We start from the raw sequence: 57,671 nt of genomic DNA on the forward strand, positions 1-57,671 counted from the left end.
GACCGCTAAGTACTGATAAAGCAAAGGCTGGAATAGCAATCATTAGTACTTCTACTGCGTACTGACAATGATAATTGCTTTAGACTTACCAATAGCTAATAAAATACCTGTCTCATGGGTTCTACCACCAATCCAGAATAGCAGAGCCATCATCACTAGGATAATAGATACTACTAACATGCCGCCTTGTAGAGAAGTAATTAATTGATTCAAGACATCTATACTTTTTGCATAACTTGTTAGCAAGGTTGCTGTAATTGTCAGTTGGTATTTATTCCAATCAATAGATTGTTTTTTGATAAAACTTTTAAGAGCTTTTATATCAGCTTTCTTTTTAGGATATACAGTTGTTTGGCGATAAAAGGCCTTACCTTTAGAATAGCCGTATAAATCCTTAATCAATTGCGTATCTGAAAAGGCTGTATTTTCTAGCATCTCATAAGGGTAATTTGATTTTTGTACCGTTTTACCTTTATATATGCCAACAATAGTTGCTTCAACTAATGTTTTATCCTTACTGTTTCTAACGGGGTCTTTTGAAAACATTAACTTATCGCCAACTTTAAGATGATTTGTCTTCGCAAAAGCCTGATGAACAATTATAACTCGCTGATCTTTCGGCGTGATATGTCGCCCTTCCTTAAGAGAAATCATCCCCGCTGTGTATTTAGGATCTGTATCGGAGTAACTATTACCATGAACTTGTAAAACTTGTTCTTTATATTGTTCTTTATCATTTGGTCGTGTAACCATTTTTTCCGAGGTTAGTCCAGCATAAGCCATCAAATTATTATTAACGCGCTTAACATTTGGATTACTTGCTATGTTAACTATTGCTTTTTCAGGGATTTCTCCAGATCCGTAACCATCACCAACAAGGTCAGTACTATCCGATGAAATATGCAAAATTGATCCAGTTTGCCTTGAAAATGTCTTCTTAGCAGTAAGACCAGCATTTTTTACCGCAATACCGCTAATTAATGTAGAAGCAACTAGCCATAAACATACGAATAAAGTGATACTCTTACGCTTTTTACGGATAACATATAAAAAGGAACGTTTAAATAAATTCATATTAACCTCCTATGACATTCGTGACAATATTTGCTTTGGTTGTAGTTTAAGAATAGAATAACTAGATAATACAACTGCAAATAAGCAAATTAAAGCACCCTGAGCATAGAGTCTAAAGACATCCATTACTCCAACAGAAACAGTGAGGTTATCAATTCTATCAATAATTAGACTACTATTTTGTACAATTTGTGAACTCACACCACCATTAACTTGTGATAAAAGGCCAGCTGCAAATGTTTTTCCAAGAAAGACACCACCAATAATAGATAGTGTGAAGGCAGCACCTGCTACTAACAGTACTTCTATCAGATAATGACCTATGATTTCAAACTTAGTTTTTCCGATAGCGAGTAAAATTCCCGTCTCTTTAATGCGGTTATTAATCCAAAATGTTAGCATGACAACTAATATTGCCATCGCCACGAGACTAACAATAAGAATGATTCGTCCCACTAGACGATGCAATGTCTCGATATTACGATAAGAATCTCCATAAAACTCTTTAGCTGTTTGAACATCTAATTTCCCGAAATCAAACGGCCATTGTTTGATGTTTTGGATAACTGTATCCACTAAACGTTTATCACTTAAGCGCACTGCAACCGTCTGATAACCTTTTTGTTTACTAATCTTCCTAACCAATGTTTCCTGAGCAATCAATGTATTATCAATATTGGGATTAAAAGTATTTTTAGACTTAGCACTATTCGCATCATAAATTCCTGCAAAGGTATTATAAAAAGCCCTTGAAATACTTCAAGGTGCTTTTTATAGATGCATATGTAGGACAACATGTTGCGAGTTAGTTATCTGGTAATAATTCTTTTAAGTAAACCAATTCTACTTTAAAAGTATTATCAAAAGCATAACCATAAATATAGCCATCTATCATTGTTTGATAGGTAATATCTATAGATTTCCCACATTTATAGGAAATTTCTTTTTGTAACCATGCCTTATAAAATAATAATTTAGAATCCATATCACTACTAACTGATTCTCCTAGGTAGGTTTGGTAGGTTTGTTCTGATCTATCTTTGTATTTCTCAATATCAACCCCAGTTGAACCACTGGGAGCATAGGTTAGAATATGATAGTCACCAGAATTAGAGTAACTAATTTTTCCCTTTGGCAAACCAATTAAATAACTACTGACACTAGAAAAAGATTCCTGACAAATCTCATTGGTAAAACCTAACTTTTTTAAGCATTGGTACACAAAATAACTCCCTGTTAACAGTTTATCTTTGCTTACCTGTCTATTTGCTTGTTGATATCTCATCAACCGATCGCCAGATAAATTATTCTCCAATGTAGACTGCCTATTTTTATAAATCATAATATAGTTAACTTTGTCTTTTTCTGATAAAGGATTCAATTTCTGCCTCCGCTTTTTGTAAAGATGCCTCTGCTTCTTCTTTAATCCCTCGGCTTAGTCTTATCATATGACTCTTATAGATATCATAGCCTCTTTCAAGACAGCTAATTGCTTTACGTATCTCTCTTACATCAGGTTTCTTTACCAAATAAGCGCACTTTTCTTTACTGAACTTCTTAATATTCCAAAATTGTTCGTTAAAGAAAGGGATACCTATAAAGGGAATACCTTGTGCTGCCATCGCATAAACTGTTCCTTGCCCACCGTGTATAATAGCGAAATAAATCTCTTTATCTATGGTTTTAAAATCAATAAAATCAACTACCTCAATATAACTTCCTGGAATGTTTATAGCCTCACCACAGCTTGTCAGTAAATAATGATAATGCCTTGGTAATGTCTTTAAAAAAGATTCCACCCAATCTCGTTTAAATGAAGTACCAAAGCTGAGCAGTACAGTCTTATTGTCTTGCTTAATTTGGCTGCATTTTGAAAAACCTACATTATCTATCAAAATAGGTCCTATCGTTTTATAGGACGAATCTTTATCAAATTCATAAAACAAAGAGTAATCTGTTACCAAGTTTAGATCACCAGTGAATAATTCTAAAGCATTATTAAAAGGTTTGCCACCATATTTTTTAATATAGTTGTTCCACGTTTTAACATTTGTTGAATAAGTAGTGATTACTCTTTTGATAAAATCCTTTGTTTGAGGCTTACTAGCTTTACTTATCTTCCCATTAGGCAATATTCCTTCTGAGTTTTCAACAATTTCACTGATATGTGTTGCCCCTGAAATAATCCAAATTAATGGTATGCTTTCTAAACGACAACTTGTAATAATAGATAGACGGTAACCTGTCAATACAGCATCAAATTTTTCTTGGCGTAACAAGTCTCTTTCAATAGAACAGATGCGTTCAATTTCTTCTTCTGATAAAAAATTAAAGTCTGTTGAAAGAGAAAAGAAAGCATCATATCGCTTACTATTATAAACAGATTTATCTTCTACACAGTGGTGATAACGATAAGCATCATTATTAAATAAAAATGGATAATAATTGTCTCCAAGGATATGAATATCATGTCCTTGTTCATATAAATAATTAGCCAGTTTTGATAATCTTTGGCTCTCTCCTAAATTCATCATGAAAGGAGCAAATAAAAATTTACTCATCTTATCACCTTTTTTCAATAATAGCAAAAGAGATACCACCAAAGATCGAATAAGATAGGACTAAATAATAGCCCTTTTCTATACTTTCATTAACAGTATAGTCCAGTTCTTCACCAGCACCATTAGATGAAAATCCAAACTGACCAAAAGCAAGGTTTGGCATATTATAATACTCAGACAAGTTCGCTAAGAAATCATAATCTGAACTAACTGCCTTCTTCCGCTCATTCCAAACGAAACCTTTGATATCTTTTATGGTTAGTCCTAAGTCTGATAATAAATTTTGAAGCGCAGCATCAAAAATAGTCATCACATCTGTGAATGTTTTATGGCTATATTTTAATTGTTTACTACCTAATATTATAGGAGAATTATCCAATGCTTGACGAGAGAGGACTTGTGCTGAACAATAATCAGAACCGACAAACATTTGACTATCATAGTTTAATTGTTGCCACCACATAAAACTCATGTCTGTCCACTGATTAGCAGAAACAAGAATCACATAGTCTAGATTATCGTTACGCATCATTTCCTTGGCATATTGTATACCATCAAGCGCTCCACTATTTGTCGAAATGACAGATAAAGGACCTGTTATTTTAAAAATGATAGAAAGCATACCAGCTGCTGCATTCATTACTGTAAACGGGAATCGTGAAGCAGAAACATGTGCATATCCTTCTGTTGTGATTTGCTTTTCAATACCTTCAACAACCTCAACTGGTCCAGAAAGTGTTGTAAATACAATTCCTACTTTTGAAGTATCTTGTTTTTTTAGATTAATATTGCTTTCTATTAGTGCTTGAGCTGTTGTTACGGCAACCATTTTGGAAAAATCATCCATTTTCCTAAATTGTGCTGGGTTGACAGTTTTGGGTGGTCTAGCCCCTTTAAAGCGTAATGCTTCAAAGTCGTTGAAATTACTAGCAACTTTTTCATAGGTTATAGAAAGTGATTCATTCTTAGAAATGGAAGCAACAGATGATAAGATAGCCATTTTAAGATTTTCTCTAGCAGGTAATGTTTCTAGAGGTGAATCTAAAGATGACAATAAGATACCACTATTATTTCCACCAAAAGCAAACGAAAAATTTAAAGCATTTCTTATTGGGTATTCTCTCTTTTGATGATAGACAAAATTTTCTGGAAAACCTTCTATCCCAATCTCATTTTTAGTTGCTGGTACAGTCTGTTCCTCTATTGCCGCTAAACAATTAATCAATTCGATAATACCTGCAGCCCCTAGAGTATGACCCGTTTGCCCCTTGGTACTGCTGATCAATGTCGTTGTCGGGAAAAACTTACCATACATATTTTTTTCCATTTTATCATTAGCTTGAGTACCTGTACCGTGACCGTTAATATAGTCAATCTCACTGTAGTCAATACCTGCTTGAGTCACTAGCTGCTTTGCAATCTGTGCCGCCCCTTCACCTGTTGGCTTAGGTGCTGTTATATGATAACCATCTGAAGTAATAAGACCACCGATAATTTTTCCATATTTAGCTAAGGACTGATCTTTGACAAGAACAACAAAACCAGCGCCCTCACCCAAATTGATTCCTTTTCCAGAAGAATAGGGCTGACATGCCATTTCTGTATTAATAGCTCCTAGTGATGTGAAGCCTGCTAAAGAAATATCACTTAACTCATCACAGCCACCACAAATAGCTAAATCACAATCGCCATCTTGAAGTAATTGTGTTCCTAATATTACGGCATTATTACTTGCAGAACAGGCGGTTGAAATAACATACGAAGCTCCCACAATATCATGATAAGCCATCAATTCATCAGCAATATGGTAAACAGATGCTTTTTCTAATAAACTAGCATCTACTTGACGCTCTCCTTCTTCAAATTGATACAAGGCATTTTGACCAGCACTCTTTCCCCCAAGTGAGGTCCCTAAACACACAGCAATATTATGATAAGCTTTTAAATTAACACCTGAAGAAGCAAGAGCCTCTTCAAAAGCGGTAAAAGCAAATTTAAAATTACGTGTCTCATCTTTGTATTGCTCAGGAACCTCTGGGTCACTAGTTATGCTTCCTGTATAAGATTCTAAAATAGAGTCGTGATTTTTATATAAATGTTTAGAAATTCCTTCTTTTAAGTCGAAGAGATGCTGTTTATGCTCGCTATAATTCTTTCCCAAAGAAGAAATAATTCCTATTCCACTAACATATACGCTCATTCTTTGTTCCAACTTTCTGGGATACAATAAGGGCTTGATTGTGTTTTCAAAATTTGGCCATCTTCTGTTACAAAAGTAACTCCTGAATGAGCATATGTTTGGTTAACAATCATCAAACCTAGGTAATTTTCCGAAGAGTCTTTCTCGTCTGCTATCCAAAAAATCTTTCCAACAATTTGGTCATCAAATAGCACTGGTGTTCCTGAAGCGAGTTTTTCCTTCGTTGAGAATCCAACACTTTTAACTGTTGCTGATCTGATGTGCTCTAACAAGCTATCGCGACCTCTAAATTCTTCCTTTGTGAAATCTAGATTCCAAGAATAACCTATTTCATATAAAGAATATTCTTCTTGTTGATAAATATCAGTAATGGGTTGTCCCACTTCAAACCTTAAATATCTATCAAGTTCATCCCCATACTCTGCTATACCTTCACAGACATCCGAAACAAAAGTAGCAAAAATAGAAGATGGTAGGAAAAATTGATAGCCAAATTCTCCAGAAAAACCAAATCTAGCAAGATAACCTTTCTCACCTTTATAAGTCATCTCTATCAAAGTACGAAAATTAAGTGTTGAAATATCATATTCATAAAATGACTGAGCAATTTCTCCCGAATATCTTCCTTCAATTTGCAGCATTTTATACTCGTCAGAAATATCTGTTACGGTATAGTCAAAATTGATGTTGTCTAAATAAGAATCCAAAGCTTTATGACTAGCCAACCAATATTTATCATCAAATTTGTAGAAAGTCACATCATCATAAACTGTTCCATCTTCATTGAGTAAAAAAGTGTAGCCACAAGTATCTGTATCTGCAAATACAATATTCTTAGGAATCACAAGGTCTAAGGCTTCTTCACATTCTTCACCAGTAATTTCATATAAATACCCCTCATAAACTTTATAACCTTTATCTGTTCTCAATGTATTATAAATAGTATTCATTTTTCTTCACACTTTCTATATTCTGTAATGCTCACATTTGTAGCATAAGGTGAGTTCCTTTTAAACATGCACCTTATTTTTAAATGATTGTTCTCTTTGTAAGAATAAAATATTCCATTTTTAGCAGAAATTAGTATATATTTATCATCGCTAGCTACATACAATACTAATTGTTGACTATTTTCCAAAACATAGGATTTATTATCATATTTGACATGTTCCCCTTGGCGGATTTGGACAAACTTTCCTCTAATTCGATAATCAAAAGAAATAGAATATAATTCACTGTCTCTTGGAATTTCATTCTTAGGCAAAACAATCTGATTATAGGCTAAAACCAGTTTGTGACTAGGATAATGCTTTCTGTTAGCTATCATTCTCTTGATGCCATAATCCTTCTCTTCTTCTAATGTTAGGTTAGAGATATGTTTTAAAAGGTCAGTTGCTGACGCTTGGTAGTTGCTGTCCCATATTGGCTGTTTTTTTAGATTGATTAACGCCTCCTCCGATGATGCTTGTGAAATCCTAAAATGATAAGTCAGTGGAAAAGAAAGGCTATCTGTATCAATAAGACATAAGGGTCTAAATTGCATTTGATTGCTGGCTTTGCCAGGAGGAGAATAGGAAATCATTTTATCTTCATTCGGGAGGTAATAATGGAATTGTCTATCTTCAAACTTATCTGCTCGAAGAAAATCATCATGCTCAATCGGGTAACTTCCTGGAACATTCACAAGATAACCTTCACTATCTCTAATCAACTGCTCTTGGCAGTGTAACTTGAAAGTCTGTTTCAATAATTTTGGGAACATCTCTTTAGCCTTTTGATTACATTTATAAACACAAGTGATTTCTTCGTCACTTGTAAATGTCATGATTTTCTCAATTAAAGCACCTTGATAGAAACATTTGATTGTAATGTGATTTTCTTCTTCTTTTACAACTAATTTCTTGTCCAAAGGTTGGCTAAAAATCAAAAAACTATCTTCAAGTATCTTTCTTTTCTGCTTTTCAAAAATAAGGCTGCCATTTGGAGAGATAAGTAAATCATAACCTTGAAAAGTTCTCTTAAGACAAATAGTTGCATCTCTATAATGCTTTTTTCGACGTTCCAGTTGAACATCGATATTACCATAAAGGGTTTCCACAGTTGCTTGAATGTAATAATAATTGGCAAAACGACTTAAAGTTAGGCTAGGGTGAGCCCTCGTTAAGTTTGCCAAGTGATATTTTCCAGTTTTAACCCGAACCCTCTTTACTTGTTCCGATAAAAAGTCAACTTGTAAAACATAACGGTTATCTAACCTAGCAATTTCCATTTGAAACAAGCTCATTTTTAAATAATAAGGAAGTGAAGCACTATCTTCTGCTTTAAATAATATTTCTTCATCAGAGACTTTGGTCCTAATTTCTGTCTCCTCTTCCAAGGGATTTTCAATTTCCTCCATAATTTGAAAAGTTGATATGTCGTATGTTTTACCATAATAATTCGAAATACGAAACGTATTCAATATCTTAGGGAGGTGACTACGCAATGATCGACAATGCAGTATGTCTTCATATGTCTTATCATACTCTTTGAAGCCATTCAATTTTGATAAAGCTAAGGAGGGTTTATTGTAGTTACTGATTTCGGTATAGATATTAGAAAACTTCAGTTTTGTTATCTTCTTTAAGATAGTTTTATATAGATAAGTGATTGCCTGTCCACTACGACTTTTCGAATCAATTAAAAGAAAACCACTAAAGCTACTATTCCAATCTAAACAACCATAGGTAATAAATTTAAAGAAAGCTGATGTTCCAATCAAAACACCATGATTTTTCAGTAAAAATAAATGTGTCACTTCTTTAACTTTTAACGTTAAATCAAGGTCATCAACAGTTAAAGGCCTACCGTCTGGAAATTGATAAACATGATTCCTATTAAATAAATGAACCACTTCAGAATAATCTTCTAAGGAAGCTTCAGAAATCTTTAATTTATTATCATCTTTCATTTTTTAACCTTTTTAATAATAAAATGAATTGCCAATAAAATAAGAATGAGGGCAATGACATAAATCAACATAAAGTGATTACTCAGCCTTTCTCCATCAGCATTACGCAAAACAACACCATATGATTCTTTATAGTTAGAGACAGTGGCTTCGTTGGCTTTGTCAAATACCTTCGCAATAGAACCCTTCATTAAGACCTGTTTCAAAAGAGAATTGATTTGAGTCAATGGAAACCATGTCATAACCTGTTGTAATGCTTTTCCTACCGAGCCAATTGAGAGATATACTCCTGAAATAAAACCAATAAAAGTCCCTACAATTGTGCTAAGAGTCGTAAAAGCTGAACTAGTATGAATAAAGGCTAAAATAGGTAAAATCATCGCCGCAGATAAAACAGTCCCTAAGGAAACGATCCCTAAAATAGTTAAATAATCCATAGCTGAATACTCTAGCAAGGAATTAAAGCCGTTAAAAATACCGATAGCAAAGATGCAAGAGAACATCGTCATGACAATACCAAATAAAACGGCAAATATAGCATAGGACAATTCAATTTTGATATTTGATATAGGACTGACCTTAAAATCTTCATTTAATTTTTTTTCTTTGTCGGACACCATAACTCCAAAGGCACCTAATGTACTAGTCATTGAAATAATAGTCGTCAAACCTGCAATGAGCCAATAATTAACCATGTGAATAGTATCACTGGATACTGTATTACTCCTCAATGCTGCTTTTATAGCATCTAATTGAATTTTTCCCAAGAAAATCTGATAGACCAAAATTAAGATAATAACTGATAAAAAAGACATGAAAAACGCTAACCGATCTCGCGTGTAAACTTTACGATTTCTAGAAATTAGTTCAAACATTGTTTTTCCTTTCTTTTTCTCTAAGCAAGTTGAGATACGCCGCCTCTAAGTTCGAATATTCAACATTAAATGTCTCAATAATAGATTTATCTTGATTGTCTGAGATAACCTGCATCATTTCCTCAACAGAAATATCCTTAAATACTATCTCCCTTTCTGAAAGGACTTGACATTTATTAACAAAATCAGCTATCGAAAGTTGGTCTAATGACTTCTCTGGTTTCAATACCACATTCAAGTTTGTTGTGGAATGTTGCTCAATAAAGCTTTTAATATCTCCCGAATAATAAATGTTTCCTTCAATAAGAACATTTAAAACATCACAAGCAGACATTTCTTCAAGATAATGAGTAATTAGTACAACTGTCATCTGCGATTGTTGATTTAGTTGTGCGATAGCATCCCATAAATCGCGACGAGATTGAGGGTCTAAACCAGTCGTTGGTTCATCTAATAATAATAGAGAAGGTTGTGGCAGCAAGGCGCGTGCAATATCAACTTTTCGTTTTTGACCTCCTGATAAACTGCCATATTTTTGTTTTTTTATTGCTGTGATATCTAGATACGTTTGAAGATCTTTAAGGCGATTACGTACTTGTGATTTAGATAAACCGTACAAAGCACCTCTAGAAATTAGATTTTCCTCAACCGTTAAATTATCATCTAAGCGATTACTTTGGAAGACAATACCAATGTGACGATAAAAATCTTTAATAGATAGAGGTTTTCCATCCACCTCCCACTTAATATCGCCTGACGTTTGCTTAAAATTTTGAATTAAAAGGTTAAATAAAGTTGTTTTACCAGCTCCATTAGGTCCAAGAAGGCCATAAAATTTTCCCTCTTCAAAGATGAGATTAATGTCTCTCAATGCTTCAAAAGAACCATATTTTTTTCCAATATTTTTGAGTTTAATTTCCATTTTCTGATACCAACATCCTTCCTGAGGCAACCTCTTTTTTATTCTCATCTCTAATAACGACTTGAATTTCTAAAAGATGCCCCAATTTTGATTGAGATTTACATGTAATGTTTAGCTGGTCTCCTGGAGTAACAATTTTCTTGAATTTGAAATTCTTCACACTGGCTAAATAACCTACTTTTTCTGCTATTTTCTCTGCTGTTAATTCATCAAGAGAGGGGAGGCTACCATCAAGTGCATCTAAAATATAAAGTAAAGCTGCAGATTGAGCTGCCATCTCAATCATCAAAACACCCGGAACTATAGGACGTTGTGGAAAATGTCCTTGAAAGTAAGGTTCGTTGATAGTAATATTCTTACGACATTCAATGATACCTTTTTTATAACTCTGCACTCTATCCACCATTAGAAACGGATAGCGATGAGGTAACATTTTTATAATTTCTTCACTACTTAGCTTGGTCATCTATATCCTCACTATTTTCAATCACAAAATCTGCTAGTCTATTTACTGATGATAATATTGAAATATCATCATCATTTAGTTCAACACCAAACGTTGTTGAAATCCCTATTGACAGTTCTAGGGCATCAATAGAGTCTAGCTCTAATCCACGACCAAATAATGGTTGATCATTCATAATCAGATCTTTATCAATATCCAACATTAAAGAGTCAATCAAAATACCTTTAATTTCATCAACTACTTCTTGACGTGTTTTTATTATTTTACGTTCTTCAGCCCAGTTAATCATTAATCATTCCTCCATCAATCACAATATTTTTTCCTGTAATATAGTTTGCCTTCTCACTTGCTAAAAAGCTTACGAGCCAAGCCACCTCTTCAGGTTGTCCAAACCTTTTTAGAGGAATAAGATGCTCTTTTAGCTCTTCTTTATTTTGCAATTCATTTGTCATATCTGTTTCAATGAATCCTGGACTTACACAATTAATCGTAATACCATCTGATGCAAATTCTTTCGCTAGAGTTTTAGTAATGGAAATGATAGCGCCTTTCGTTGCTGAATAGTTCGCTTGCCCTATCTGCCCTGCTATACCACTAGTTGAAGAAATATTGATAACCTTTCCCTGTATACGCTTAGCCTTCATGATTTTTAACACGGCTTTACTCATGTTAACTAGCCCCATAATATTTATGTTAATGACATCCATCCATTTTTCCTCAGACATCATCAAGAAAAAGCCATCTCTAACAATACCAGCATTATTAACTAAACAATCAATACCGCCATATTCTCTAAAAATTTTAGTCACCAATTTTTGTACTGCTTTTGCATCTGAAATATTGCATTTATAAACGTCTAATTTTGGTAACTCCTCTTGTAAAGCTCTTGCCTTAGCATCATTGCTATTATAAATAGCAATGACTTTGTAACCTTCTTTGTATAACTCTTTTGTAATAGCCCTTCCAATTCCTCTGGTACCACCAGTAACTATTGCTACTTTCATAACTGTTTCCTCCCCCTCTTTTTCATTTTTTGCAACTGACTAGAAATAAACCTATTAGGAGAAATATCAATAATCTCCGCATCCTTTTCTATGATAGTTTCCTTAATCGCACGCCAGTTAAAGAGATTGGTCCACTGATATAAAATTTCATCTACCAATTGATCACAATGAAAAATATAGTCATAGTCATCATTTTGCGAAATATCTAGGCTTTCAATCAATTGTTTATACTGCTCTTTAGATTCATTTAAAAAATCAGTATGATATGGTGCTTTTACGCCTAACTGCTTTAATTTATAAAAATAACCTTTGTTAGTCATCACGTCATCAAAGAAAGAACGGTTGACTTGATCCATAGCAATTACACCAGCTCTATCATCAGTAATAATAGCTAATTTTACTTTCTCAGACTGTTCTTTTAAAACATCCTTACTAAACATATCAATGTTTTCAACCATCAAAAGCCAAAGCTCTTCAGACACATGACAATTTTCTATAAGTTGGGCACGACGTTTAATAAAGTGAATAATGTTTTCAAAACTAGTACTACCACTAGCATATAACACATTGAAAATACCGGCGCTATGAGCTGAAAATCCTATCCCAGATACTATTTTTTCATCGTTTGTTAGCCAATCATTATATAAAAAATTTGCTAACATAGACGCATGAACATTGTCTAAACTTACCTTGTGGTTAATGACATCCATCATTAACTGATATGATTCTAAATCAGTTGCTTGTAACTTTGAAAAAAGAATTTCACCTTTTGGAGTTTTAACTAGTTGACAAAGGTGTTTTGACTGAACATTACCCTGTCCTCCATATATTATTACTGTTTTCATTATTCAATCCTTTCCATTAATAGTATTGGCATGTTATAATCAACGACACTGCCATCAGCACAGTACTTCTTGATTACTTTGATATCCCCATAACTTTTATATTCATAAGAAATTCCTAAGGTTATAACTTCCAACAAGGTTTCTCCCTTATGATATACACCACCTTCCGTAAGAAACTCAGAATACCTAATATTTCCAACCAGTTGGACTACTAATAGTAACTTGTCTTTAAGCCGCGTTTTATACAAGCCACATTGATTATCAGAACATTGTTCACACCTACTCAAAATATTAGAACGTCCAATATTATCACCTTCAACTAATCATCTTCGCTCTGATATCAGTACTGTTGGAAAATAAAATATTTCTAAACATCTACTTCAAACACTACTATGGACAAGCCGTGCATTGCCTTTCTTATGTTTTCTTCCTTTCTGTGTCGTCTGAAACTCTTTAAAATGAGGTCATGACTTAAGTGTTGAATTCACAAAATCATGAGTAAAACACTGCTATAAACATTAGTTTAAATTTAAAATAAACATTATAAAAATTAATTATAAATTCACACTCTAATTAAAATATCATTATTATGTTAAAATAGTAACAAAGTATTTCATCTTTGTCAACACTTTCATAAATGACATCTGCTTTTTGCTTACCTTTTATAGACCAAAAAACGCTCTTAGAAAGCACATCTAAGAGCGTTTTTAACTTTATTTTGGTAAAGATATGGTAATTATTGTTCTATGAGGGACATTATTCTCAACACTAATAGTCCCTCTTCACCTGATATACTCCCCTTATAGTGGACAGTAAAAAAACAAAAATTCACTAGACACTATAAGGGGAGTATATCATCACTAACAAAGCTAAGTTAGTAAGCCTAAAACTTCTAAACACTCAAAAAAATTAATGGCTTGCCTTACTAATCAAGAACCCGCACTCTCATATACTTCTACTCCTTTATGCCAAAGTATTAGTGATACCATAAAAGAAATCAAGGAAATCAAGATAACCCCACCAATATTAAAATAGACATTTCTATCTTGTAAGAAGTAAGCAGCGGGATAATAAGCTGTAAAAGCAAATGGAATGACAAAACTAATGATCCAACGCAATAGATTATTATATATTGCGACAGGATACTTAGCAAAGTCATTAAACATATAAAAAATATAGATAACAGCACCAGATTGTTTGGTCCAAAAAGCGATACTTGACGTAGCAATCTTCAAGGAGGTATAAATCAAAGTTGCAAAGGGGATAATAAATATAAATAATAATACTTTTGGCACGGTCCAGCTTATACTAGATACTGTGGTAGATAACAGAATAAAACCAACCAATAACTCCCCCAATGCATCTACTTGAAAGGTTTCAACTAGGACATGAAATAAAGGACTGATAGGCCTGGTTAAATACTTATCAAATTCTCCTTTTCGAATAAGCCTTTGACCAAGAGCCCACAAGTTATCAAAGAAAAGGTGATCAATTCCTTTTGGGAGGAGAGAAAAACCATAAATAAAAGCTATTTGCTGAAAAGTCCATCCTTCTAAAGAAGGGATATGTTGAAAAAGAACATTCAGAAATAAAAGATTTAGCCCTTGTGTTAACAATACTCCTAAAACGCCTACAAAAAAGTCTATTTTATACTCCATGATTTGCTTCATGTATTGTTTAATAAAAATAAAGTGCATTCGCTGATATTTTGTCATCTCAACCTCCTTGGATAGTGATATGCGACTGTACTTTTTTCCATATTAATTGAGATAAAGCTACCATTACTATTAGCCAAAATATTTGTAAAAGTAAGGCTTGCACAATTTGACTGCCATCATATTTACCAATAATAATCATTACTGGTGTGTAAATTAAAGATGAAAATGGTAAAAATCCTAAAATATCAGCAACGATTTTCGGAAAAAAAGTAAGAGGAATCAAGCTCCCCGACATAAATGCGACTAACGAATTTTTTAACAGGTTTGACCCCCATAAATTTTTAAAAACAAATGCCGAGAAGCCAAAACAAATATTAAAAAAGAAGTTAATCAAAAAAGCTAAAATAATGCTAATAATATAAAATACCACTAACACTATAGCTTGAATCAAATCAGTCCCCAAGAAGAGGCGTACCCCCGTAATAACAAGCAAAAACGGTACCCCTATACTTAAAAAGATGAGCCATCTAGAACCAATCTCCATGAAAAGGTAGGAAGCAGCAAAATGAACTGGACGTAAGAGTCGCATAATAATTGAACCGTCTTTTACTTCGTCACCTATCATAAATGAACTATCAGTTCTTGTTAATAAATTAGTCACAAAACTCATAATAATATAGAGAATCATATCTGACAGCTGAAAACCTTGGATTAAGGATTGACTTGAGGAATCGAAAACTGCTTTCCATAGATAAAATGCAACAAATGCTCCTATCACATCACCTATCCTATAAAGGATGAAATCAACACGATATGTGATTAATCCTTGGATTCCTGTACTAATAAAAGGTTTATAACGTCTCCAAATTCTGTTCATCCTTATAGCTCCTTTCTATAGAAGCGACGAATGATATCTTCAATATCCGCATCTGTCATTTTAAGGTCACGTACAGAAAAATCTGCTAATGTCTGCTGAATTATGTCAGCAGTTTGGTAGCGAGAACTATCATACTGAATATCTAAAACTAAGTCATTACGTTTAATATTAATCTCCGACTTTCCAATTAAACTAGAGCTGATATGCTCTTGTCCTGGGCGCAAATCAAAAGAAAGAGTTTTCATCTTTCCAAATGTCTCTTTTAGCTGAGAAACTGTGCCATCAAATATTTCTTGTCCTCTATCAATCATAAAAATACGATGACAAAGTTGTTCAATATCACTGAGGTCATGTGTCGTTAGTAAAATCGTTGTCTCTTCTTCTTGATTAATTTGTGTGATTGCACGTCGGATATTATCTTTCACTGAAACGTCCAAGCCAATGGTGGGTTCATCTAAGAAAAGAACCTTTGGGTTATGTAATAAAGAAGCTGCGATATCCGCTCTCATACGCTGTCCGAGAGACAAAGTTCTAACAGGATCCTTTATAAAGTCATTTAGTTCCAAAACCTCATTTAAAAAAGCCATGCGTTTGCGAAATTCTTTATCAGGAACGTCATAGATTTCTTTTAACACTGTATAGGTTTCTTGTAGAGCTAAATCCCACCACAACTGCGTACGTTGCCCAAAAACGACTCCAATATCCTTAACATAATTTTGTCGGTTTTCTTGTGGCAATTTGCCATCAATACGGCAAAAGCCCGAAGTTGGTTTTAAAATCCCAGTTAACATTTTAATTGTTGTAGATTTTCCTGCACCGTTCGCTCCAATAAATCCCAAAATTTGTCCTTTAGGCACATCAAATGTTAAATCTTTAACAGCTTCAAAGGTGTGTTTTTCAGGACGAAGAAATGATTGAAATGCTCCTTTTAACCCTGGTGCTTTAACGGTTTTTATAAAATTTTTCTGAAGGTGAGAAACTTCAATCATTGACATATTAATACCTCTTTTACTCAACAGTATTTTTATAGCTTAAATCAGCTCGACAGTTAGATTATTAAACTATAATAATGATTAACAGCTATTTATTATAGCACAATTAAAAATTCAATGCAAACGTTTTCTTAGATGGTGTTACTGCTTAATATTGAATAAAAAAGAAGGCCAACTTAGCCTTCTTTTTTATTCATGTGATTTAGTGACGTTTCTTATACCTTCTTTTCCTAAACGAATGACGTATTAAAAGCATTAAAAAGAAAGAAAATACAAAGTAAAAGACTAAGTGGAAAATCTTATTAAGGAACATAAATTTTTGATAATATTCAAATGCTTTTGGTGCCACGTGACTAGCATCACTATAGACTTTGTTATTCATAAAAAGCACCATTGTATCATGCGTCTTTAGATCTGCATAACCAAAACTTGAATACTGGAAAAAGGCCCCATTAGAATTAACTATACGACCATGCATGTAAAGCCCACCATAATAATGTGATATCGCATCATTTTGATGTTTGGTATATTCATCCGTTGGGAAAAAGTACCCTTTAGAAAAAGACCGCATCAACACCCAAAAGTTCAGCGGAGTTGTGAAAAAATCTCCAGCTCCATATGCTGTGGATACTTGATTAAAGATATTAATTTTATTTAACTTGCCGTTCTTTCGCATTGGGCTAACTAAGTCATGATTAACAACTGATTGGTAACTTTGGATATCATCTAATCGCAAAGGATTTTTTATCACATCATCAACAAGTTCAGCGTAGGTCCTTCCCGTAACTTGAGTGGCTATACCTGTTAGGAAACTAAAGTTGATATTAGAATAATACCACGATTTCTTATTAACAAAGTTATAGTGTTTTAAGCAAAATTGTAATTGTTCTCTCTCATTTTTTAGATAAGGAGACACCTTAACACCTTTTTCTCTTAACCCACTCGTATGGGTCAACAATTGGTGGATGGTAATACTATTACTACCTTTTACTTGGGGAAAGAACTGAGACAATCGGTCGTCTTCACTCAAGACATCTTGATCAATTAATCTTTGGATAATAATTCCTGTCATGAGTTTTTGGAGAGAAGCCATTGGAAATAATTTATTATTTTCAATATCCGTTTCAACTTCCCCACGGTTAATCCCATGCGAGATGGTAATCGGTTTACCAGTATTATCGCTAACAATCATCATTCCATTAACATTATTTTTTCGCATAAAGCGATGCAATAAAATCGGTGTAATATTCCCTTTATTTTCTGGAATAAAAAAGAAACATGCCACTGAAATACCGGTGGCGATTACTGCTATAAGAAAGAGAGATAGGAGCGATTTTAAAAATTTACGTACCATAAATAACCTCCTTAATATCATAACACAGGGCTAAATTATTTCAAAGACATTTTATATATTCTAGCAAAAAATATGTTCGTCGCTAATATTATTTTCAACTCCTATCATTGCTACCTCAATATTTCCTTTTAGATTCTCACTATGATCTTGATAGTTATAACTCTTCTGATAAGTACGGATTCCTAAAAAAACTTGGTAATTCTCTTCAGTCACTTTAGCCTTCTCAAAATTTTCTGTTTCAAGATAAGAAGATATCGCTTCTCTATAAAAAACATTATGAAACTCTATCAACTCCTCCTGCTTTACTTTCAAGAGAAGCAAGCTCACCATTTCTTTACCCTGTTTAAAACACTTTCTCTAGTGTCACTCCAATCTTTTAAACTGTTTTTAGGACATTTTTTAAAGACAGAGATAAGGTTATCAATGTCCTTGAATCGCCTTATTCAAACACCAAACTTGAGCAACCAATAATCTCATCAAAATCATCAAGCACAAACATTTAGCTTTAGAAACTTTGAATATTTTAAAAAGAGAATTCATATCACTTTGAATATCAAAAAGGAGAAAACCAATTTGGTTTTCTCCAGAATATAATTTTTCATCAACCCACTACAGTTGACAAAGAGCCAAAAAACAAGGAATCAATCAAGAAATTTTGATTGATTCCTCGTTTTATGCTTATATGAGATACTTTAAACAAATTTTTTCAATGAGATCCAACTATCTAGTGACTCCTCGATATCCTTTTATATCTCTCACGATAGCTTTGAGGAGTAAGTACTATTCCATTCGTTTTACCTATAATTTCACCAAATGCATACATACCATATCCTATATAACGGCTATCGTTTTAAGAACAATTTATTTATGTTGGCAGAAAATAATAATAGGAAGCAGAAAAATCCAATAATATTCAAGAGAAAAAGTATAGGTGATAGCTCTCTAAAAAAATTTGATATTGAAACTATAAGAAACCCTGTAGATACGATAGTTGAAACAACCTTTTTCTTATCCATATTAATAACCACCCCTTAAAACAATTTCATATCCTATATACTTTGTACGCATAACGAATCCCTCCTAAATTATTTTTTTGTCTGTTGCAACCCTGACAAGTTAGTGTAGCACGAAAAAACGATTATATTCTCAAAATCTTATCTTCTAGCTGCTCAACTTCTTCTTCAATACGAGGGTCTTCATCATTCTTAGTGTTAAATAAAGCGAGATTGGATCAACCAGTGTCACGTTAGCCTCTCCAAGCTATTTATTTTTCTAGTAATCAAAGGGATTGGTTCATAATTCCAAATCTCTAGCCGATGACTTTGAAGGATGTATAGTTGAAGACTTGATTCGAAACTTTTGTATCTTTTCCTTGAAATAGTATAGTCTCCGTATTTTTCCGAATCATCAAGCAAGCCTAGATATGATAAGTCTTTAAAATAAGTCGGTTAAAATAATAGCTCTTGTTTTAATTTTTGAAAATCCTTATCACTTATAATCAACGCTTCTCTAACTGGACTATCTATTAGATCTTTGGACTCTTCAAATATCATATTTTTTGGCTTCGCAAATTGGTAAGATTTCTGTTTATTATGAAGCCATCCACGCTCTTTAAAATTTCTAAAGCAACAATATAAGTTTTAGAATAGAAAGATCGGTTAGCTGACTTACTTCTTACATATCAATGATTAAACCTTTAGTATGTAATAATAAGGTAATCAATAACTTTTGTTCAGTCGGAGACAACCGATTATCAAGTTCAATTTTTTTAGTTAATTTAGAATATAGAAAACCTAATTGTGGGATAAGAGCATTTTCTTGATAGTCAAAATAAGACTTCCCAACATGCATTAACTTCTCCTTCTGCTCATCAGATAGCTTATTAAAAACTAGAGTAATGCCCATTTCAAACTATTTTTAGATAGCTTGAGCTTGTTTGACAAAGTTATCTAAACGACCTGACCTTTTTTCTTTAACCAAAGGGAGGTGGAATCCTAACAGTTAAGATTGAAAATTCATATCGTCGACGAAAAACAATTAGAAGTTCTAGAACTATTAGCTATATTTGAATTTCAAAATGGAAAGCACTTAGGATACTCTTGATTTTTTAAATATCCATATTTAGCTCCTACTATCATTATATTTGCATCTTATCAAACATAATGATAATATGCAAACTTTTCGATAAAATGGACAAATACGATAATAAATATTTCATTTGTTAGTATATCCTCACTTTACTTGGTCATATAAGCAAAATTCATGGTACTATCTGTAGATGTAATGTGACGAAAGATATAGTTCCGTAGCCTATATACGAACCATAACTACTTTCCTAAAAAGAGAGAATAGTACCTTCTTTTGGAACTGTATCAGTTTCACCATCTAGTCTTTCGGCTGTTCCAACCCAATCCTGACCATTTCCCATTGAACTGGTAATGGTAATCTTCTCACCATTTCAACCTTTGAGTTTCAGTCCCACTGATTAATTCGTGCCGCAACTCCCCAAGTACATTTGCTATAAGCATAACCCATGACATCATCACCGCCCGAAATCGAATCATTACGGACACTTTCTAGTGCCTTTGGATCATTCTGGGCGGTTCCCCTTTTGGTTGACTAAAGCTACGATCGACTTGGTAGTACCACCCCGTTGCGCTGGTTTGGTGTTCAATAAGCTTGTCCCCAGAATTCCCCTCCCAATGGATGAGAACTCGTGAATCCTGTTTTTCCATATATATTTTTCCTCCGTAAACTAAAAAAAGAGAACACTCTAAAAATGTTCTCGTAATGCCAGAAATTTATCTGACGTATCTATTTTTTTGTCTACGCAAGCCACTTCAAAACAAACGGTCACGTCAATATGTTTTTTAATACCTTTTTTATGTTAAAATCACTCTTTTCAATAAAGACAAAATGCTTGAAAAAGTGCTTAAAATAAAGGATTTTTACCCTTTGCTTCGTTGTAGCAACGCTACGCACTCCACATGATGTGTCATTGGGAATAAGTCTACTGGTTGAATTTTTACTAAATGATACCCTAATTCTTCAAATAGTTTGATATCACGCGCCATTGTCGCTGAATTACAAGAAATATAAGTGATTTTGTCTGCTTTTGTTTGGGCAGCAGAATATACAAAACTCTCCGTTAATCCTTTTCGTGGTGGATCAACCATTATAACAGTTGGTTTTATACCTTCTTTAAGCCACTTTGCCATTGCATTTTCAGCCGAATCAGCAACATAGGTACTGTTAGTTATCCCATTTCGAGTAGCATTTTCTTTGGCATCACTTACTGCTTTTTCAACAACTTCAACACCATAAACATGTTTTACTTGTTTAGCAACAGATAAGCCAATTGTTCCTATACCTGAATAGGCATCAATAACGATATCCTCTGAGTTTAAATCTGAAAAATCGATTGCTTTTTGGTACAGTTTTTCAGCCATTTCAGTATTAACTTGGTAAAAAGATTGGGCTGATATAGCGTAAGTATTTCCTAACATTTGGTCCTCAATAGTATCAGAACCATATAGAGTACGAAATTCTTTCCCAAAAATAACGTTGCTATTACGATCATTAATATTTTGCATAATTGAAACAACAGAAGGAAAGGCAGACACCAACTTTTCAATCATTTGGTCAATGCGGAATATTTTAGGACGTGTTGTCACCAAAACCAACATTAATTGCCCTGTATAATGTCCTCGACGAACAACGAGATTTCTAATTAAACCAGATTGCTGCTCTTCGTCATATGGTTTAACATCAAATTTTCTTAATAAATCTCGTGTAAAATTAATCAGAGCATCAATCTCTTTTTCCTGAATTAAATAATCTTCAATGGATACCAGAGTATGTGAATTTTTTCTGAAAAAACCTGTCTCTAGCTGTCCATCAACACGACGAACTGGTACCTGAGCTTTATTTCGATATGCCAAAGGGATTGTCATACCAAGAGTAGGTTCTACTAAAACATCAGATATATGAGCAATTTTATAAAGGTTATCAGCTACTTGTTTTTGTTTAAATAACAGCTGTTGTTCATAAGTAAGATGTCCCAAATCAGCAATCCCTGTACGTAAATAGGTATAGTCTAATCCTTCATTTCGGTGAGGAGAAGTCGTTAAATATTCCTCAACTTTTCCATATCCTATACGCTTACGTAATTTCAAGACGCGCATCTGAATAATCTCACCTGGAAGAGCATTTTCAACAAAGAAAACAAAGCCATCTACTTTGGCAATACCCATTCCCTCATGGCTAATGTCGCTAATTTCAGTTTCAATAATATCATTTTTATGTAACATAATTTTCCTTTTATATCTATCATTTGAAGTCTTTAGTTTATACACTAAAGATAAAAATAGAGTGACAATAAATCACTCTATTATATCATAATTAAAAATGTTAACGCAGTCCCATTTTCTTTAGGATCTTTTTGTACTTAGCAAAATCAATTGTTAACCCTTGACCACCATACTGGTCATAATCATCTACCCAATCTCCTTCTCTTGGAATTGTCATTTGCTTAATACCATTTTTAGCATCTGATAAAATTGGAATGCCATCTGTTAGGACAAAGCTATAAGATAAATTACTTGAAGTTAAAGCATAGGCTTTACCGATAGCAGCAGAACCTGTAAAGAGACGACGTGGGTCTTTTATTTGAGAGACAATAGCTCTCATAACTTGTTGTTGACGTTGTGTTCGACCAAAGTCCCCATCATCGTCTTTTCTGAAACGAGCATAATTTAGAAGGGTCCTTCCATCCATATACTGAATCCCAACCTTAATTTTTTGGCTAGGTACAACGCCATTTTTCATCCTTAAATCATCAGGAACTTTAACTGAATCAGCAGATTGTCCACCGACAAGTCCAAATTTAGCATTAATCTTGACACCATTAGGAAACAGTGTATCAATAGCATCTGCAAATGTCTCAAAGTCAACCATAACATAATATTTTATATCAATATCAAAATGATTTTTCAACGTTTGTCGAACATACTCTGCTCCTTTATGATTATCTTGTTCTCCCAAATTAAAAGACGCATTTAATTTCATATCATAGTAACCTTCCGTACTATAATTAGGAATATTGACTAAGAGATCTCGCATAAAACTCACCATCTTAACCTTATTATCCTTGTTACCAACATTAGCAACCATTATGGTATCTGTTCTCGCATCAGTAGATCTCTCGCTGATACGTTTATCACTACCTAAAATTAAGATATTAGTCCCATCAACAGCATCTTTTCCCTTAAAATCTTCAATAATTGCAGGGCTATAATGTGACTTCCCATTATTCACATCACGCATTCCTTTAACAAACATGAAAACCATACCTGATAAAACAATTAGTAATATAATACCTATGAACTTTAGGAAACCCTTAAATTTTTTTTTCTTTCTAGGGGGGGTTATAGCCTTTGGAGGGAAAGGCGCCATAACCTTCACCCTCTGTTTTTCTTTTCTGGCCCTTTGTTTTTTCTTCTTCGGAGCTCTCTCTTCTTGATAAATTGGTAAACCTTGTGAGGTTAGCTGAGGCTCTGAGTAAAAATCGTCATCTTGATAATAAGAATCAGAATAAGGTTCCTCATAATAAGAATTAGTTGGTGGACTTTCTGTCCTTCTCTGTGGTCGTACTGCTGTTTTTTTATAATGAAGGTACTGAAATTCCATCTTTTCACGTTCATTAAGATAATGGATGTTTTTTAAAAGATAGTTATATCGTAGCTCTTCATGATGATTTAGCTGACCGTAATTATTTCTTGACATATTTTCAGGTGATTTACTTTCAATAATAATAGTTCATACTACCAAACTGTGATAACTTAGTTAGATAAATTAACCAGTGACTCTCCAATTACAGTAGCTATTTTTTGTGGTGTAAGATAATCGGTATCAATAATCATATCAGACAAACCACTATAGAGTAACATGCGTTTTTGATAAATATCATAAAATTCTTCTTTTGAATGGTTTAAAAATAATGGTCTTCTATTCTTCTCATCTTTTTTTATACGATGATATAAGATTTCAAAACTTCCTGTTAAAAGAATATTATTATGACGATTTAAAGTTAAAAGACGACGATTTTCTTCAAGGAGTACAATACCTCCTCCACTAGCTATCACAAGTCCTTCATTTTTTTTCTTTAAAAGTTCGTTTAAAAATTGAGATTCTAAAGCACGAAAGGAGGCTTCTCCTTCTTCTGTAAAAAATCGGGAAATTGACATACCAATATGTTTTTCAATCAGACTATCCATATCAATTACTTCATTTTCTAAGCAGTTGGCAACACTAGTCTTGCCAACTCCCATGAATCCCAATAATACCTTAGGCATTAACTAATCCCTCCAAATGTTCTAAAAAGTTAGGATAGCTTGTATTAATAGCTTCTTCACCAGATAAATCTACTTCGCCTTCTTTGACCAAGAGAGCAGCAATAGCTATCATCATTCCTATTCTATGATCTCCATGACAATCAAGTGAAGCAGCGTGAAGAGGGGTATTACCACGTATAATCATACCATCTGCTGTAGCAGTAATATCAGCACCCATCTGTTTTAGCGATTCGACAACGACCTGAATCCGATCTGTCTCTTTCACCTTTAATTCCTGAGCATCTGCTATGACTGTGGTGCCTTGAGCTTGTGTTGCTAAAAGAGCAATAATAGGTAATTCATCAATCAGACGTGGAATCATAGCCCCAGAAATATGAGTAGCTTGTAGATGAGAGTAATCAACTGTAAGGGTTGCTGATTTTACTTGATTATCAACCGAAGATAACTTAATTTTTCCACCCATTTTACTGACGACATCAAGGATTCCAGTTCGTGTCTCGTTTATACCTACGTTTTCTAAAATAATATGACTGTTAGGAATAATAAGACCCGCTACTATCCAAAAGGCAGCACTCGAAATATCACCAGGAACTCTTATATCTTGTCCTACTAAGCTCTGACCGCCATTGAGTCGAATTTCTTTATCTTTAATATCCAAATGTCCACCAAATTGCCGAATCATGTCCTCAGTATGATTCCTTGTTTGCTCTTTTTCTACAATGAGAGATTCTCCCTTAGTTTGTAAAGCCGCAAAAATTAAAGCTGATTTTACTTGTGCAGAAGCTACGGGTAAATGGTAAAAAATAGGTTTTAATTTTTTTGTACCTTGAAGTTTTAATGGTGGTAAATCACGGTTAGTTACTCCCGAAATTCTAGCTCCCATTTTGCTTAAAGGCAATGCTATACGATCCATAGGTCTCTTTGACAAACTATTGTCTCCAACCATCGTCACTTCAAACTCTTGACCAGCTAACACACCTGCTATCAGACGCATTGAAGTACCAGAGTTTCCCATGTCTAAGAGATTATTCGGTTGTGTTAAACCTGCAAATCCTTTGCCATAGATAGTGATTATCTCGCCATCGTCTTCAATTAGAACCCCCATTTGTTTAAAAGCCTCTATAGTTGATAAAACATCCTCGCCTCTTAAGACATCAACAATTCGGGTAACTCCCTGAGATATACTCCCAAAAATAATAGCCCTGTGACTTATTGATTTATCGCCAGGAACACGGATGGTTCCCTTGAGAGTATTTGCATTAGTCAGTAATTTCATGATAACTCCCAAAATCTATTTTGCTATTATTGTATCATAATATATGCTATATTTTGAATTTTTTATTTATACTATAGCTCCTCTATATAGCTGTAACATCTTTTATAAATTAACTTCACATGTCATACATCATTATGTTATAATATTGTTACAAAAATCACATTTTAATTTTCAGAATGCATTTAAAAATAAACAGCTACTATTTTATGTTATTTTAGAGGTTAACAGATGAAAAGAAAACAGTTTATAAAATTAGGAATTGCAACCTTACTAACGGTTATTTCGCTTTACACACCAATAAACCTAGCTACAAATCATACCACAGAAAATATTGTTACTGCTCAAGAGTATAAAACAAAAGAGAATGGTACTTTACCTTTTAAACACAAACGACAATTGGTTTTAGGAGAGTTGGATGACAAAGGTCGTGCCACATTCGCACATATTCAGCTAAAAGTTAAAGATGAACCCAAGAAAAAGAGAGTAAAACGTTTAAAAACAACCCCTGTTGGATGGCACAATTTTAAATTCTATTATAATGATGGTACTCAAAAAGCTTGGCTAATGAGCCGAGGCCGTCTTATTTGCCACCAATTTAGTGGACTAAACAATGAAAGAAAGAATTTAGTTCCAATGACGAATTGGCTAAATACTGGAAACTACAATAGCACGAATTCATCTAACCCTGAGAGCATGCTATTCTATGAAAAACAACTAAAGACTTGGCTTTCGACTCATAAAAACTACTACTTAGATTATAAAGTAACACCAATTTATCAAAATAATGAACTAATTCCAAGAAAAATTGAATTAAAATATGTTGGTATTGATAAGACTGGGAAATTATTACCTATTTTTATCGGAAACAAATCCACTCAAGATCAATTCGGCATCAGCACTGTTACCTTAGAGAATACCTCACCAAATGCTACCATTGACTACCTCAGCGGAAAGGCTCAAAATACTGTCTTATCAGCTAAAGAACAAAGAAAACTTATCGCTAAGCACGAAGAAGAAAAACGACTTGCAGAAAAGAAAGTTGAAGAGGAAAAAGCTGCTGCTGAAACTCAGAAAAAACTGGAAGAAGAACAAGCAAGGCTTGCTGCTGAAGCTCAAAGGAAGCAAAAAGAGGAGCAAGCAAGGCTCGCAGCTGAAACTCAGAAAAAACAAGAAACTCTAGTACAAGAACAAACTAGTCAAGGCTACAAACGTGACTATAGAGGAAGGTGGCATCGTCCAAATGGACAATACGCTTCAAAAGCAGAAATCGCTGCTGCTGGATTGCAATGGTAGAACTGTTTATTATCAAATCAATTCTATTATTATAATGTGTACATAAAAACCATCTTGCATATGCAAGATGGTTTTTATTATATTTTCAACTGTTTAATAATCTGAGACTATTTTTTTAAGTTGTAGAATGATTTGATACCTTTGTATTGAGCAACTTCACCAAGTTGGTCTTCGATACGAAGTAATTGGTTGTATTTAGCAATACGGTCAGTACGTGATAATGAACCTGTTTTAATTTGACCAGCGTTAGTTGCAACTGCGATATCAGCGATTGTTGAATCTTCAGTTTCACCTGAACGGTGTGATACAACTGCAGTGTAACCAGCTTCTTTAGCCATTTCAATAGCTTCGAAAGTTTCTGTCAAAGTACCGATTTGGTTAACTTTGATAAGGATTGAGTTAGCAGCTTCTTCTTTGATACCACGTGCTAAGTAATCAGTATTTGTAACGAAGAAATCGTCACCAACTAATTGTACACGTCCACCAAGGCGTTCTGTAAGAGCTTTCCAACCATCCCAGTCGTTTTCATCCATACCATCTTCAATAGTGATGATTGGGTATTTGTTAACCAACTCTTCAAGGTAATCGATTTGTTCTGCAGCAGTACGAACTGCTCCACCTTCACCTTCGAATTTACTGTAGTCGTATACTTTACGTTCTGCATCGTAGAACTCTGATGAAGCACAGTCAAAACCAATCATGATTCCGTTTTCGCCAGCTTCGTAACCAGCAGCTTCAATAGCTTTAAGAATAGTTTCTACGCCATCTTCAGTACCTTCAAATTTAGGTGCAAATCCACCTTCATCACCAACAGCTGTTTCAAGACCACGTTCTTTAAGGATTTTCTTAAGAGCATGGAATACTTCAGCACCCCAACGAAGTGCTTCTTTGAAAGTTGGTGCACCAACTGGCATAATCATGAATTCTTGGAATGCGATTGGAGCGTCTGAGTGAGAACCACCGTTGATGATGTTCATCATTGGAGTTGGAAGAACTTTAGTGTTGAATCCACCAAGGTAGCTGTAAAGTGGTACTTCAAGGTAATCAGCTGCAGCACGTGCTACGGCAATAGAAACACCAAGAATAGCATTTGCACCTAATTTACCTTTATTAGGAGTTCCGTCAAGAGCGATCATAGCACGGTCGATAGCTTGTTGGTCGCGTACATCATAACCAATGATTGCTTCTGCAATAACGTTATTTACATTGTCAACAGCTTTTTGTGTTCCAAGACCACTGTAACGAGACTTGTCGCCGTCGCGAAGTTCAACTGCTTCGTGTTCACCAGTAGAAGCTCCTGAAGGAACCATACCACGTCCGAAAGCACCTGATTCTGTATAAACTTCTACTTCAAGTGTTGGGTTACCGCGTGAGTCAAGGACTTCGCGTGCGTAAACATCAGTAATAATTGACATTACAATACTCTCCTTATGAGTTTTAATTTTTTACATATTCATAATATCATAATCTTTAGTTAATAACAAGGAAAAACCCAGTGAAACCGCTTTATTACGTGGTTTTTGATAAAAAAATCACTAATTCTTTTCAAGTTTACCTGTGCTAATGCAACCCATTTAGGTTATAATAAAATTAGCAAATTCAAGGAGAAATTATGACTGAACTTGACAATAAAATCCTACAAAAAGCAAGCGGTGAAAATCGTCTTGATCCTGATCAACAACGTTACTACCTTGGTACTTATAAAGAAAGAGTTGTGCTCCACTTAAGTTTAAAAGAGGCACAAGAAGAAAAGTTTCAACTTGCTATAACATCTGCTCTTAATAATCTGATACTTGAATATCCTAATCTTAGTTTAAAATTATCACCAAATCTCCCTACTGATGTTCAAATGTTCTACATGAAGTTAGCTAACCGTCTATCACTAGCTGCTACGATTGTTAATGAAGCAAATGCCAATTCTCCATTTGGTATTATTATACATAGTGATAAGGCTGAAAACGTTGAATGGAACGATTTTGAGACACAATTCCCTGATTTATTCAATTCACCAAAAAAAGAGGAGTCTCCTAAAAAAAGTCTATGGCAACATTTCTTTAGTCAAAAATAACAAGGAGGTCTAATGGAAATTTGGGATGCTTATGACCAATATGGGTTCATTACAGGTCTTACACTTAATAGGGATCAAAATATCCCACAAGGCTTATTCCACTTAGTTGTTGATGTTATCCTTTTTCATGAGGATGGTGACGTATTGATGATGAAACGGCACCCTAAAAAGAAAGCTTTTCCTGCTTATTTCGAAGCCACCGCTGGCGGATCTGCCCTTAAAGGAGAAAATGCTAAGCAAGCTATTCTAAGGGAACTCAAAGAAGAAACTGGTATCGTTCCTCAATGTCTAACCTTTCTTAATAGAGAGTGGTTCTCTGAGCGTTCTTACTTTGTAGACCATTTTATCGCAAAATACAATGGTGCAAAAGATATAATTACATTGCAAGAAGGAGAGACCGTTGACTATATCTGGTTAAAACCAGAATATATTGATTTATTTTTATCTAAAAACAAATTAATACCCTCTCAAATAAAACTCTTAAAATCCTTAATCTAAAAACTAGGCTTAATAAAGGCCTAGTTTTCATTTGCATCAATAATATCAAATACCTTAAGCAAATTTTTTTCATTAATCTGATACGCAGCTTCTTCTCTGACAATTGGTTTTGCACAAAAAGCAATTCCTACCCCAGCGGATTTGATCATTGGTAAATCATTGGCACCATCTCCCATTGCGATGGTTTGTGAAAGGTCTAAGTGATTTTCAGAAGCCCACTCTTTTAACTTTATTTTTTTCACTTCTTTAGTGACAATCTCTCCCTCAACTTCGCCAGTGAGAAAACCACCTTTGACACCAAGACGATTCGCTTTGACATAATCAACTTGTAATTGCTTAGCTAAGATATCAATCGTCTCGTGAAAACCTCCTGATACAAGACCAACTTTCATCTGACGCTTGTGACACTCTTTAATCAATTCATAAGCCCCTGGAGTAAAATGTATTGAGGATAATATATCTGTCAAAATAGTAACAGGCAAACCTTTAAGTAGCGCTACTCTTTTCTTCAAAGCTTCTTCAAAATCTAACTCGCCACGCATTGCAGCGTCAGTCAGTGCAGCAACCTGTTTCCCCACCCCTGCTTCAATAGCTAATAAATCAATAGCTTCTTCCATTATTAAGGTTGAATCAACGTCCATGACTAACAAACCTTTAATCATTTAAAACCTCCAAAACTTTTTTACTATTGTACCTTAAAATTAGCACCTTTCATAGATAGCAATTAAAAAAAGAAGAGTACTAACTCTTCTTTTTTAGAAACGAATACGTTCTTGTGTCTTTTCATAAGACGTCACAAAACGGTCAGTTACACCTGGTTCCACAGTCTCAAGTGCGTATGAAATTTCATCGAAAGATGCTTTATAGTTATGTTCAACTTCAAATAAGTACAAAGCTTGTTCAAAGCTCTTTTGCACATTTTGTTCAAAACTACGATAACGGTTTGAATACTGTAGTAACTGCTCTGTGAGAGTCGCATCTTGAACAACTAGATATGTAGCTTGCTCTAAATTAGCGATAGCATTTGTAGTCACATCATTTAAACGTGAAACAGCCTCAATATCAATACGACCGCGACTGAGTTCATTAATAAGTGCCTCAATTTGAGAACTTGTTGTAAAGAAAGTGCTTAAGAAGTCTTGCGGGATTCCTGGAAGATTGCGTTTTTCCATGAAACGTTTAATCATATGGAGCTTGTTAACATACTTATCCATATTTTGGCGTGCTCGTGTCTCAACGCTTTCAATAGTTTTAACGGCTTCAAAAACTTCCATTTGATTTTCTTCAACAGTAGTCAATGTTTTCAACGTACGCTCAAATAAAATTTGTAGATGAGTATAAGGTGAAGCTTCTTGACCAAAATTTTCTACAGAAGGTAAAACCTTTGTTTCAATTTCTTCCAAATCATTTGTGAAGGAACGTAAACTTAAGCTTTCATTTTCATTTAAGATATATTTAGCAGATAATCGTTTGATTTCATGCCCCAGTTGTTCATTGTTAGATTTTGCATGAGCAAGGAATTGAGGAATAATTTTACTATCCTTATGAGCTACTTTATAAGCAGCAATCTCACGTTCAAAAATATCATAAAGTTTATCAATTTTTTCTTGAATATGTTCATTTTCATCGCGAGCACGATCTAGATCCAAACTAACTAAACCATCTGAATTCGAACGAATAGCCTCACGAACTTCTTGAAAACGTTGTTCAATATCCTTTTCAGGGAAATGGTAGTTTTCCTCTAAAAGACGACGATATCCTGTCTCCAAATCATCTAACTGATCTGGAAAATCGTCTTCTAATTTAGCAACAATAGCTGGAATTTGTTCTGTAATTTGCCCTAAAGCAATCGTATGCTCCTCTGCTTTATTCAAAACTTCAGAAGCTTCAATCGGGTCACCAGTTGAGTTTAAGGTCACAAAATGTGAAAATTCAGCCTCGATATTTTTCAACTGCTTTTCAATTTCTGGCATGGTTGTCCCGTAATTATCTTCTTTTTCAGAAATTGATTTTTGAAGTGTTTCGTATAGGTCCAAAGCATGTGTTACACGGGCACTATTTTTCTCTTCTTGCTCTTTTAAAACTTCTAAAGCTTCACGAATCGAAACAATATCTTCTTCTATAATAGTTAGCTGACTATCAACATTATCAATCTCGTGCTTAGCACGCACAAAATTAAATGAATCATTAAGATTTTCAGCTTCAACTAAATGAAAATCAATATCTTTAAATGAATTAGTTGATAAATCAGTCCATTTTTGGTTCCATTCTCTAAAAGTTGATTGACTTTGGCCAATCAAATGAAGCAATTTGACTTGCTCAATCTCCTCTTGCACAGGAAGGTCAACTAACTCTTGTTTTCTAGTTTCTAAGTTTGCAATTAATGTATCATTACGTTTTCTTATTACGACGCCGACTACGTAGGCAATAATCACAAGCAGGACTATAGCCACAAGCAGCAATATGATTCCGCTCGACATTCAACTCTCCTTATAATGGTCTAATTTTCTAAAAATCTACTATAACGTTAAGATTATAGCATACTTGAACTGTTTTTCAAAGCTATCTTTGGACTAGATATCTAAGTTACTATAAACAGCATTAGCTTCAATGAATTCACGTCGTGGTTCTACTCGATCTCCCATTAGCATATCGAAAATCTTATCTGCTTCTGCTGCATCATCAACTGAGACACGTGCCATCAAGCGGTTTTCAGGATCCATTGTTGTTTCCCAAAGTTGATGGTCATCCATCTCACCTAGACCTTTGTAACGTTGTACAGTAGGTTTTGAACGTCCTGAACTATAGGTATCTAGAGCTTGACGTAATTCCTCTTCTTGATTGACCCCTGGCTGAATATAAGCTTTAATCTCACTTCCTACTTTGACACCATAGATTGGTGGTTGAGCGATATAAACATATCCTGCTTCCAAAACAGGTCGCATAAAACGATAAATCAGAGTTAAAAGTAAAGTTCTGATGTGAGCTCCATCAACATCGGCATCAGTCATAATGACTAATTTTTGATATCTGACTTTTGATACATCAAAATCTGCACCAAATCCAGTTCCCATAGCTGTGAAGAGACTTCGGATTTCTTCGTTTGCTAAAATTTTATCCATTGTAGCTTTTTCAACGTTTAGAATCTTACCCCTAATCGGTAAAATTGCTTGAAACTCACGATTACGTCCTGATTTTGCAGACCCTCCCGCAGAATCTCCCTCCACTATAAAAAGTTCATTCATCTCAGCATTATTAGATGAGCAATCAGCCAGTTTCCCAGGTAAGTTTGAAATCTCTAAGCCTGACTTTTTACGTGTTACTTCACGCGCCCGTTTTGCTGCAATACGGGCTTTAGATGCCAAAATTCCTTTTTCAACAATCTTCTTAGCTACTTGTGGATTTTCTAATAGGAATCGATTGAATGCTTCGCTAAAGAGACGATTTGTAATTTTAACAACTTCAGAATTTCCAAGTTTTGTTTTAGTTTGTCCTTCAAATTGTGGATTTGGATGTTTAACAGATATAACTGCTGTTAAACCTTCACGAACATCTTCTCCAGTTAAATTATCTTCATTTTCTTTGAGAATCTTATTCTTTTTAGCGTAATCATTAATCACACGTGTCAAGGCAGTACGAAATCCTTGTTCGTGCGTTCCTCCTTCATGAGTGTGGATGTTATTTGCAAAACTCATAACAGTCTCTTGATATCCAGTAGTATACTGCATTGCTACTTCAACTGAAATACCATCTAATTCACCGTCAGTATAAATAGGATTTTCAAAAATCACTTCTTTGTTCTCATTGATAAACTCAACGTATGAACCTATACCACCTTCATAGTGATATTCTTTTTCAACTTCTTGACCTTCTCGCTTGTCTGAAATGGAGATTCTTAGTCCACGATTTAAAAAAGCTAATTCCTGAATACGTTTGGCTAATTTATCAAAATCAAATACAGTGGTTTCAGTGAAAATTTCTGGGTCAGGCGTAAAGTGAACTGTTGTTCCTGATAAGTCAGTATCACCGATAATTTCAAGATCATTAACAACAACACCGCGTTGGTATTCTTGATAATGAATCTTGCCATTTTTATAAACCTTGACATCTAATTGTGTTGACAATGCATTAACAACAGATGACCCTACACCATGTAAGCCACCAGAAACCTTGTATCCGCCACCACCAAATTTACCACCGGCATGGAGAACTGTAAAAACTGTCTCTACAGCTGGTCTTCCAGTTTTTTCTTGGATATCTACCGGAATACCGCGACCATCATCAACAACTGTAATAGAATTATCTGGTTCAATGTAAACTTTAATATGTCCTGCAAATCCAGCTAAGGCTTCATCAATTGAGTTATCAACAATTTCCCATACAAGGTGATGAAGCCCTTCTTTCGAAGTCGAACCGATATACATGCCTGGACGCATGCGAACAGCTTCTAAACCTTCTAATACTTGAATCTGACTTGCGTCATATTCTTGAGCACGTTGTTCCATATTCTTTGTTTCTTCTGTCATTTACTCTATTATCTCCATCAATGATTTTGACCCATCGACTAATAAGGTATCAAAACCAGCCGATTCTCCTGCTTGCTTATCTATATCACGATCGCCTATTACTAAACAATTATCAATTTGGTATTTTTCTTTCAAATAAAGCATACTCTCGGGACTAGGTTTCCTTGAAAAGCCGTTATCAGCAGTCACTACTTCTGTAAAATAGTCAATAATTTCTGTTTTTTCCAGAATAACTATAACTTGATTATCACGATGAGACACCAAAAAATTACGACTACCTTGTCTTTGAATTTTCGCTAAAAGTTCTTTTGCCCCTTGGAATAGAATTGGTGTTTCCAAAACCTTAGCTTCATTAGCCTTATACTCTTTTAAAAAATCAGCTTCTTCAGGGATAAAATATGCAATTGCATCTGCTGTTGACTCTTTTAATTTTTGATACACACTATCGTGGTCTGCTTGATATCCAAATTCTTTCAAAGTCTCTACAAAAGCACGTGTGGAACTTTCGTAATTATCAAGTAGTGTACCACCCAAATCCCAAATATAATCATGATAATTCATACCCTTTATTATATCATATTATTACGATTTTTTATAGCTACCACCTTACTTAATTAACTCACTCCTCTAAAATATTTCGATTATTAAAAGGCTGGATTATCTTTCCAACCTTTTTTTGTTATATACTACGATACTTCAAATGTGATCCATTAGCCTTGGCCTGACGAACTGTATTTTGATAAGACATGGATAAGACCAATCCAATTCCAATAAGATTACTTAGTAATGAACTTCCACCTTGCGAAATAAACGGAAGTGGGATTCCTGTTAGAGGTAATATACCAACTGCTGCACCAATATTTTCAAAAACATGGAAAACAATCATCATGATAAAACCAGTTGATATAAAAGTATAAAATTGATTATTAGATTCAATGGTGATCCTTAACATACGGTAAATGATAATGAGATATAACCCTAAAACAATCGCCGAACCAATGAAGCCAAAATTCTCAGCAATGACAGTAAAAATCATGTCACTTTCACGAACAGGAACCGAGAGCTCTAAAATATTAAAACCTTTACCTGTTAACCCGCCACTTCCAATTGATACCATACCCTGTGTTTGTTGATAAGCAATTGAGTCTGCAAAACTAAATGGATCAATCCAAGCAGATAAACGGTTGATTTGATATGTATCCATCCCCAAATTATAAAACCATTCCTTGCCGTTTGGTGAGATAAAAATCATCAAAAAGCTAGCTATAAAAAGAACGATAGTAGATAAAATTGGCAAGATTATCCACCAAGATATGCCCGATAAAAGGATTAAACCTGACAAAATGGCAAGGAAAACTAATGCTGTTCCTAAATCTTTTTGTAACATTAGAAGAATCATCACTGGCAATGTAACCAAACCAAACAATCCTAGCAACTTCCAATCATCTTGAAAAGTTTTGCGATTTTTCTGATGAAAACTAACAGTTATTCGAGATAACATTAAAATATAGGAAATCTTCATAAACTCTGACGGTTGAAACAAAGTTACCGAGCCAATGGTCACCCAATTTTTAGCACCTGTTGCCGCAAAAAGCTGTGGACTATAAAAAATTAAGGGAAGAACCATTAGGGTTAGTCCTAAAGCATACAGATAGGGCGTGGCTTTCCATAAAAATTCAGTACTGAAAAGCATAACGACAAATGCAATAATACACCCCATAATAATCCAAGACACCTGCTGAAACATCGCGATATAGATATTAGAAGGATAATCATTCATCGTTGCAACATAAATTGAGGCTAAACCAATCATTAATAAAAAAAATACTGGTATCACAACAGCATAATCAATTTGCCCTTTAAAATAGTTTGATTTTTGTGACATAGGACTTCCTTTTTTATTCATGGTAATTATTATAACATTTTTTCAGAATCTGACTTATATTTTTTGCAATAAAAAATGCAACTCAAATCATTATGAGTTGCAAATATTAGGAGATTGTTCTTCATCAGTAAAACAAAGAACATGAAAAGAAAAGTTTATTTAGGATATTTAAAGTATACAAAGTTCACCTTAAACAAAACTTAAATAATCTTATTTAAGTTTTGTTATTTTCTCAACACTAGTCTAAAGAATAAAATCCTTCCTAACATCTCAAAAAAGGTTTTAATATGTCCCCTGCCAACTTCTCTACCATTAAAATAGGATATATTAAAGGTTAAAATACACGATACATCCATAATAAAAAGCATATTTTTTTATTTTATTCTATTTTAAAATACTTTTTGGGGCGAATTTTGGTCCGTTATTATGATAACTTCCTCAGTACATCAAGCACTCTCTCAACTGTAACAACCTCTTCTTCTCTCACTTCTTCGTGTAGTAACACATAATCAAATATCTTTCCGTTTTTACGCACTATCGCTACTGTGTTCCCTGAAATATAGCCTTTATCAATCGCTTCTTTAAACTCATCTATATCTGTTCTGATAGACAAAAAGATAACAAATAACCGCTCGTTAAATGAGCGGTTATTTGTTACTTCAGTTTTTCTTTGACAGCATCTACTGCCCCTTCAACAGCATCTTTAGCATCATCTGCTAGTTCTTTGCCTTTAGCAATTGTTTTTTCGATAAATCCTTTTGCTTCTAACTCTTTATCACCGGTTATTTTGCCAAAGCCTTCTTTAGCACCACCTTTTGCTTGATCTAATTTTGATTTTAGTTTTTCTTGTGACATACTGCACCTCCTTATTATTTTTATTAATCATAACATCTATATCTTTCTTTAGCAAATAAAAACAAGAGTCGCTAGTGTCAGGCGACTCTTGTTTTAGTGATTATCTCATGGTTATGCGAGTATGGATGTATACTATAAAAATAGACAACACTTTGTGTGTTATAACCTGTTTTAAAAGACACAAAAATCTCTGAAGGAAGAATTTACCGTCTGATGAAGGATATGGCGCTCCCTAAAATGGCTACCGTTAAGACAAAAACAGCTCTTAAAAAGACTCAAAAAACGTATCCTCAAAACTTACTCAACCAGAAATTTAATCCTGATAAACCTAATCAAGTATGGTCTACTGACTTCACCTATATTTCTATTGGATATAAGAAATATGTCTATCTCTGCGCAATAATTGATCTCTATTCTAGAAAATATATTGCTTGGAAACTGAGTCATCGTATGGATGCAAAGTTAGCATGTGACACTCTAGAATTAGCTCTTAATAAAAGAAAGATTGAAGGAACACTTCTCTTTCATTCCGACCAAGGGTCACAATTTAAGGCCAGGGAATTTAGAAAAATAATTGATGACAACAATATCATGCATTCTTTTTCTAAACCTAGATATCCTTATGATAATGCCGTAACTGAAGCATTTTTCAAGTATTTAAAGCATAGACAAATCAACCGAAAACATTATCAAAATATCAAACAGGTTCAATTAGACTGCTTTGAATACATTGAGAATTTTTATAACAATTACAACCCACATACGGCTAATCTAGGACTAACCCCTAATCAGAAAGAAGAAAATTATTTTAACGCAATAAAATAACACGGTTTTCTGTCTACTTATTTGACATTAGTCCAATAGTATGATTATTACTCAAGAGATTATTTTTATTTTAAATATAAAATAATTTTCACCATGTAATATTTCATACTTTATATTATACTTATTAAGTATATTCTTTACTATATTTAATCCTAATCCATTACTATTATCCAATTTTAGATCAAAACTAGCATCTAAAATTTTATTTATTTTCGAAATTTTATTTTTATCATATGAGTTTTCTATAAGTAACCAATCATTAGCTATTTTGATATTAATTATTCCATTTCGATTAGTATATTTTACTGCATTGCTAATCAAATTAGAAAATACAATATTTAGTGCCGTTTTTCCTATATAAATATTATAGTCTAATAATTCCTTATTAATATTTATTTTTTTTTGATTTACTAAGATAGAGTATTTTTCTAATACTTCATCTAATGTATCACCAACATTTAAATATTCTTCATCATTATTCAAGTCTTTTATAGAATAAAAAGATAATATTTGCGAGACATTCTTTGTTAAGTTATCTACAATATTAATACACTCACTGATATAAAAGTCTCTATCTTTATATTTTCCGATATTATATTTCATATTCTCAAGTAATATCTTTAGGCTGGAAAGAGGAGTTTTAAGTTCGTGGGACGCCCCCTTAAAAAAATCATATTTCAATTTTTCTAACTTTAAAATTTCCTTATTTTTAAATTCCAAATCATTAATTGTATTCAATAAAGCACAATATAAGTCATTGATTTGCTGTTTTAGTTGTCCAATTTCATCATTAGAACTAATTTTCAATCTTGTTTCTTTGTCAAGTTTTATCATTTTATCAGTAACCATAGTTATTTCTTGTATATTGTTTTTTATAGATTTAGCATAAATTAAAGAAATAACAATGGAAAAAAGAAATGATATCGATAAAGAATATGGTAAAAACTTAAGGCTCAAGTCTTTCGCGTCTTTTTGCATATCAGCTGTTGAAACAAATTGAAGATGTATTTTTTTGCCATCATGAAGTTTAATTTCCCTTTCTTCAATTATTAAAGAATTACTATCACTTTTTACATTAACATTTATATTATCATTTATTTGTAATTCATTTTTGTTATTATTTTTTTTTATAAATACCTTTATGTCACTACTTTTAGAATAAAGCTCCAAAGTTTGGTCTAAATATTTTAACTCTTTTCCATTCATATTTTTAGAAATTTCATCTGCCATAATGTGGATTTTTACTTTCCTCGTCTCCAAATATGTTTTAGGAAAGATAAAAAAGAATAATGAATGAACTAATATAATTAGTATTCCAAGAATAGAAAATATTTGTATGAACATTTTTGGGAATATTTTTAATTTCTTCATTTTCTCTCCAATTTATATCCTACATTTCTTATAGTAGTTATACAGTCTAATTGTAATTTTTTTCTAAGTTCTTTTATATATACATCTACTACTCGATCATAAGGGATCTCTTCGCTATCCTTCCAGACATAATCAATAATTTGCATTCTTGTTAAAACTTGTCCATCATTATCCAATAAACATTTTAGTATTTCGAGTTCTTTTGCATTTACATCTATTTTTTCATCATTTATTTTAGCTGTATAACTATTAAAATTTACCGAAAGATTCTTATATTCAAACTTCTCTAAATGTCCAAAATTCTTCTTAATTAAAGAATCTATTCTAGCCTTTAAAACAGGCAATGAAAATGGTTTTTCTACATATCCATCTACTAAATTAGTAAATGCATCAATTTTATATTCTTCATCACTAAATGCAGTCAAAATTAGAATTGGTAAATTGCTTTTCTTTCTAATTTCTTTCAACACTTCTAATCCATTTATAAAAGGTATCTGAATGTCTAAGATAACCAAGTTTATATCACTATTAAATTTTGACAAGGCTTCCCTTCCATCTTTAGCCTGAATAACAGTATATCCAAATTCTGAAAGGTATTCACTTATTCCCTCTCTTATCAACTTATCATCTTCAACAGTTAATATTTTCATAGATACCTCCATTTAAATCTATACATAATATTATACAGTATATTATTTGATTTTTATAAGTCAAAAAACATTCGGTGATATAAATCACCGAAAATTTTAATTATTATCAATTAATAACTCTTTTGGATTCTTTCTTAATGTATAAATTGAAGAAAGAATCAATGATACAAGAAGTACAAAACTCATAAATATAACTACATAAATTATGAATTTAGGTAATACATTTATATCTAAACCTGAAAGAGTCTTGTTGAATCCTTCAGCTTCTGCCCCCCCGCCTAATTGACTAGATGCAGATTGTCTAGCTATTTGTTTAGCTATATCGCCAGTAACTTTATTCAATATATTATTCCCTAGCTTATCAGCTGTATATTGAGCTAAGAAATAAGATCCAAGAAGTGCGGGAATGGATATAAATACCATCTCGATTATAAATTGACCAAAAATTTCTAATTTAGATATACCTAATGATAGTAATACTGCTATTTCTTTCTTTCTGGCATTCATCCATAAGAAAAGTAATAATGAAACTACAACTCCTGCAAATATTAATGAGCCAACAAATAATTTGTTTGAAATAGAATAGATACCGGATATAGATTGTTGCAGCGCAGGATAATTTGATGAACTTTTAATCAAATTATATTCTCTCCAATTTATATCTAGTTTCCCAAGATCTTTTATTACACTATCAAGATTCTTATCACCTTTTACAAAGAATGTTGCATCTTGGTATACGGCTGTATCTTCTGTATTACCATAAACTTTAGCAGCTGAATGAACGTCAGTGATTAGTGTATTTTCGTATAGTTCTTGTGCTGCACTTACCCCACCGCTATTATGACCATCAAATAAACCTTTAATTTCTACTTCTACAGTTTCATTTGCAACTTTTTCATTGTCAGCATCAAACAAATTAGATTTTATTTTTATTTTATCTCCAACTTTGAGATTGTTTTTTTTTGCCAAATCTTTATGCATTAAAATTTTATTTTTATCTTTATTTTCTAAATGCTTTCCTTCTACTAACTTATATGCTTCTGATACAAATTTTGTTTCTTTTGCTGAGTCATTAACCCCTGTTAACATAACTGTTCTCTTAAAATTCTTTGCTCTTTCAGGTGATTGATTTGCAAGTGTATCTTGAGTTTCAATTATATCATGATCAACTAGGTCTGCGACGCTGTTTATTCTTTTTACATAGGAGTCTATACTGTTTGTTTGAGATATCTTTTTAATATCTTCACCTTTTACATTTCCTCCACCCCTAGGTGTTCCTGGATTTACTTGTCTATTTATTTCCATAGAAAAACTGTTTGTTATATTAGCAAATGTTTCCTTAGAAGCTCTATCTGTGGCATCTTTAATAGATAAACTAATGATGCTTAAAGTTGCCATTGATAGAATAACTAATATAATAATTAATGATTTTAAGCTTTTTCTAGTTACATAAGCAAATGCATTTTTTATCATTATTCAACCTCCAAATTCATTTTATTTACTTTTTTCAACTTTTTACCACTTAGTTCTAAAATGATATCCGCAGAATCTGCTACTTCCTTACTATGTGTTACAACTATTACACATTTATTTCTATCTTGAGCTAATTCCTTTAATATATTAATTATTTCTCCAGCAGTAACACTGTCTAGGTTACCGGTAGGCTCATCAGCTAGTATTATTGGGGCATCTGATACCAGTGCCCTAGCAATAGCTACCCTTTGTTGCTGACCACCAGATAATTTCATAACATTTCTTTTTATTTGTTTTTTATCTAAACCTAATTCGAACAAGATACTCTCATCTACTGATTTATTTACTAGTCTAATATTTTCAATCGGCGATAAATAATCTATTAAATTATAATTTTGAAATACCAAAGATATATTATTTTTTCTGTGATTACTATATCCTTTCTTTTCTATATCTTCATTCTTAAACAAGATTTTTCCTGTTTGAACTTTATCAAGTCCTGCAAGTAAGGAAAGAAGTGTGGATTTTCCTGTTCCTGACTTCCCTACTATCGCATAAAACTTTCCAAGTTCAAATTTTTGATTTACTCCTGACAAAACTTTTTCTTTAGAATTTGCGTAACTGTAATTTACATTCTTTATTTCTAATATATCCATTATTTGCTCCTAACTTATTTTTGATAATATTTCTTGTGGTTTCTTAAATAATATTAATGAAGAGGCCATTACAACTGATAAAACAATAATACTTATTAATATTAAATAACTTTCTGCAAGTGTTGTTATGTTTAACATAAAACTGCTTTTATTTATTAAACTTCCACCGAAAATCATTGAGTTCTCTGAGTTAATAAATCCTTCTACAATTACTTTTAATAGTAGATTCCCTAAAAATAAGGAGGATATTATACTTGGTATTGATATGAATATTAACTCAAATATAAATTGCCTTATAATTTGTATCTTAGTTGTTCCAATAGATAAAAATATACCTATTTCATAAATTCTTTCTCTTAACCATAGAATCAAGATTAATGAAAGAACAACTATTCCACCTAACATAATCGAATAAGTCATTATTTTAATTATATGTTTTATTCCACTCACTGACTCTAAAGACTCTTCGAATGCTTTATTATCTTTCTTAATAGAATACTTTGACTTATCAATTTTAAAGTCTTTCAATTTGTTTAAGGCAAGCTCTGTAGATTCTAAACTACCAGAATACATTAAAATTTTATTTGCAATTCTATTATTCTCTGATTTATTTAATATTTCTTGGCTAGTTGAATAATCTACAAAAACCATATTTTCGCTAAAATCAGATGATAATCCTGTATATGTTTCCTGTTTTTTACCAGAAAAGATTCCTATAATTTTAAATTTATGACTTTTTATTTTTCCACTTTTTTCCGTATCTAGTAATTCAAGATCAATTTCATCACCCAATTTTAGTTTGTTTTGTTTAGCAAATTCTTCATGAACAAGAATTGAATTCTTATCATTTTCTTCTATATTTTTTCCTTCTTTAAAACTAAATACTCCACTACTAAATAAAAGATTTCTTTTAGTATTACTTGTAGCTTCTAGTGAAACAACATTTTTAAATTCGTCAGATAAATCTTCTCTATTTATACTTTGCTCACCACTAACTACTTTAAGATCTTTCAATTTTGCTAATCCATCATATTGAAATATTTTTTCTTCAACCTCTTTTATTTTTTCAATATTCTTAAATTGATTAATATTAAAATATTTACCATCTTTTTTTGTAATTGATATTGAAGAATTAGAACTTTCATATAAAGCCTTTTCTATTTCATTACTTGATTTCATTATTGTTAAACATGAATACAAGCAAGAAAGAACAATTGTTAAAATAGCAAATATAATAAGTGTTCTATTTTTTTTTCTGGTAATATATGCTATAGCATTTTTTATCACTTCCTAATTACTCCTCTCTATTTTTACTCCGCAACTATTGCATCCACTGGATTAATATTTTTACATCGCCTACAACTAATGTTTTTAAAACTATTTCCATTAAAAATTTCTTCATTTGACAAACTATCTCAATGATAGAGCCGTTTATATATGAAGTTACTGAATTTCGTATCTATTTATTCAAAGGAAAATCTCAAATAACTCATTATGAAGAATGCAATACGAAATCTAATTCTCATGTTTATATAGTTTTATTATCAAAAACTACCTAATGCTCTATTGAAAAAACTAGACTTAGGGTAGCGATGATAAATAATGAACTGATGTCTGGTTAAGGAAATAGTTATTAAGCAATACAGATTTTATGATGCATACTGGCTGTTTCAATAATCATCCCGTACTTGACAGTACCTATCTAATTTTACATAAGTTCACCTCCCAATTTAGCTTACAATAAATAGACATTTAACTCTTAAAGCGAAGAATTACGTTTACTAGTAAAATTATCAATCTATAAGTTACTAGACACCAGTGACAAAATAGTGTTGCCTAAATACTAGATTACATACCTTTTATGAAACGTTTATGAAATAAAATTTTTTCCATATTATATTAATTTTTTTATTTTCAAAAGAGCTATGCTAATTTCTTTTATCCCTTACTCTAATCCATTTATATGAAATTCAGTTGTAAAAATAAAGTCTTATGCTAACATAGTAGTTTATGTTTTATTAACGTTCTTTTGGGCGGCATTGGAGCGCATAAATTTTACGCAGGAAAAATAGGCCAGGTTTTTTTATATATTATTTTTAGTATTACCTTTATTCCTGGAATTATCGACCTTATCGAAGCTTTGATGGCTCTCGGAAAACAAACTGATGAATATGGAAATATCATCGTTTAATGAAACAAAAAGCCTCACGCTCAATTTTTGGTCGAGGAGAGCGTGAGGCAAGACAGTATAAGAAATAAGCATTAAATGGCTCGTTTTCTTGTAGCTATTTTAGCAAATTTAGAAAGGTTAAGCAATCTGAACGGCTCCCTGTCAAGTAGACAGTCAAATAATAAAAGATAAGTTATGCAACCTGATTCCTGAATTCTAGAGGAGTCAGGTTGTTTAATTTTGATTGATAACGTTGTGTGTTGTAGAATTCGATATAACGTGCCACATCATTGACCAACTCATCATAAGAGTTGTATTTCTTAAGGTGGTAAGACTCAGTCTTGAAAAACCCAAAGAAACTTTCAGTTGGTGCATTATCAATACATTTGCCAATCCGGGACATGGATAAGGTCAGACCAGCTTGTTGTATGATATAACGGTATTCTTTGGAAGTATATTGACTACCTCAATCGCTATGGATGATAGGTGTGGCTCCTGGATTGAGCTCTAGCCCCTTTTTAATGGTCTTCATAACAAGTGGATTTCATTGTTGTGACTAATCTCATAAGCGATAATAGAACCGTTATACAGGTCTTTAATCGCACTGAGATAAGCTTTAGCTCCCAGACCGTATTGAAGATAGGTGACATCTGTGCACCATTTCTGGTTATGAGCTGTGGCTGTAAATTCACGATTAAGAATATTTTCTTCGTAAAATCTGTCACCAGCTTTTGTACAAGCATGGCTAACACGACGAATGACTGAACTAATCCCCAGAATGTTCATCAATCAACGAATCCGTTTCTTGTTTTAAGTTGTCCCAAGTTGACGATTAATAAATGTTGTCATACGGCGATAACCTAAGATACCATTGTAGAGTCTACGAAGTTCCTTGATTTTAGCCATTAGCTTTGTATTTTTTGTCTCAAAATCTGTTTTTTGACGATTGAGCCACTTGTAATAGCCTGAACGAGACCCCTTCAAGAGTTGGCATAAGGCCTGAATAGGCACATTAGATTCCTCATCGTAATAATTCTTGATTACTTGGAACTCCGCTAAATGCTTACCTAGTCTTACCGTCTGTTTCCTCGTTTGATGTCTTCTAACTTTTTTAGTAAACTAACCTCGATTTCTAAGAGACGATTACGTTCCTCCAATTGTTTAATCTTGAGTTAAAGTTGCTCAATCTCGGTTAAATCAGGCCTACTCTCCAACCCTTTCACACGTCTATCAACCAAACCTTGTGAGCCATTCTTCTCAAGCTTACGCACCCAAGAATAAATTTGTTGGTAGGAAACACCAAACTTCTCAATAGCTGCTTGATAGTCTTTCCCATGGGCAATGGTGTAGTTAACAATCTCTACACGTTCTTCAAATGTGGCTTGCCTTCCTTGTTTCATACGGCTATATCCTCTACTAGTGGCTTTCAAGTCTTCACCACTAGTATACCGTTTTATCCACTTTTGGAGAACAGAGCGACTTGAGATATCATACCATTTACAAATATCTCTAAGAGAGCCTTTTCCATCAAGGTAGCCTTGAACACCCTGTTCTTTAGCTAATGTGGAGTATATCAATGGCGTATTTCCGTAAACGCGACAACGGGTGGGAATATCGAATATCGTATAAACATATAATAGGAAATATATTACTTTGCAATATTACTTCCACTAAATATCAACAAGTCATAAATCATTATAGTCAAACGCATGTGCAAGATACAGTAAAGCGTTTTAACATACATGTAAAAGCCTGCGTATCCATGGCTGTTCACGAGGGATATATAGAAAAAAATTTTTGTTTATTCACTAAGGTTAAAGCAAAAAATAAGGGGCGTAAATAGAGATAAAATTTCTTGAAACCAATGAATACTTACGCTTGATAAAAATTTGTAAAGAAAAATCACAACATCAATCGTATGCAGCGTTATACCTCATCGCTAAAACTGGCATGCGCTTCGCTGAATGTTTAGGTTTAACAGTTAATGATATTGATTACACTAACAAATATTTATCAATTAATAAAACTTGGGATTATCATTTCAACCAAAGATACCTGCCAACAAAAAACAAAAGTAGTATCAGAAATATACCAATTGACAATGATACATTATTTTTTTTGCATGAATTTACAAAAAATAAAAACGACAGATTATTCGACAAACTTTCAAATAATGCAGTCAATAAAACTATCCGAAAAATAACTGGTCGCGAGGTACGAGTGCACTCTCTCAGGCATACATTTGCAAGCTATCTAATTTCCATCTCTCAAGTTTTAGATCACGAGAATTTAAATATCACTTTAGAAGTTTACGCACATCAATTACAAGAACAAAAAGATAGGAACGATAAACTTAATCAGAGAAATTTGGGGCAAAATAGCTCTAAACCGCTATTTACATGCAATGAATATGTCCCCTGCCGGAATCGAACCAGCAATTACTCCTTAGGAGGGAGTTGTTATATCCATTGAACTAAGGGGACCTAGTAAAAAAACTGCCCACAGGCAGATTTTTTACGTCTTGGTTGTCCAGTTTTAAAACATAGTTACTATCCTCAAACAACCAAGCATTTTTAAAATCTGATCATCAAAATTAACGACGGATTTCTTTAATACGTGCAGCTTTACCTTGCAATGCGCGTAAGTAGTAAAGTTTAGCACGACGTACTTTACCATAACGAACAACTTCGATTTTATCAACACGAGGAGTGTGAATTGGGAATGTACGCTCTACACCGATACCACCAGAAATTTTACGTACTGTGTACATTTCTGAGATTCCTTGACCTTTACGTGAGATAACAACACCTTCAAAGATCTGAATACGTTCGCGAGTACCTTCAACAACTTTAGCGTGAACACGTACAGTATCACCAGCACGGAACTCAGGGATATCAGAACGAAGTTGACCTTCTGTCAAACTTTGAATTAATGGATTCATTTTTATTCTCCTTCTCTTACTAATCTTAAGTACTTGTCTCAGCGGATTAGCCGTTTTTTGTGCGTCCATTACACACTCTCACAATTCTACCAAATTTTAACCTACTTGTAAAGCTATTTTATCTAGAAGAACAAGGTGTCATCCTTTAGAATAGTTATTTGTATATTATTGAAATTTGATTTACTGTTTCTAGGTTAGCTTTTTTCTGATTTTTGAGAGTTTAATTCATTTAATATTATATGATTTTTTAAACTACGTTTTCTATATTAGCTTTCGTGTCACCTGACTCTTTCCCATAAAGTTGAAATCCACATCAACTTTTTATCTTCTAATGCATTTCACCATCGCGACTTAAATGCTTGTAGACATTATCCTAACCTAAGTTCTTACACATTCAATTGGATTTTACAGTATTTTAATGACAATCATAAAATCAATTTCTTTGAAGAAAATTATATTAGCCACATAATTTTTGCATTCATAAAATTTACAAACTTCATTTTTATAAACTTTAAGAGAATAAAAAAGAGAACGGAATATTCCGTTCTATAAACTGATAAACTCTTTTAAAACTCATCACTAACTATCTAGATTGAGCACCATAAATCGTATGAGCATGTGATATGGAGTAAGCAACAAGACATACAATAACAAAATAAGGAGTGTTGGCAAAGCCAAAGACTTCGCCACCTATTAAGATAGGACCTAACAGAGTATTCGTTGCACTCCCAAAAACGCTAGTATAGCCTAAAGCAGCAACTAAAATAACTGGCAAACCTAAAATGGGCGCAATAATCACTCCTAAACTTGCTCCTATTGCAAATAAGGGAGTTACTTCTCCTCCCTGATAACCTGCAGCCAAAGTAATAACTGTCAAACACAATTTTAACAACCAATCATAATCATAAAGATTCTTATTAGTGAAGCTAGCCTCAATTAGATTTGTTCCCAGTCCTGAATATCGTCCAAAATGGAAGATAAACAATAAAAAAGTAGCTAACAATCCAAGTGTGAAAATCCGTTTATATGGGTTTAGTAACCTACTAGAAGCAATTAATTTAGCTTTAGCCAATAAATAAGCAAATAAATTGCCACACAGACCAAAACATAGTCCTAAAACCAATAATTTTAGAATAATATCTGGTGTTAACGCCATTGATGTTGCTATACTATGAGAAAATTTTTCTAAACCTAAAGAATGTGAGACGAAATTTGCTGTCAGAGCAGCAATTAAACTTGGTAATATATACGAAACCATTAAACGACCTACTACCAAAACTTCGATCGCAAAAAAAGTAGCAGCTAAAGGAGTCTGAAATAAACCAGCAAAACCTGCTGCCATTCCCATTACTAGGAAAAGTTGAGAAGCGTTTTGTAAACGGCAATATTTTTGAAAGTAGTGTGAAACGGTAGCCCCAATCTGTACAGCAACCCCCTCACGACCTGCACTACCACCAAATAAGTGGGTTAACCAAGTTGTTAATATCACGAGAGGAACAAGACGTTTCGGAATAGTCTCCTCATTACCATGACCTACTTCAAATACCAATCCCATCCCTTTAACACTCTTACCCCCAAATTTTTGATAGACAAAAACTATAAATAAACCAACAATGCTAAGAAAAGGGAGTAGGTAAGCTATATAATCACTTCTAAAGGCTGTCAGGAATAATAGAACACGTCCAAAGACTGCTGTAATAGCCCCAACCACACCACCGATTAGTAAGCTAAACCCTAAAACAAGTACGTACTGAGCATAATTATCAAATCGTTTAATCACCGTCTACAATATTCTCCTTTTGATAAACACGAGATTCTGTCATAATGTCTTTGAAAGTTGCTCGTATCACATCGTCAAATTGATGATTTTGGACTTTCTTCAATACATTGTTAAGCACTTCGTTTTCACGATTATTATCTAAAACTGGAAGTCGGTGTTTCTTTTTAAATGCTATGACCTCTAAAATTAGACCCATTCTAGTTTCTAAAAGGCTTACCAATTGCTGATCTATTTCATCTATTTCTTGACGAATCTCTTCTAATTCCATATCTATATCTCATATTCTAGTTACAAAAGATGGTAAAAAAGTTAAAAAGACGACTCGTGTTCGTCTTTTTGGTAGCTTAGTTAAGTTTAGAAGCAATTTCTTCAGCAAAAGCTTCTAAGTTTTCAATGTCTTCGTCTTCTGCCGCTAAATCAACTTTAACACAATCAGCACCTTTTTGTGCTCCTGTTAATGCGAATTGAGCCTCGAACTCATCAACAGATTTGCAGAAGTAATCATAGAAAGTATCACCTGAACCTACTACGCCGTAAACTTTACCAGATAAATCAACTTCTGCTAAATCTTCATAAAAGTCCACGATTTCATCTGGTAAATCTCCATCACCATATGTATAAGTGGCAACAATTGCAATGTCAGCATCTTCAAAATCTGCAGCATCAACCATCGTACACTCTTCTACTTCAACATCTAGACCCAAGTCACGTAATTTATCAGCAACAATGTCAGCAATTTCTTCAGTATTTCCGGTCATGCTAGCATAAACAATCTTTGCTAAAGCCATATCTTCCTCCACTTGTAAATTACCACTATTCTATCATATTTTTAAAGAATCGTGAAGATTATTTTAGATAGCTGTCATAGTTTTCTTGTAGCTTATGTAGTAAAGTATCTTTCTCTGAATCACTTGTAAAGGAGGCTTTCACAGCGTTTTGATTAAAAACAAGAAAGTCTTCTATTTTCGTTCCAAAATAAGTTACGAAAAGACTATATTCTTTCGTCAAATTTGTATCGGAAACAGTACGATTATCTGTATTAATTGTAATCTTACCTCCAGCATCATAAAGTTCTTGATAAGGAAAACTTTGAATACTTGAGGCTGCTTTCGTTTGTAAATTGCTAGTTAAACACATCTCTGCTACAGCATCTTCTTCGACAAATCGCTTTATTAAATCCCTCTGTCCTGTTAAAGCGGTCACATGTCCCATACGCTTAATCCCTAAATTTAAACTATCCGCAATATGCTTAGCACAACCACACTCACCTGCATGCAAAGTCATCGGGTAACCTGAGCGTTTTACTTCCTGAATAAGATCTACTAAACTATCTGTTGGATAGGAAAATTCATCACCTGCAAAATCAAAACCTACCAGGCCTTTGGGAGCCAAATCAACAATGTGTTTAATAATGTCCTTGGTCGTTTTATGAGACGATTGGCGCATACCGCAAACAAGAGCGCGTGCAACGATATTAAATTCTTTCTGAGCGTCTGCTAAACCTTCTAAGACTGCAAGGACTGTATCACTTGCAGTTAAACCTTTATCCATAGAGAGTTCTGGCGCAAAACGAATCTCAATATAAATAACATTTTCTAAAGCTGCCTGTCTAGCAACATCATAAGCAGCAAAACGTAATGCTTCCTTCGTTTGAAGAAGCGGTCTGATAAACTCAAACGTTTTAAGGTAATCTACTAAGCTTTCTGTTTGAGCTGGAGCTATAACATATTTTCTTAATTCTTTATCACTACTCGGCAGTATTATATCAGCCATATTAGCCAATTTTCTAATAGCTGGTAAAGAAAGTGAGCCATCTAGATGACAATGCAACTCCGCCTTAGCCAATTCTTTTAATACTGCTTGTGTCATAATTTATCTCCTATTAAAAAGCATTTTTACTATATTAACAAAAGTTAGCTAAAAAGCAATACATTTACAAAATATTATTATAAAAAAGATTATTATTTAGCAGTATCCGAATTTTATAAAAAAATAACATATCATCATATAAAAATAAACAAACATTGTGACCGCTATCTTAATTTCTTTCCTCAATAAAAGATTTAAGCTATAATATAGTCAACGATATAGCCTTGTTCTTCACTAAAAGACAAAACAGTTAGGTAGGTAAAAAATGATTATTTTTCAACAAATTCTTGATAAAATCAAAGAGTACGACACCATCATTATCCATCGACATATGAGACCAGACCCTGATGCTCTTGGTAGCCAAATCGGCTTAAGGGATATCATCAGGCATAATTTCCCAAAGAAAAAAGTACTTGCTACTGGTTTTGACGAACCCACACTCACTTGGATTGCTAAAATGGATCAAGTGACCGACCAAGACTATCAAGGCGCTCTTGTTATTGTTACAGATACAGCAAATACCCCACGCATTGATGATGAACGTTATAAAAAAGGTGACTTTTTAATTAAAATTGACCATCATCCAAACGATGAAATCTATGGAGATCTCTCTTATGTAGATACTAACGCCTCTAGTGCAAGTGAAATTGTGACAGACTTTGCTCTTTCTTGTGATTTGTTGTTATCAACAAGTGCAGCAAGAGTTCTATATAATGGTATTGTAGGAGATACAGGACGCTTTTTATATCCTGCTACCACAAGTAAAACACTGAAGATTGCTAGCAAGCTTCGTGAATTTGACTTTGATTTTTCTGCAATGGCACGTCAAATGGATTCCTTTCCTTTCAAAATTGCAAAATTACAAGGCTTCATTTTTGAACAACTTAAAATTGACAAGAACGGCGCTGCATGCGTTACTTTAACACAAGAAGACTTAAAACGCTTTGATGTAACAGATGCAGAGACTGCTGCAATCGTTGGTGTACCTGGAAAAATTGATATTGTAGAAAGTTGGGCAATTTTCGTTGAACAAAGCGATGGGCATTATCGTGTGCGCCTACGTAGTAAGTCACACATCATTAATGAAATAGCTAAACGTCATAATGGTGGCGGACATCCTTTAGCCAGTGGAGCTAATTCTTATAGTTTGGAAGAGAATCAAGCTATTTACCAAGAAATCCAGGAAGTACTTTCTTTATAATTTTACTTTTTTTATCAAAACACTTGTCAAGGCTATTCTTATTTGATAGAATAGAGTAGTTAATAACTATGACTCAGACGAGTTATGGCAGAAAGGAAATTTTTAAAGATGAAAAAAGACATCCATCCAGATTATCGTCCAGTTGTTTTCTTAGATACAACTACAGGTTACAAATTCCTTAGTGGTTCAACTAAATCAACTAAAGAAACAGTAGAATTCGAAGGTGAAACTTACCCACTTATCCGTGTGGAAATCTCATCAGATTCACATCCATTCTATACAGGACGTCAAAAATTCACTCAAGCAGATGGACGTGTGGACCGTTTCAACAAAAAATATGGTCTCAAAGACGCAAACGCTGCTCAATAAGCATAGCATTAATTTTAAAAGCACTTCTATTAGAAGTGCTTTTTTCTATGTTTGAGCCTATCACGTACGAAGAAAAAAAGATGATATCGTATCCGATATCATCTTTCAAATATTAATGAGACATAAGGTCTTGGGCAACTTCACGTCCAGACATTTTAGCTGGGAAGTATGTTGGCCAGTTTTCCATTTCCTCAAATAATTTTTCTTGGCTTTCTGAACCCCAGAAGATATGGAAGTGTTCAGCTTTATTCGGTTTAATACCATGGTCACTAAATTGGATATATTTGAATTGACCAGCATCTTTTTCCTTAGCTTCAAAGAGATAACGTACTCCACGATTACCTTTTTTATAAGTTAAGATTTTGTAACCTGCATATTTGTATGTAAATGTTTGTGATTTACCATTACGTACAAAGGTCATTTGATGTTTTTTACCATCAATCTTGATTGATTCTACGTCAGTCTTGTAACCTGCTGTATAATATTTTTTGTACTCTGCAGCAGTCATATCTTTTTTAGATTTAGCTTTGTAATCCCAAACTGGATCAAGTGTTCCATCTTGAAGAAGAGGATATACTGATTGCCAATTACCAGAGTAATCTGTCAATTTACGGTCTTTAACATCTTTAGTTTTAAAGTAACCTGTTTCAACTGTTTTAGTTTTATCTTCTTCAGGAGCTACTTCTTTACCTGCAACATCTGTTGTCTTTTTAAGAACTTTCAAATTACGTCTCATAACTGAGAAGTAATCTTCGCCAGCTGCCATTTCTTTTTTAGAAAGTCCTTCAAGTGGACTAAGCACAGCTGTTTTCACGCCAACTTCATCTGCTAAAGTTTTAGCAACTTTATTTGAAGCATTTTCTTCAAAATAAATGTAGTTGATGTTATATTTCTTGATGTATTTAGCTAATTCGCCTAAACGTTTTGATGAAGGTTCTGCATCTGGAGTAAGACCAGCAATTGGAACTTGATTTAAACCGTAATCAAGCGCCATGTAACCAAACGCTGCGTGTTGAGTCACAAAACTCTTTTGTTTAGCATTTGACAAACCATTTTTGTATTCTTTGTCAAGCTCTTTTAATTTTGCAATGTAAGCATCTGCATTTTTGTTAAATGAAGCTGCATCTTTTGGATAAGCTTTGACAAATTTATTACGGATGTTTTCTACAACAGAAATCGCACGTTCTGGAGACAACCATACGTGTGGGTCAAGTTCATGATGATGCCCTTCATGACCATGTCCTTCATGTTCATGATCTTCACCTTCTTCTTCGACGCCTTTAGTAAGTAACATATCGCCAGTACCTTTAATAGTTGTTACTTTTTTGGATTTAACTGACTTAGCTACTTTTGGAGCCCAAGTTTCCATGTTATCATCCATGTAAACAAAAGCATTTGAATCTTGGATGGCAGCGATGTTTTTAGTTGATGGTTCAAAATCATGCGGCTCTGTACCTGCTTTAATTAACATAGATACATCAGCTTTATCACCAACGACATTTTTTGTAAACTCATAAACTGGGTAAAAAGTTGTTACCACTTTAAGTTTACTATCAGCCCAAACTTGTTTAACTTGAACAAGTTGCCAAGCTGCAAACATAGCTACAAAGCTCATCAATAAAAGAAATTTCTTTCTCATTTTTTCTCCTTTTTATTTAACCCGTTATTTACCGGTTAATATTTTACTAGTAAAGTATAGCACGATATTTTTTTTTTGCAAGTTTTATATACTTATGCAAGCGTTTTTATCTTAAAAAACCCGGAAAATATTCCGAGTTTTTTAATCTCCCATTGAAAAGCGATTTGTCATTAAATTACTTGCATCAAATAGAATACGATTTAACAATTCTTGGCTTTCTTTTTGAATATAGTCACTCATCTCTTGATTTTTCTGTTGAAAATCAATCTCTTTATTCTCAGCAACTTCTCTATCAATACCGTTAATATGTGCATGTCCTTGGGCCATCGTTCTCTCGATATAGCTTTCAATATCAGCTTCATGTTGATAAAAGTGTGGATCTGCTAGAGCTGCAATTAAACGATTGGTCCAATAAAAATTATCTGTTGAAGCATCCTTGGTTGTATTCGAAAAATAGTCTGGTACAGTCTCAACTTGTGTAAACAACGGCACCATGGTTGCAAATGGCATAGAGCCATAAGATAACCATTGAACACCTGTCGTTTCAAGTGATTTATTTGGTCGTAATTGTAGAATAGACGTTTGACTAGTTCGGTTGATACCAACTGAACGAAAAGCTCTCCTACTTACCGCATCCCCTTCTGGTCCATATGGGTCATACACACTGTCTTGATAATGATCACTCAACACATATTTAATATCCTCAACAGTAATTTTTCGGTAAGGTTTTTGACACCAGGGAATAAACAAGCTACGTGGATCCTGTTCAATTTCAGGATTTAAAAAACGCTGCATTGCCCAACTTCTTGGTGTGTTGTAATGACGATCTTTATCACGTTGGCTACCAAAAGCATATCGAGGATTGAAATGCTCATTAGAATAGGTCAAATCTAAATGGTATTGTTCGATAAACTCTTTCAAATCACTAGAGCACATGTAGTCATCACAGTTATTAAATTCAAAATGATCAATTCCTAGTTGGTTAGGATTAGTAACATAAACATCATCAGGTACGCGACGAGCAATCCAATGATGCCCACCAATTGTTTCTAACCACCATATTTCTTCGGTATCTGAAAAAGCAATACCATTTGATTCATAGGTTCCATATTTTTCCAAAATAGCACCTAAACGCTCCACACCTTCTCGCGCTGACTGAATATAGGGAAGCACTAAAGTGAGTATATCCTCTTCCCCTATACCATCTGAAACCAAAGGATCTGCACCCAAAACGCGGGAATTCGTTGTAATAGTTTCTGTAGCACTCATCGCTACATTTTTACTGTTAATACCGGCTTCACCCCATATACCATCTTTTCCCAATGCGTCCGGTACTGAAGTATAAGGAAGTGGGTTATCTGGTAAATCTACTTCAAAATTTGATAAAACTGATTTGTAATGACGCGGTTGATCTTTAGATGTCATTACCTTTAATTTTTTGGGTGTGAAATCGCCATTAACAGAGTCTTCCGTTCTAGCGATCATAGTCGAACCATCATAAGAAGCCTTTTTACCAACCAATATTGTTGTACAAGCCATGCTAATATCTCCTTCTATAATTCATCTGCAATTTTATTTATTTTCCGTAAGCGATGGTTAACGCCACTCTTACTCAGAGGCGTTTCTAAACTGTCTGCTATTTGTTGAATAGAGTAATCTGGATGAGCCACACGCACCTGAGCTACTTGTCTTAAATCACTAGGCAGTGCATCAAAACCAATAGTATCCATAATCTTGATAATATTATTGATAGTCTTCATACTAGCTGTGATTGTTCTAGCAATATTAGCTGTTTCAACGTTGTTAGCACGGTTAATATCATTACGTGTCTCACGTATCATTTTAATCTCTTCAAAAGCATCTCTAGCTTCCATGGCATCAATGACTATCAAGAAATCCATAATATCTTCTGCTTTTTGCAAATAAGTTACTGCTCCATGTTTATGTTCAATAACCTTTGCATCTAACATAAATTTTTTCATAAGATTAGCTAAGTCTTGTGCATGGTCTAGATAAACAGAAAAAATTTCTAGTTGATATTTTCCAGAATCAGGTTCTCTAACAGTACCCGTTGATAAGAATGCTCCCCTGAGATAAGCTCTTCCATTTTCATCATTGTCCAATATAGAGTGTTCAATACCAGTTTCAATACCAAAAAAAGCATCAGCCAACTTCAAATCAGCAAGAATAACATCAACTTTTTCTTCAATAAAAACAGTATACACACGATTCTTTCGTAAGTTCGTTTTTTGATGGTATTTGATTTCTGGCTGCAAATGATAATGTTCTTCTAACATGCTATAAATATGACGAGCAATTTTAGCATTTTCTGTGGTAATAGAAAGGTTGAGGCCGTGGTTAGCTAATCCTAAACTACCTGACATTTTGATAATAGCTGACAGTTCCATCTTATTTTCACTCTTATGACCTAGCAACTCTTCTTTGACTTTTACTGTAAAACTCATAAATGTGTTCCTACTAAATTCATTAGTTCCTCAACAACGAAGTCACCATGATGGAAGGCTCCACCTTTTTCTAATTTTAAAAAGTTAGACGAGATGACACGTCTGGCATGTTTTCTAAGCCCTGAAAAATCATGTTCAACCTGTACCAAATACTCATCAAAATGATTGTTTTCCATATAAGACTCTGGCACTTTTTCAATATTAACCAAAACTGTATCGATAGCATCTTGTCCTAAATGACGTTTCAATACTTCAACGTGGTCTGCGTCTGTAAAATGCTCAGTTTCACCACGTTGTGTCATAATATTGCATACATAAGCTACCTCTGCCCGAGTTTCTAAAAGAGCTTGTTTAATCTCTGGAATAACTAGGTTAGGTAAAATAGAGGTGAAAAGTGACCCTGGACCCAACACAATCATATCACTTTCTAAAATTGCATCAACAACTTTGCGGCTGGCCGTAGGAGTCTCTTCATTATAAGTATTAGTGACATACACATGGTCAATCATGCCTTTATAATCGGCTATTTGACTCTCTCCAACCACTTCATGGCCATCTTTAAAAACAGCATGCAGAGTGAGCGGATGTTCACTAGATGGATATATCTTTCCTGTTGTATGAAAGAACTGTGTTAAACTCTGCATAGCGTTATAAGTTGAACCTTGCATTTCAGCAACACCAGCAATAATAAGATTTCCTAAAGGATGACCTGCAAAATCTCCATCACCTTCTGCAAAACGATATTGGAAAATTTGTTCGTAAAACTTCGGCATATCACTCAAGGCAACCAAAACATTTCTTAGATCTCCTGGTGGTGTTAGTTGCATAACTGAGCGCAACTCACCTGACGAACCACCATCATCTGCAACCGTGACAACCGCTGTAATCTCAACATCTTCTAAGCGAAGACTTTTCAAAATAACTGGAATTCCCGTTCCTCCGCCGATAACGGTTATTTTAGGTTTTCTCATGAACGATTTACCGTCTCCTTACGCTTATTTTTATCACGATGGCTTTCATTAACTGTCCAATCTGCTTTTAAATCTTCTGATAATCTATGAGCAAAAGCGGTGCTACGATGTTGCCCACCTGTACATCCGATTGCCACAGTCAAAACAGATTTCCCTTCATTTTGATAGCCTGGTAAGATTGGCTTTATTAAGGCAAGAAGATGGTCATAAAAATCATCTGATTCATCAAAACTCATGACATAGTCATAAACCTCAGTATCTAAACCTGTCTTATCTCTTAATTCTGGTTTATAGTATGGATTTGGTAAAAAACGCACATCGAATACTAAATCCGCATCCAAAGGTATACCATATTTAAAACCAAAACTCATAACTTCGATACGAAAAGAACTTTGACTATCTTGATTTGAGAATTCTTCAGAAATGACCTTACGTAGTTGTCTTGGTGTTAATTCACTAGTGTCCACAACGTTCTGACTCATACTTTTAAGCGGTGCTAATAGTTCTCTCTCTAGAGAAATACCATCTAACACTCTGCCGTCGGCAGCAAGAGGGTGGCTACGACGTGTCTCTTTATATCGTGACACTAGCTCGGTGTCAGTAGCATCTAAAAATAGAATCTTAAAGTTAATATTATCATTAATTTCAAGGCTATCCAAAATAGAGTTAATTTCTCTAAAGAAAAGACGACTACGCATGTCAACTACCATAGCAATCTTGCTTGTATCTCCTGATTGTGCTGCTAATTCTAAAAACTTA

The 57,671-nt window shown here is 33.7% G+C and carries 55 protein-coding genes, 1 tRNA gene and 5 pseudogenes (2 of these 61 running past the window's edge); 10 read left to right on the forward strand and 51 right to left on the reverse strand.

The window, feature by feature from the left end; translation table 11 throughout:
• From HMPREF2818_RS10375 to HMPREF2818_RS08965, 20 genes are all read right to left on the reverse strand, one after another.
• A protein-coding gene (locus HMPREF2818_RS10375) for a hypothetical protein (RefSeq protein WP_000560511.1) crosses the window boundary here: on the reverse strand, positions 1–43 show its start. The gene continues 152 nt to the left of window position 1, outside the view; only the first 43 of its 195 coding nucleotides appear in the window; the start codon lies at positions 41–43; its stop codon lies off the left edge, out of view.
• Positions 44–51: 8 nt separating this feature from the next.
• On the reverse strand, positions 52–1,074 hold the full coding sequence (locus HMPREF2818_RS10475) for an ABC transporter permease (protein WP_001048160.1): 1,023 nt from the start codon (positions 1,072–1,074) through the stop codon (positions 52–54).
• A gap of 9 nt (positions 1,075–1,083) precedes the next feature.
• Positions 1,084–1,719 (reverse strand): ABC transporter permease, encoded by a 636-nt coding sequence (locus tag HMPREF2818_RS08880; protein ID WP_000251805.1) that lies wholly within the window; start codon positions 1,717–1,719, stop codon positions 1,084–1,086.
• A 160-nt stretch (positions 1,720–1,879) separates the two neighbouring features.
• On the reverse strand, positions 1,880–2,455 hold the full coding sequence (locus HMPREF2818_RS08885) for a hypothetical protein (protein ID WP_001068957.1): 576 nt from the start codon (positions 2,453–2,455) through the stop codon (positions 1,880–1,882).
• Positions 2,424–3,635, reverse strand: a complete 1,212-nt coding sequence (gene cylJ / locus HMPREF2818_RS08890) for a glycosyltransferase CylJ (RefSeq protein ID WP_000033003.1) — start codon at positions 3,633–3,635, stop codon at positions 2,424–2,426. The genes HMPREF2818_RS08885 and cylJ overlap by 32 nt, the downstream gene beginning before the upstream one ends.
• 4 nt (positions 3,636–3,639) lie before the next feature.
• Positions 3,640–5,835: a beta-ketoacyl-[acyl-carrier-protein] synthase family protein gene (locus HMPREF2818_RS08895; RefSeq protein ID WP_000118216.1), complete on the reverse strand. Its 2,196-nt coding sequence runs from the start codon at positions 5,833–5,835 to the stop codon at positions 3,640–3,642.
• Positions 5,832–6,785 (reverse strand): aminomethyltransferase family protein, encoded by a 954-nt coding sequence (locus tag HMPREF2818_RS08900; RefSeq protein WP_001092618.1) that lies wholly within the window; start codon positions 6,783–6,785, stop codon positions 5,832–5,834. The genes HMPREF2818_RS08895 and HMPREF2818_RS08900 overlap by 4 nt, the downstream gene beginning before the upstream one ends.
• Positions 6,782–8,785, reverse strand: coding sequence for a hypothetical protein (locus HMPREF2818_RS08905; protein ID WP_000650746.1), 2,004 nt, complete (start codon positions 8,783–8,785; stop codon positions 6,782–6,784). Before HMPREF2818_RS08905 ends, HMPREF2818_RS08900 begins: the two co-directional genes overlap by 4 nt.
• The gene (locus HMPREF2818_RS08910; protein ID WP_000462410.1) at positions 8,782–9,660 is read right to left on the reverse strand and encodes an ABC transporter permease; all 879 of its coding nucleotides are present in this window, start codon (positions 9,658–9,660) and stop codon (positions 8,782–8,784) included. The genes HMPREF2818_RS08905 and HMPREF2818_RS08910 overlap by 4 nt, the downstream gene beginning before the upstream one ends.
• Positions 9,653–10,582 carry an ABC transporter ATP-binding protein gene (locus HMPREF2818_RS08915; protein WP_000403526.1) on the reverse strand — a complete coding sequence of 310 codons (930 nt, stop codon included), beginning with the start codon at positions 10,580–10,582 and terminating at the stop codon, positions 9,653–9,655. The genes HMPREF2818_RS08910 and HMPREF2818_RS08915 overlap by 8 nt, the downstream gene beginning before the upstream one ends.
• Entirely contained in the window at positions 10,572–11,048 is a 477-nt protein-coding gene (gene fabZ, locus HMPREF2818_RS08920) for a 3-hydroxyacyl-ACP dehydratase FabZ (RefSeq protein ID WP_000164166.1), read from the reverse strand. The genes HMPREF2818_RS08915 and fabZ overlap by 11 nt, the downstream gene beginning before the upstream one ends.
• Positions 11,032–11,337: a phosphopantetheine-binding protein gene (locus tag HMPREF2818_RS08925; protein ID WP_000611493.1), complete on the reverse strand. Its 306-nt coding sequence runs from the start codon at positions 11,335–11,337 to the stop codon at positions 11,032–11,034. The genes fabZ and HMPREF2818_RS08925 overlap by 17 nt, the downstream gene beginning before the upstream one ends.
• Positions 11,330–12,052 (reverse strand): 3-oxoacyl-ACP reductase FabG, encoded by a 723-nt coding sequence (gene fabG / locus HMPREF2818_RS08930; protein WP_000861302.1) that lies wholly within the window; start codon positions 12,050–12,052, stop codon positions 11,330–11,332. The genes HMPREF2818_RS08925 and fabG overlap by 8 nt, the downstream gene beginning before the upstream one ends.
• On the reverse strand, positions 12,049–12,897 hold the full coding sequence (locus HMPREF2818_RS08935; protein ID WP_000859501.1) for a hypothetical protein: 849 nt from the start codon (positions 12,895–12,897) through the stop codon (positions 12,049–12,051). Before HMPREF2818_RS08935 ends, fabG begins: the two co-directional genes overlap by 4 nt.
• Complete coding sequence (locus HMPREF2818_RS08940; protein ID WP_000533775.1) at positions 12,897–13,202, reverse strand: hypothetical protein; 306 nt, start codon at positions 13,200–13,202, stop codon at positions 12,897–12,899. Before HMPREF2818_RS08940 ends, HMPREF2818_RS08935 begins: the two co-directional genes overlap by 1 nt.
• Positions 13,203–13,826: 624 nt before the next feature.
• On the reverse strand, positions 13,827–14,612 hold the full coding sequence (locus tag HMPREF2818_RS08945) for an ABC transporter permease (RefSeq protein WP_000170567.1): 786 nt from the start codon (positions 14,610–14,612) through the stop codon (positions 13,827–13,829).
• Position 14,613: 1 nt separating this feature from the next.
• Positions 14,614–15,432, reverse strand: coding sequence for an ABC transporter permease (locus tag HMPREF2818_RS08950; RefSeq protein ID WP_001080088.1), 819 nt, complete (start codon positions 15,430–15,432; stop codon positions 14,614–14,616).
• 2 nt (positions 15,433–15,434) lie between these two features.
• Positions 15,435–16,427 carry an ABC transporter ATP-binding protein gene (locus HMPREF2818_RS08955; RefSeq protein WP_000061733.1) on the reverse strand — a complete coding sequence of 331 codons (993 nt, stop codon included), beginning with the start codon at positions 16,425–16,427 and terminating at the stop codon, positions 15,435–15,437.
• A gap of 199 nt (positions 16,428–16,626) precedes the next feature.
• Positions 16,627–17,778, reverse strand: a complete 1,152-nt coding sequence (locus HMPREF2818_RS08960; protein ID WP_000251785.1) for a serine hydrolase domain-containing protein — start codon at positions 17,776–17,778, stop codon at positions 16,627–16,629.
• Positions 17,779–17,838: 60 nt separating this feature from the next.
• Complete coding sequence (locus HMPREF2818_RS08965) at positions 17,839–18,108, reverse strand: hypothetical protein (protein WP_000254085.1); 270 nt, start codon at positions 18,106–18,108, stop codon at positions 17,839–17,841.
• Between HMPREF2818_RS08965 and HMPREF2818_RS10380 the strand changes: the two are divergent.
• A pseudogene (locus tag HMPREF2818_RS10380) lies at positions 18,058–18,372 on the forward strand (transposase); the annotation flags it as partial. The gene HMPREF2818_RS08965 and the pseudogene HMPREF2818_RS10380 sit on opposite strands and share 51 nt — an antisense overlap.
• A 1,080-nt stretch (positions 18,373–19,452) precedes the next feature.
• Here HMPREF2818_RS10380 and HMPREF2818_RS10235 read toward each other — a convergent pair.
• The 6 genes and pseudogenes from HMPREF2818_RS10235 to aroA form a co-directional block, all read right to left on the reverse strand.
• On the reverse strand, positions 19,453–19,629 hold the full coding sequence (locus tag HMPREF2818_RS10235) for a hypothetical protein (RefSeq protein ID WP_000557949.1): 177 nt from the start codon (positions 19,627–19,629) through the stop codon (positions 19,453–19,455).
• A 484-nt stretch (positions 19,630–20,113) separates the two neighbouring features.
• Positions 20,114–20,489, reverse strand: a pseudogene (locus HMPREF2818_RS10385) (CHAP domain-containing protein); the annotation flags it as partial.
• A 237-nt stretch (positions 20,490–20,726) separates the two neighbouring features.
• Positions 20,727–22,088 carry a 23S rRNA (uracil(1939)-C(5))-methyltransferase RlmD gene (rlmD, locus tag HMPREF2818_RS08980; protein WP_000902666.1) on the reverse strand — a complete coding sequence of 454 codons (1,362 nt, stop codon included), beginning with the start codon at positions 22,086–22,088 and terminating at the stop codon, positions 20,727–20,729.
• Positions 22,089–22,188: 100 nt separating this feature from the next.
• Positions 22,189–23,562 carry an LCP family protein gene (locus HMPREF2818_RS08985; RefSeq protein WP_000089333.1) on the reverse strand — a complete coding sequence of 458 codons (1,374 nt, stop codon included), beginning with the start codon at positions 23,560–23,562 and terminating at the stop codon, positions 22,189–22,191.
• Between the two features lie 56 nt (positions 23,563–23,618).
• Complete coding sequence (locus tag HMPREF2818_RS08990) at positions 23,619–24,131, reverse strand: shikimate kinase (RefSeq protein WP_001127191.1); 513 nt, start codon at positions 24,129–24,131, stop codon at positions 23,619–23,621.
• Entirely contained in the window at positions 24,124–25,407 is a 1,284-nt protein-coding gene (aroA, locus tag HMPREF2818_RS08995) for a 3-phosphoshikimate 1-carboxyvinyltransferase (protein ID WP_000772014.1), read from the reverse strand. Before aroA ends, HMPREF2818_RS08990 begins: the two co-directional genes overlap by 8 nt.
• 228 nt (positions 25,408–25,635) lie before the next feature.
• Here aroA and HMPREF2818_RS09000 point away from each other — a divergent pair, with 228 nt between their 5' ends.
• Positions 25,636–26,700 carry a DNA/RNA non-specific endonuclease gene (locus HMPREF2818_RS09000; protein WP_000823931.1) on the forward strand — a complete coding sequence of 355 codons (1,065 nt, stop codon included), beginning with the start codon at positions 25,636–25,638 and terminating at the stop codon, positions 26,698–26,700.
• A gap of 107 nt (positions 26,701–26,807) precedes the next feature.
• Here HMPREF2818_RS09000 and eno read toward each other — a convergent pair whose 3' ends face one another.
• Positions 26,808–28,115, reverse strand: coding sequence for a surface-displayed alpha-enolase (eno, locus tag HMPREF2818_RS09005; protein ID WP_000022836.1), 1,308 nt, complete (start codon positions 28,113–28,115; stop codon positions 26,808–26,810).
• A gap of 197 nt (positions 28,116–28,312) precedes the next feature.
• Between eno and HMPREF2818_RS09010 the strand changes: the two genes are divergently transcribed.
• Positions 28,313–28,768, forward strand: coding sequence for a YueI family protein (locus HMPREF2818_RS09010; RefSeq protein WP_000137373.1), 456 nt, complete (start codon positions 28,313–28,315; stop codon positions 28,766–28,768).
• A 12-nt stretch (positions 28,769–28,780) separates the two neighbouring features.
• Positions 28,781–29,266: an NUDIX hydrolase gene (locus tag HMPREF2818_RS09015; protein WP_000409124.1), complete on the forward strand. Its 486-nt coding sequence runs from the start codon at positions 28,781–28,783 to the stop codon at positions 29,264–29,266.
• Between the two features lie 20 nt (positions 29,267–29,286).
• Here the strand turns inward: HMPREF2818_RS09015 and serB are convergent, their stop codons facing one another.
• The 7 genes from serB to HMPREF2818_RS09045 all read right to left on the reverse strand — a co-directional run bounded on the left by serB (position 29,287) and on the right by HMPREF2818_RS09045 (position 36,532).
• The gene (gene serB / locus HMPREF2818_RS09020) at positions 29,287–29,928 is read right to left on the reverse strand and encodes a phosphoserine phosphatase SerB (protein ID WP_000589685.1); all 642 of its coding nucleotides are present in this window, start codon (positions 29,926–29,928) and stop codon (positions 29,287–29,289) included.
• 93 nt (positions 29,929–30,021) lie between these two features.
• Positions 30,022–31,746 carry a septation ring formation regulator EzrA gene (gene ezrA / locus HMPREF2818_RS09025; RefSeq protein WP_000094341.1) on the reverse strand — a complete coding sequence of 575 codons (1,725 nt, stop codon included), beginning with the start codon at positions 31,744–31,746 and terminating at the stop codon, positions 30,022–30,024.
• Between the two features lie 93 nt (positions 31,747–31,839).
• Positions 31,840–33,792, reverse strand: a complete 1,953-nt coding sequence (gene gyrB, locus HMPREF2818_RS09030) for a DNA topoisomerase (ATP-hydrolyzing) subunit B (protein WP_000134193.1) — start codon at positions 33,790–33,792, stop codon at positions 31,840–31,842.
• Positions 33,793–34,353, reverse strand: coding sequence for an HAD-IA family hydrolase (locus HMPREF2818_RS09035; RefSeq protein ID WP_001106189.1), 561 nt, complete (start codon positions 34,351–34,353; stop codon positions 33,793–33,795). It abuts the gene before it with no gap.
• A 118-nt stretch (positions 34,354–34,471) separates the two neighbouring features.
• Positions 34,472–35,677, reverse strand: coding sequence for an FtsW/RodA/SpoVE family cell cycle protein (locus HMPREF2818_RS09040; protein WP_000078930.1), 1,206 nt, complete (start codon positions 35,675–35,677; stop codon positions 34,472–34,474).
• A gap of 424 nt (positions 35,678–36,101) precedes the next feature.
• Positions 36,102–36,290: a competence regulator inhibitor paratox gene (locus tag HMPREF2818_RS10060; protein ID WP_000027835.1), complete on the reverse strand. Its 189-nt coding sequence runs from the start codon at positions 36,288–36,290 to the stop codon at positions 36,102–36,104.
• 41 nt (positions 36,291–36,331) lie between these two features.
• A complete protein-coding gene (locus HMPREF2818_RS09045; protein ID WP_000076708.1) occupies positions 36,332–36,532 on the reverse strand; it encodes a CsbD family protein in 201 nt (66 codons plus the stop codon).
• A 177-nt stretch (positions 36,533–36,709) separates the two neighbouring features.
• Here HMPREF2818_RS09045 and HMPREF2818_RS09050 point away from each other — a divergent pair.
• Positions 36,710–37,357: pseudogene (locus HMPREF2818_RS09050) on the forward strand (IS3 family transposase); the annotation flags it as partial.
• Between the two features lie 51 nt (positions 37,358–37,408).
• Here HMPREF2818_RS09050 and HMPREF2818_RS09055 read toward each other — a convergent pair.
• The 5 genes from HMPREF2818_RS09055 to HMPREF2818_RS09075 all read right to left on the reverse strand — a co-directional run bounded on the left by HMPREF2818_RS09055 (position 37,409) and on the right by HMPREF2818_RS09075 (position 42,794).
• Positions 37,409–38,728: a sensor histidine kinase gene (locus HMPREF2818_RS09055; RefSeq protein ID WP_000734169.1), complete on the reverse strand. Its 1,320-nt coding sequence runs from the start codon at positions 38,726–38,728 to the stop codon at positions 37,409–37,411.
• A complete protein-coding gene (locus HMPREF2818_RS09060; RefSeq protein WP_000699093.1) occupies positions 38,725–39,378 on the reverse strand; it encodes a response regulator transcription factor in 654 nt (217 codons plus the stop codon). The genes HMPREF2818_RS09055 and HMPREF2818_RS09060 overlap by 4 nt, the downstream gene beginning before the upstream one ends.
• Before the next feature lie 96 nt (positions 39,379–39,474).
• Positions 39,475–40,851, reverse strand: a complete 1,377-nt coding sequence (locus HMPREF2818_RS09065; RefSeq protein WP_000594351.1) for an ABC transporter permease — start codon at positions 40,849–40,851, stop codon at positions 39,475–39,477.
• Entirely contained in the window at positions 40,851–41,507 is a 657-nt protein-coding gene (locus HMPREF2818_RS09070; protein WP_000353149.1) for an ABC transporter ATP-binding protein, read from the reverse strand. The genes HMPREF2818_RS09065 and HMPREF2818_RS09070 overlap by 1 nt, the downstream gene beginning before the upstream one ends.
• Positions 41,508–41,516: 9 nt before the next feature.
• Entirely contained in the window at positions 41,517–42,794 is a 1,278-nt protein-coding gene (locus tag HMPREF2818_RS09075) for an ABC transporter permease (protein ID WP_000594361.1), read from the reverse strand.
• Positions 42,795–43,536: 742 nt separating this feature from the next.
• Here HMPREF2818_RS09075 and HMPREF2818_RS10065 point away from each other — a divergent pair.
• Positions 43,537–43,698 carry a TM2 domain-containing protein gene (locus tag HMPREF2818_RS10065; RefSeq protein WP_000508795.1) on the forward strand — a complete coding sequence of 54 codons (162 nt, stop codon included), beginning with the start codon at positions 43,537–43,539 and terminating at the stop codon, positions 43,696–43,698.
• Between the two features lie 172 nt (positions 43,699–43,870).
• On the opposite strand, the pseudogene HMPREF2818_RS10390 reads toward HMPREF2818_RS10065, so the two are convergent.
• Positions 43,871–45,248 (reverse strand): annotated as a pseudogene (locus tag HMPREF2818_RS10390) (IS3 family transposase); the annotation flags it as partial.
• 5 nt (positions 45,249–45,253) lie between these two features.
• On the opposite strand from HMPREF2818_RS10390, the gene HMPREF2818_RS10395 reads away from it, so the two are divergent.
• Complete coding sequence (locus HMPREF2818_RS10395) at positions 45,254–45,520, forward strand: hypothetical protein (RefSeq protein WP_001872365.1); 267 nt, start codon at positions 45,254–45,256, stop codon at positions 45,518–45,520.
• A 35-nt stretch (positions 45,521–45,555) separates the two neighbouring features.
• Positions 45,556–45,945, forward strand: a pseudogene (locus HMPREF2818_RS10400) (site-specific integrase); the annotation flags it as partial.
• Positions 45,946–46,088: 143 nt separating this feature from the next.
• On the opposite strand, the gene HMPREF2818_RS09100 reads toward HMPREF2818_RS10400, so the two are convergent.
• From HMPREF2818_RS09100 to add, 6 genes are all read right to left on the reverse strand, one after another.
• Positions 46,089–46,160: transfer RNA gene (locus tag HMPREF2818_RS09100), tRNA-Arg, on the reverse strand.
• A gap of 110 nt (positions 46,161–46,270) precedes the next feature.
• Entirely contained in the window at positions 46,271–46,618 is a 348-nt protein-coding gene (rplS, locus tag HMPREF2818_RS09105; RefSeq protein ID WP_001068667.1) for a 50S ribosomal protein L19, read from the reverse strand.
• A 583-nt stretch (positions 46,619–47,201) separates the two neighbouring features.
• Entirely contained in the window at positions 47,202–48,398 is a 1,197-nt protein-coding gene (locus HMPREF2818_RS09110; protein WP_000595706.1) for a voltage-gated chloride channel family protein, read from the reverse strand.
• The gene (locus tag HMPREF2818_RS09115) at positions 48,391–48,666 is read right to left on the reverse strand and encodes a chorismate mutase (RefSeq protein WP_000418127.1); all 276 of its coding nucleotides are present in this window, start codon (positions 48,664–48,666) and stop codon (positions 48,391–48,393) included. The genes HMPREF2818_RS09110 and HMPREF2818_RS09115 overlap by 8 nt, the downstream gene beginning before the upstream one ends.
• A gap of 76 nt (positions 48,667–48,742) precedes the next feature.
• Positions 48,743–49,186, reverse strand: coding sequence for a flavodoxin (locus HMPREF2818_RS09120; protein WP_001162136.1), 444 nt, complete (start codon positions 49,184–49,186; stop codon positions 48,743–48,745).
• Positions 49,187–49,244: 58 nt separating this feature from the next.
• Positions 49,245–50,267: an adenosine deaminase gene (add, locus tag HMPREF2818_RS09125; protein WP_000189639.1), complete on the reverse strand. Its 1,023-nt coding sequence runs from the start codon at positions 50,265–50,267 to the stop codon at positions 49,245–49,247.
• A gap of 265 nt (positions 50,268–50,532) precedes the next feature.
• On the opposite strand from add, the gene HMPREF2818_RS09130 reads away from it, so the two are divergent.
• Positions 50,533–51,468, forward strand: coding sequence for a DHH family phosphoesterase (locus tag HMPREF2818_RS09130; protein ID WP_000583239.1), 936 nt, complete (start codon positions 50,533–50,535; stop codon positions 51,466–51,468).
• Between the two features lie 108 nt (positions 51,469–51,576).
• Complete coding sequence (locus HMPREF2818_RS09135; RefSeq protein WP_000710757.1) at positions 51,577–51,837, forward strand: type B 50S ribosomal protein L31; 261 nt, start codon at positions 51,577–51,579, stop codon at positions 51,835–51,837.
• A 112-nt stretch (positions 51,838–51,949) separates the two neighbouring features.
• On the opposite strand, the gene HMPREF2818_RS09140 is transcribed toward HMPREF2818_RS09135, so the two are convergent.
• The 5 genes from HMPREF2818_RS09140 to rapZ all read right to left on the reverse strand — a co-directional run.
• Positions 51,950–53,476 (reverse strand): zinc ABC transporter substrate-binding protein AdcA, encoded by a 1,527-nt coding sequence (locus HMPREF2818_RS09140; protein WP_001227401.1) that lies wholly within the window; start codon positions 53,474–53,476, stop codon positions 51,950–51,952.
• A gap of 141 nt (positions 53,477–53,617) precedes the next feature.
• Positions 53,618–55,015 carry a C69 family dipeptidase gene (locus HMPREF2818_RS09145; RefSeq protein ID WP_000752455.1) on the reverse strand — a complete coding sequence of 466 codons (1,398 nt, stop codon included), beginning with the start codon at positions 55,013–55,015 and terminating at the stop codon, positions 53,618–53,620.
• A 14-nt stretch (positions 55,016–55,029) separates the two neighbouring features.
• Entirely contained in the window at positions 55,030–55,941 is a 912-nt protein-coding gene (whiA, locus tag HMPREF2818_RS09150) for a DNA-binding protein WhiA (protein WP_000011316.1), read from the reverse strand.
• Positions 55,938–56,912 carry a YvcK family protein gene (locus HMPREF2818_RS09155; protein WP_001231102.1) on the reverse strand — a complete coding sequence of 325 codons (975 nt, stop codon included), beginning with the start codon at positions 56,910–56,912 and terminating at the stop codon, positions 55,938–55,940. Before HMPREF2818_RS09155 ends, whiA begins: the two co-directional genes overlap by 4 nt.
• Positions 56,909–57,671 carry the 3' portion of an RNase adapter RapZ gene (gene rapZ / locus HMPREF2818_RS09160; protein ID WP_001278846.1) on the reverse strand. 128 nt of this gene lie beyond the right edge of the window, so 763 of the gene's 891 nt are visible here — the last part of the coding sequence; the start codon falls outside the window, past its right edge; its stop codon occupies positions 56,909–56,911. The genes HMPREF2818_RS09155 and rapZ overlap by 4 nt, the downstream gene beginning before the upstream one ends.

It is taken from the genome of Streptococcus sp. HMSC076H09 (assembly GCF_001811765.1).
GTDB classification, from domain to species: domain Bacteria; phylum Bacillota; class Bacilli; order Lactobacillales; family Streptococcaceae; genus Streptococcus; species Streptococcus agalactiae.

What these genes read in the sequence shown, in the direction of transcription:
- HMPREF2818_RS10475 (WP_001048160.1), bottom strand. Translation starts at nt 1,074, where the DNA reads ATGAATTTATTTAAACGTTCCTTTTTATATGTTATCCGTAAAAAGCGT.
- cylJ (WP_000033003.1), bottom strand. Translation starts at nt 3,635, where the DNA reads ATGAGTAAATTTTTATTTGCTCCTTTCATGATGAATTTAGGAGAGAGC.
- HMPREF2818_RS08895 (WP_000118216.1), bottom strand. Translation starts at nt 5,835, where the DNA reads ATGAGCGTATATGTTAGTGGAATAGGAATTATTTCTTCTTTGGGAAAG.
- HMPREF2818_RS08900 (WP_001092618.1), bottom strand. Translation starts at nt 6,785, where the DNA reads ATGAATACTATTTATAATACATTGAGAACAGATAAAGGTTATAAAGTT.
- HMPREF2818_RS08905 (WP_000650746.1), bottom strand. Translation starts at nt 8,785, where the DNA reads ATGAAAGATGATAATAAATTAAAGATTTCTGAAGCTTCCTTAGAAGAT.
- HMPREF2818_RS08910 (WP_000462410.1), bottom strand. Translation starts at nt 9,660, where the DNA reads ATGTTTGAACTAATTTCTAGAAATCGTAAAGTTTACACGCGAGATCGG.
- HMPREF2818_RS08915 (WP_000403526.1), bottom strand. Translation starts at nt 10,582, where the DNA reads ATGGAAATTAAACTCAAAAATATTGGAAAAAAATATGGTTCTTTTGAA.
- fabZ (WP_000164166.1), bottom strand. Translation starts at nt 11,048, where the DNA reads ATGACCAAGCTAAGTAGTGAAGAAATTATAAAAATGTTACCTCATCGC.
- HMPREF2818_RS08925 (WP_000611493.1), bottom strand. Translation starts at nt 11,337, where the DNA reads ATGATTAACTGGGCTGAAGAACGTAAAATAATAAAAACACGTCAAGAA.
- fabG (WP_000861302.1), bottom strand. Translation starts at nt 12,052, where the DNA reads ATGAAAGTAGCAATAGTTACTGGTGGTACCAGAGGAATTGGAAGGGCT.
- HMPREF2818_RS08935 (WP_000859501.1), bottom strand. Translation starts at nt 12,897, where the DNA reads ATGAAAACAGTAATAATATATGGAGGACAGGGTAATGTTCAGTCAAAA.
- HMPREF2818_RS08945 (WP_000170567.1), bottom strand. Translation starts at nt 14,612, where the DNA reads ATGACAAAATATCAGCGAATGCACTTTATTTTTATTAAACAATACATG.
- HMPREF2818_RS08950 (WP_001080088.1), bottom strand. Translation starts at nt 15,432, where the DNA reads ATGAACAGAATTTGGAGACGTTATAAACCTTTTATTAGTACAGGAATC.
- HMPREF2818_RS08955 (WP_000061733.1), bottom strand. Translation starts at nt 16,427, where the DNA reads ATGTCAATGATTGAAGTTTCTCACCTTCAGAAAAATTTTATAAAAACC.
- HMPREF2818_RS08960 (WP_000251785.1), bottom strand. Translation starts at nt 17,778, where the DNA reads ATGGTACGTAAATTTTTAAAATCGCTCCTATCTCTCTTTCTTATAGCA.
- HMPREF2818_RS08965 (WP_000254085.1), bottom strand. Translation starts at nt 18,108, where the DNA reads ATGGTGAGCTTGCTTCTCTTGAAAGTAAAGCAGGAGGAGTTGATAGAG.
- HMPREF2818_RS10235 (WP_000557949.1), bottom strand. Translation starts at nt 19,629, where the DNA reads ATGCATGTTGGGAAGTCTTATTTTGACTATCAAGAAAATGCTCTTATC.
- rlmD (WP_000902666.1), bottom strand. Translation starts at nt 22,088, where the DNA reads ATGTTACATAAAAATGATATTATTGAAACTGAAATTAGCGACATTAGC.
- HMPREF2818_RS08985 (WP_000089333.1), bottom strand. Translation starts at nt 23,562, where the DNA reads ATGTCAAGAAATAATTACGGTCAGCTAAATCATCATGAAGAGCTACGA.
- HMPREF2818_RS08990 (WP_001127191.1), bottom strand. Translation starts at nt 24,131, where the DNA reads ATGCCTAAGGTATTATTGGGATTCATGGGAGTTGGCAAGACTAGTGTT.
- aroA (WP_000772014.1), bottom strand. Translation starts at nt 25,407, where the DNA reads ATGAAATTACTGACTAATGCAAATACTCTCAAGGGAACCATCCGTGTT.
- HMPREF2818_RS09000 (WP_000823931.1), top strand. Translation starts at nt 25,636, where the DNA reads ATGAAAAGAAAACAGTTTATAAAATTAGGAATTGCAACCTTACTAACG.
- eno (WP_000022836.1), bottom strand. Translation starts at nt 28,115, where the DNA reads ATGTCAATTATTACTGATGTTTACGCACGCGAAGTCCTTGACTCACGC.
- HMPREF2818_RS09010 (WP_000137373.1), top strand. Translation starts at nt 28,313, where the DNA reads ATGACTGAACTTGACAATAAAATCCTACAAAAAGCAAGCGGTGAAAAT.
- HMPREF2818_RS09015 (WP_000409124.1), top strand. Translation starts at nt 28,781, where the DNA reads ATGGAAATTTGGGATGCTTATGACCAATATGGGTTCATTACAGGTCTT.
- serB (WP_000589685.1), bottom strand. Translation starts at nt 29,928, where the DNA reads ATGATTAAAGGTTTGTTAGTCATGGACGTTGATTCAACCTTAATAATG.
- ezrA (WP_000094341.1), bottom strand. Translation starts at nt 31,746, where the DNA reads ATGTCGAGCGGAATCATATTGCTGCTTGTGGCTATAGTCCTGCTTGTG.
- gyrB (WP_000134193.1), bottom strand. Translation starts at nt 33,792, where the DNA reads ATGACAGAAGAAACAAAGAATATGGAACAACGTGCTCAAGAATATGAC.
- HMPREF2818_RS09035 (WP_001106189.1), bottom strand. Translation starts at nt 34,353, where the DNA reads ATGAATTATCATGATTATATTTGGGATTTGGGTGGTACACTACTTGAT.
- HMPREF2818_RS09040 (WP_000078930.1), bottom strand. Translation starts at nt 35,677, where the DNA reads ATGTCACAAAAATCAAACTATTTTAAAGGGCAAATTGATTATGCTGTT.
- HMPREF2818_RS09045 (WP_000076708.1), bottom strand. Translation starts at nt 36,532, where the DNA reads ATGTCACAAGAAAAACTAAAATCAAAATTAGATCAAGCAAAAGGTGGT.
- HMPREF2818_RS09055 (WP_000734169.1), bottom strand. Translation starts at nt 38,728, where the DNA reads ATGAAGAAATTAAAAATATTCCCAAAAATGTTCATACAAATATTTTCT.
- HMPREF2818_RS09060 (WP_000699093.1), bottom strand. Translation starts at nt 39,378, where the DNA reads ATGAAAATATTAACTGTTGAAGATGATAAGTTGATAAGAGAGGGAATA.
- HMPREF2818_RS09065 (WP_000594351.1), bottom strand. Translation starts at nt 40,851, where the DNA reads ATGATAAAAAATGCATTTGCTTATGTAACTAGAAAAAGCTTAAAATCA.
- HMPREF2818_RS09070 (WP_000353149.1), bottom strand. Translation starts at nt 41,507, where the DNA reads ATGGATATATTAGAAATAAAGAATGTAAATTACAGTTACGCAAATTCT.
- HMPREF2818_RS10395 (WP_001872365.1), top strand. Translation starts at nt 45,254, where the DNA reads ATGGCGTATTTCCGTAAACGCGACAACGGGTGGGAATATCGAATATCG.
- rplS (WP_001068667.1), bottom strand. Translation starts at nt 46,618, where the DNA reads ATGAATCCATTAATTCAAAGTTTGACAGAAGGTCAACTTCGTTCTGAT.
- HMPREF2818_RS09115 (WP_000418127.1), bottom strand. Translation starts at nt 48,666, where the DNA reads ATGGAATTAGAAGAGATTCGTCAAGAAATAGATGAAATAGATCAGCAA.
- HMPREF2818_RS09120 (WP_001162136.1), bottom strand. Translation starts at nt 49,186, where the DNA reads ATGGCTTTAGCAAAGATTGTTTATGCTAGCATGACCGGAAATACTGAA.
- add (WP_000189639.1), bottom strand. Translation starts at nt 50,267, where the DNA reads ATGACACAAGCAGTATTAAAAGAATTGGCTAAGGCGGAGTTGCATTGT.
- HMPREF2818_RS09130 (WP_000583239.1), top strand. Translation starts at nt 50,533, where the DNA reads ATGATTATTTTTCAACAAATTCTTGATAAAATCAAAGAGTACGACACC.
- HMPREF2818_RS09135 (WP_000710757.1), top strand. Translation starts at nt 51,577, where the DNA reads ATGAAAAAAGACATCCATCCAGATTATCGTCCAGTTGTTTTCTTAGAT.
- HMPREF2818_RS09140 (WP_001227401.1), bottom strand. Translation starts at nt 53,476, where the DNA reads ATGAGAAAGAAATTTCTTTTATTGATGAGCTTTGTAGCTATGTTTGCA.
- HMPREF2818_RS09145 (WP_000752455.1), bottom strand. Translation starts at nt 55,015, where the DNA reads ATGGCTTGTACAACAATATTGGTTGGTAAAAAGGCTTCTTATGATGGT.
- whiA (WP_000011316.1), bottom strand. Translation starts at nt 55,941, where the DNA reads ATGAGTTTTACAGTAAAAGTCAAAGAAGAGTTGCTAGGTCATAAGAGT.
- HMPREF2818_RS09155 (WP_001231102.1), bottom strand. Translation starts at nt 56,912, where the DNA reads ATGAGAAAACCTAAAATAACCGTTATCGGCGGAGGAACGGGAATTCCA.